This window comes from Kitasatospora sp. NPDC038210 (assembly GCF_055600605.1).
Genome location: NZ_JBVJYK010000025.1, coordinates 55,331 through 110,679, shown reverse-complemented (window position 1 = coordinate 110,679; position 55,349 = coordinate 55,331). Strand labels below are relative to the sequence as shown.

General features: G+C 74.4%; 49 protein-coding genes and 1 pseudogene (1 of these 50 cut by a window edge). 26 read left to right on the top strand and 24 right to left on the bottom strand.

Going from position 1 to position 55,349, the window contains the following annotated elements; all coding sequences use genetic code 11:
* Positions 1 to 256 precede the first annotated feature (256 nt).
* From ACZ7KX_RS34740 to ACZ7KX_RS34730, 3 genes are all read left to right on the top strand, one after another.
* Positions 257 to 2,110, top strand: coding sequence for a hypothetical protein (locus tag ACZ7KX_RS34740; protein WP_470329976.1), 1,854 nt, complete (start codon positions 257 to 259; stop codon positions 2,108 to 2,110).
* Between the two features lie 151 nt (positions 2,111 to 2,261).
* On the top strand, positions 2,262 to 2,681 hold the full coding sequence (locus ACZ7KX_RS34735; protein ID WP_396550004.1) for a YciI family protein: 420 nt from the start codon (positions 2,262 to 2,264) through the stop codon (positions 2,679 to 2,681).
* Entirely contained in the window at positions 2,654 to 3,985 is a 1,332-nt protein-coding gene (locus tag ACZ7KX_RS34730; protein WP_470329975.1) for an RNA polymerase sigma factor, read from the top strand. The genes ACZ7KX_RS34735 and ACZ7KX_RS34730 overlap by 28 nt, the downstream gene beginning before the upstream one ends.
* A 60-nt stretch (positions 3,986 to 4,045) precedes the next feature.
* Here the strand turns inward: ACZ7KX_RS34730 and ACZ7KX_RS34725 are convergent, their stop codons facing one another.
* Entirely contained in the window at positions 4,046 to 4,294 is a 249-nt protein-coding gene (locus ACZ7KX_RS34725; RefSeq protein WP_470329974.1) for an amphi-Trp domain-containing protein, read from the bottom strand.
* Positions 4,295 to 4,389: 95 nt separating this feature from the next.
* Between ACZ7KX_RS34725 and ACZ7KX_RS34720 the strand changes: the two are divergent.
* Together ACZ7KX_RS34720 and ACZ7KX_RS34715 are read left to right on the top strand one after the other, a co-directional pair.
* Positions 4,390 to 4,610, top strand: a pseudogene (locus ACZ7KX_RS34720) (TetR family transcriptional regulator); the annotation flags it as partial.
* A gap of 509 nt (positions 4,611 to 5,119) precedes the next feature.
* Positions 5,120 to 6,208, top strand: a complete 1,089-nt coding sequence (locus ACZ7KX_RS34715) for a chymotrypsin family serine protease (protein ID WP_470329973.1) — start codon at positions 5,120 to 5,122, stop codon at positions 6,206 to 6,208.
* 107 nt (positions 6,209 to 6,315) lie between these two features.
* On the opposite strand, the gene ACZ7KX_RS34710 is transcribed toward ACZ7KX_RS34715, so the two are convergent.
* The 3 genes from ACZ7KX_RS34710 to ACZ7KX_RS34700 form a co-directional block, all read right to left on the bottom strand.
* Positions 6,316 to 6,699: a VOC family protein gene (locus tag ACZ7KX_RS34710; RefSeq protein ID WP_470329972.1), complete on the bottom strand. Its 384-nt coding sequence runs from the start codon at positions 6,697 to 6,699 to the stop codon at positions 6,316 to 6,318.
* Positions 6,700 to 6,822: 123 nt separating this feature from the next.
* Entirely contained in the window at positions 6,823 to 7,809 is a 987-nt protein-coding gene (locus tag ACZ7KX_RS34705) for an alpha/beta hydrolase (protein ID WP_470329971.1), read from the bottom strand.
* Between the two features lie 216 nt (positions 7,810 to 8,025).
* The gene (locus ACZ7KX_RS34700) at positions 8,026 to 9,171 is read right to left on the bottom strand and encodes a hypothetical protein (RefSeq protein ID WP_470329970.1); all 1,146 of its coding nucleotides are present in this window, start codon (positions 9,169 to 9,171) and stop codon (positions 8,026 to 8,028) included.
* 491 nt (positions 9,172 to 9,662) lie between these two features.
* Between ACZ7KX_RS34700 and ACZ7KX_RS34695 the strand changes: the two genes are divergently transcribed.
* The gene (locus ACZ7KX_RS34695) at positions 9,663 to 10,085 is read left to right on the top strand and encodes a BlaI/MecI/CopY family transcriptional regulator (protein ID WP_470329969.1); all 423 of its coding nucleotides are present in this window, start codon (positions 9,663 to 9,665) and stop codon (positions 10,083 to 10,085) included.
* Positions 10,082 to 11,059, top strand: a complete 978-nt coding sequence (locus ACZ7KX_RS34690) for a M56 family metallopeptidase (protein WP_470329968.1) — start codon at positions 10,082 to 10,084, stop codon at positions 11,057 to 11,059. Before ACZ7KX_RS34695 ends, ACZ7KX_RS34690 begins: the two co-directional genes overlap by 4 nt.
* A 90-nt stretch (positions 11,060 to 11,149) precedes the next feature.
* Here the strand turns inward: ACZ7KX_RS34690 and ACZ7KX_RS34685 are convergent, their stop codons facing one another.
* Together ACZ7KX_RS34685 and ACZ7KX_RS34680 are read right to left on the bottom strand one after the other, a co-directional pair.
* The gene (locus tag ACZ7KX_RS34685) at positions 11,150 to 12,970 is read right to left on the bottom strand and encodes an outer membrane protein assembly factor BamB family protein (RefSeq protein ID WP_470329967.1); all 1,821 of its coding nucleotides are present in this window, start codon (positions 12,968 to 12,970) and stop codon (positions 11,150 to 11,152) included.
* 229 nt (positions 12,971 to 13,199) lie between these two features.
* Positions 13,200 to 13,910, bottom strand: coding sequence for an alpha/beta fold hydrolase (locus tag ACZ7KX_RS34680; protein ID WP_470329966.1), 711 nt, complete (start codon positions 13,908 to 13,910; stop codon positions 13,200 to 13,202).
* Between the two features lie 197 nt (positions 13,911 to 14,107).
* Between ACZ7KX_RS34680 and ACZ7KX_RS34675 the strand changes: the two genes are divergently transcribed.
* The 5 genes from ACZ7KX_RS34675 (at position 14,108) to ACZ7KX_RS34655 (ending at position 21,719) form a co-directional block, all read left to right on the top strand.
* Positions 14,108 to 14,983 (top strand): helix-turn-helix domain-containing protein, encoded by an 876-nt coding sequence (locus ACZ7KX_RS34675; protein ID WP_470329965.1) that lies wholly within the window; start codon positions 14,108 to 14,110, stop codon positions 14,981 to 14,983.
* A gap of 66 nt (positions 14,984 to 15,049) precedes the next feature.
* Complete coding sequence (locus tag ACZ7KX_RS34670; RefSeq protein WP_470329964.1) at positions 15,050 to 15,526, top strand: hypothetical protein; 477 nt, start codon at positions 15,050 to 15,052, stop codon at positions 15,524 to 15,526.
* A 227-nt stretch (positions 15,527 to 15,753) separates the two neighbouring features.
* Positions 15,754 to 19,188: a tetratricopeptide repeat protein gene (locus ACZ7KX_RS34665; protein WP_470329963.1), complete on the top strand. Its 3,435-nt coding sequence runs from the start codon at positions 15,754 to 15,756 to the stop codon at positions 19,186 to 19,188.
* 275 nt (positions 19,189 to 19,463) lie between these two features.
* Positions 19,464 to 20,756 (top strand): NAD(P)/FAD-dependent oxidoreductase, encoded by a 1,293-nt coding sequence (locus tag ACZ7KX_RS34660; RefSeq protein WP_470329962.1) that lies wholly within the window; start codon positions 19,464 to 19,466, stop codon positions 20,754 to 20,756.
* Between the two features lie 18 nt (positions 20,757 to 20,774).
* The gene (locus tag ACZ7KX_RS34655) at positions 20,775 to 21,719 is read left to right on the top strand and encodes a sigma-70 family RNA polymerase sigma factor (RefSeq protein WP_470329961.1); all 945 of its coding nucleotides are present in this window, start codon (positions 20,775 to 20,777) and stop codon (positions 21,717 to 21,719) included.
* A gap of 197 nt (positions 21,720 to 21,916) precedes the next feature.
* Here ACZ7KX_RS34655 and ACZ7KX_RS34650 read toward each other — a convergent pair whose 3' ends face one another.
* Positions 21,917 to 22,711, bottom strand: a complete 795-nt coding sequence (locus ACZ7KX_RS34650; protein ID WP_470329977.1) for an NAD-dependent epimerase/dehydratase family protein — start codon at positions 22,709 to 22,711, stop codon at positions 21,917 to 21,919.
* Positions 22,712 to 22,929: 218 nt separating this feature from the next.
* Positions 22,930 to 25,791 (bottom strand): helix-turn-helix transcriptional regulator, encoded by a 2,862-nt coding sequence (locus ACZ7KX_RS34645; RefSeq protein WP_470329960.1) that lies wholly within the window; start codon positions 25,789 to 25,791, stop codon positions 22,930 to 22,932.
* A gap of 172 nt (positions 25,792 to 25,963) precedes the next feature.
* Between ACZ7KX_RS34645 and ACZ7KX_RS34640 the strand changes: the two genes are divergently transcribed.
* Positions 25,964 to 26,521: a TetR/AcrR family transcriptional regulator gene (locus ACZ7KX_RS34640; RefSeq protein ID WP_470329959.1), complete on the top strand. Its 558-nt coding sequence runs from the start codon at positions 25,964 to 25,966 to the stop codon at positions 26,519 to 26,521.
* Positions 26,522 to 26,643: 122 nt separating this feature from the next.
* Complete coding sequence (locus ACZ7KX_RS34635; protein ID WP_470329958.1) at positions 26,644 to 27,381, top strand: hypothetical protein; 738 nt, start codon at positions 26,644 to 26,646, stop codon at positions 27,379 to 27,381.
* Here the strand turns inward: ACZ7KX_RS34635 and ACZ7KX_RS34630 are convergent.
* The gene (locus tag ACZ7KX_RS34630) at positions 27,329 to 28,438 is read right to left on the bottom strand and encodes a DUF5937 family protein (RefSeq protein ID WP_470329957.1); all 1,110 of its coding nucleotides are present in this window, start codon (positions 28,436 to 28,438) and stop codon (positions 27,329 to 27,331) included. The two genes, ACZ7KX_RS34635 and ACZ7KX_RS34630, sit on opposite strands and share 53 nt — an antisense overlap.
* 250 nt (positions 28,439 to 28,688) lie before the next feature.
* On the opposite strand from ACZ7KX_RS34630, the gene ACZ7KX_RS34625 reads away from it, so the two are divergent.
* Genes ACZ7KX_RS34625 through ACZ7KX_RS34615 form a run of 3 tightly spaced genes read left to right on the top strand, consistent with a single transcriptional unit; the run spans position 28,689 to position 31,517 of the window.
* The gene (locus ACZ7KX_RS34625; RefSeq protein WP_470329956.1) at positions 28,689 to 30,398 is read left to right on the top strand and encodes a DUF885 domain-containing protein; all 1,710 of its coding nucleotides are present in this window, start codon (positions 28,689 to 28,691) and stop codon (positions 30,396 to 30,398) included.
* A gap of 59 nt (positions 30,399 to 30,457) precedes the next feature.
* Positions 30,458 to 30,934 (top strand): HIT family protein, encoded by a 477-nt coding sequence (locus ACZ7KX_RS34620; RefSeq protein WP_470329955.1) that lies wholly within the window; start codon positions 30,458 to 30,460, stop codon positions 30,932 to 30,934.
* Positions 30,935 to 30,977: 43 nt separating this feature from the next.
* On the top strand, positions 30,978 to 31,517 hold the full coding sequence (locus tag ACZ7KX_RS34615) for an SMI1/KNR4 family protein (protein ID WP_470329954.1): 540 nt from the start codon (positions 30,978 to 30,980) through the stop codon (positions 31,515 to 31,517).
* Here the strand turns inward: ACZ7KX_RS34615 and ACZ7KX_RS34610 are convergent.
* From ACZ7KX_RS34610 to ACZ7KX_RS34600, 3 genes are all read right to left on the bottom strand, one after another.
* Positions 31,495 to 34,119 (bottom strand): alpha-amylase family glycosyl hydrolase, encoded by a 2,625-nt coding sequence (locus ACZ7KX_RS34610; RefSeq protein WP_470329953.1) that lies wholly within the window; start codon positions 34,117 to 34,119, stop codon positions 31,495 to 31,497. The genes ACZ7KX_RS34615 and ACZ7KX_RS34610 overlap by 23 nt on opposite strands.
* A gap of 195 nt (positions 34,120 to 34,314) precedes the next feature.
* Positions 34,315 to 34,683, bottom strand: coding sequence for a hypothetical protein (locus tag ACZ7KX_RS34605; RefSeq protein ID WP_470329952.1), 369 nt, complete (start codon positions 34,681 to 34,683; stop codon positions 34,315 to 34,317).
* A gap of 30 nt (positions 34,684 to 34,713) precedes the next feature.
* On the bottom strand, positions 34,714 to 34,899 hold the full coding sequence (locus ACZ7KX_RS34600; RefSeq protein WP_470329951.1) for a hypothetical protein: 186 nt from the start codon (positions 34,897 to 34,899) through the stop codon (positions 34,714 to 34,716).
* Between ACZ7KX_RS34600 and ACZ7KX_RS34595 the strand changes: the two genes are divergently transcribed.
* Complete coding sequence (locus ACZ7KX_RS34595) at positions 34,886 to 35,191, top strand: hypothetical protein (RefSeq protein ID WP_470329950.1); 306 nt, start codon at positions 34,886 to 34,888, stop codon at positions 35,189 to 35,191. The two genes, ACZ7KX_RS34600 and ACZ7KX_RS34595, sit on opposite strands and share 14 nt — an antisense overlap.
* A 25-nt stretch (positions 35,192 to 35,216) precedes the next feature.
* On the opposite strand, the gene ACZ7KX_RS34590 is transcribed toward ACZ7KX_RS34595, so the two are convergent.
* A complete protein-coding gene (locus ACZ7KX_RS34590) occupies positions 35,217 to 36,161 on the bottom strand; it encodes a helix-turn-helix transcriptional regulator (protein WP_470329949.1) in 945 nt (314 codons plus the stop codon).
* Between the two features lie 49 nt (positions 36,162 to 36,210).
* On the opposite strand from ACZ7KX_RS34590, the gene ACZ7KX_RS34585 reads away from it, so the two are divergent.
* Both ACZ7KX_RS34585 and ACZ7KX_RS34580 read left to right on the top strand, forming a co-directional pair.
* On the top strand, positions 36,211 to 37,002 hold the full coding sequence (locus ACZ7KX_RS34585; protein ID WP_470329948.1) for an SDR family NAD(P)-dependent oxidoreductase: 792 nt from the start codon (positions 36,211 to 36,213) through the stop codon (positions 37,000 to 37,002).
* A 147-nt stretch (positions 37,003 to 37,149) separates the two neighbouring features.
* Entirely contained in the window at positions 37,150 to 37,722 is a 573-nt protein-coding gene (locus ACZ7KX_RS34580) for a hypothetical protein (RefSeq protein WP_470329947.1), read from the top strand.
* 54 nt (positions 37,723 to 37,776) lie between these two features.
* Here the strand turns inward: ACZ7KX_RS34580 and ACZ7KX_RS34575 are convergent, their stop codons facing one another.
* Positions 37,777 to 38,130 carry a hypothetical protein gene (locus ACZ7KX_RS34575; RefSeq protein ID WP_350520636.1) on the bottom strand — a complete coding sequence of 118 codons (354 nt, stop codon included), beginning with the start codon at positions 38,128 to 38,130 and terminating at the stop codon, positions 37,777 to 37,779.
* Between the two features lie 144 nt (positions 38,131 to 38,274).
* Between ACZ7KX_RS34575 and ACZ7KX_RS34570 the strand changes: the two genes are divergently transcribed.
* Both ACZ7KX_RS34570 and ACZ7KX_RS34565 read left to right on the top strand, forming a co-directional pair.
* A complete protein-coding gene (locus ACZ7KX_RS34570) occupies positions 38,275 to 39,036 on the top strand; it encodes a hypothetical protein (RefSeq protein ID WP_470329946.1) in 762 nt (253 codons plus the stop codon).
* A gap of 411 nt (positions 39,037 to 39,447) precedes the next feature.
* The gene (locus tag ACZ7KX_RS34565) at positions 39,448 to 39,954 is read left to right on the top strand and encodes a hypothetical protein (protein WP_470329945.1); all 507 of its coding nucleotides are present in this window, start codon (positions 39,448 to 39,450) and stop codon (positions 39,952 to 39,954) included.
* Between the two features lie 131 nt (positions 39,955 to 40,085).
* Here ACZ7KX_RS34565 and ACZ7KX_RS34560 read toward each other — a convergent pair whose 3' ends face one another.
* Together ACZ7KX_RS34560 and ACZ7KX_RS34555 are read right to left on the bottom strand one after the other, a co-directional pair.
* A complete protein-coding gene (locus tag ACZ7KX_RS34560) occupies positions 40,086 to 40,388 on the bottom strand; it encodes a hypothetical protein (RefSeq protein ID WP_470329944.1) in 303 nt (100 codons plus the stop codon).
* A 111-nt stretch (positions 40,389 to 40,499) separates the two neighbouring features.
* The gene (locus ACZ7KX_RS34555; RefSeq protein ID WP_470329943.1) at positions 40,500 to 41,873 is read right to left on the bottom strand and encodes a helix-turn-helix domain-containing protein; all 1,374 of its coding nucleotides are present in this window, start codon (positions 41,871 to 41,873) and stop codon (positions 40,500 to 40,502) included.
* A 224-nt stretch (positions 41,874 to 42,097) separates the two neighbouring features.
* On the opposite strand from ACZ7KX_RS34555, the gene ACZ7KX_RS34550 reads away from it, so the two are divergent.
* The gene (locus ACZ7KX_RS34550) at positions 42,098 to 43,270 is read left to right on the top strand and encodes a glycosyltransferase (protein WP_470329942.1); all 1,173 of its coding nucleotides are present in this window, start codon (positions 42,098 to 42,100) and stop codon (positions 43,268 to 43,270) included.
* A gap of 54 nt (positions 43,271 to 43,324) precedes the next feature.
* Here the strand turns inward: ACZ7KX_RS34550 and ACZ7KX_RS34545 are convergent, their stop codons facing one another.
* From ACZ7KX_RS34545 to ACZ7KX_RS34535, 3 genes are all read right to left on the bottom strand, one after another.
* Positions 43,325 to 44,254 carry a hypothetical protein gene (locus tag ACZ7KX_RS34545; RefSeq protein WP_470329941.1) on the bottom strand — a complete coding sequence of 310 codons (930 nt, stop codon included), beginning with the start codon at positions 44,252 to 44,254 and terminating at the stop codon, positions 43,325 to 43,327.
* A 97-nt stretch (positions 44,255 to 44,351) separates the two neighbouring features.
* Positions 44,352 to 46,379, bottom strand: a complete 2,028-nt coding sequence (locus ACZ7KX_RS34540) for a protein kinase domain-containing protein (protein WP_470329940.1) — start codon at positions 46,377 to 46,379, stop codon at positions 44,352 to 44,354.
* A gap of 235 nt (positions 46,380 to 46,614) precedes the next feature.
* Complete coding sequence (locus ACZ7KX_RS34535) at positions 46,615 to 47,313, bottom strand: hypothetical protein (RefSeq protein WP_470329939.1); 699 nt, start codon at positions 47,311 to 47,313, stop codon at positions 46,615 to 46,617.
* Positions 47,314 to 47,562: 249 nt separating this feature from the next.
* Between ACZ7KX_RS34535 and ACZ7KX_RS34530 the strand changes: the two genes are divergently transcribed.
* On the top strand, positions 47,563 to 49,146 hold the full coding sequence (locus ACZ7KX_RS34530; RefSeq protein ID WP_470329938.1) for a sodium:solute symporter: 1,584 nt from the start codon (positions 47,563 to 47,565) through the stop codon (positions 49,144 to 49,146).
* A gap of 244 nt (positions 49,147 to 49,390) precedes the next feature.
* Positions 49,391 to 50,350, top strand: a complete 960-nt coding sequence (locus ACZ7KX_RS34525; RefSeq protein ID WP_470329937.1) for a DUF1906 domain-containing protein — start codon at positions 49,391 to 49,393, stop codon at positions 50,348 to 50,350.
* 30 nt (positions 50,351 to 50,380) lie between these two features.
* Here the strand turns inward: ACZ7KX_RS34525 and ACZ7KX_RS34520 are convergent, their stop codons facing one another.
* Positions 50,381 to 51,001, bottom strand: a complete 621-nt coding sequence (locus ACZ7KX_RS34520) for a TetR/AcrR family transcriptional regulator (protein WP_470329936.1) — start codon at positions 50,999 to 51,001, stop codon at positions 50,381 to 50,383.
* Between the two features lie 196 nt (positions 51,002 to 51,197).
* On the opposite strand from ACZ7KX_RS34520, the gene ACZ7KX_RS34515 reads away from it, so the two are divergent.
* Positions 51,198 to 52,649: an amidase gene (locus tag ACZ7KX_RS34515; protein WP_470329935.1), complete on the top strand. Its 1,452-nt coding sequence runs from the start codon at positions 51,198 to 51,200 to the stop codon at positions 52,647 to 52,649.
* 65 nt (positions 52,650 to 52,714) lie between these two features.
* Here ACZ7KX_RS34515 and ACZ7KX_RS34510 read toward each other — a convergent pair whose 3' ends face one another.
* The 4 genes from ACZ7KX_RS34510 to ACZ7KX_RS34495 all read right to left on the bottom strand — a co-directional run.
* Positions 52,715 to 53,605: an NAD(+)/NADH kinase gene (locus ACZ7KX_RS34510; protein WP_470329934.1), complete on the bottom strand. Its 891-nt coding sequence runs from the start codon at positions 53,603 to 53,605 to the stop codon at positions 52,715 to 52,717.
* The gene (locus tag ACZ7KX_RS34505) at positions 53,602 to 54,609 is read right to left on the bottom strand and encodes an SPFH domain-containing protein (RefSeq protein WP_470329933.1); all 1,008 of its coding nucleotides are present in this window, start codon (positions 54,607 to 54,609) and stop codon (positions 53,602 to 53,604) included. The genes ACZ7KX_RS34510 and ACZ7KX_RS34505 overlap by 4 nt, the downstream gene beginning before the upstream one ends.
* A 244-nt stretch (positions 54,610 to 54,853) precedes the next feature.
* Complete coding sequence (locus ACZ7KX_RS34500) at positions 54,854 to 55,240, bottom strand: hypothetical protein (protein WP_470329932.1); 387 nt, start codon at positions 55,238 to 55,240, stop codon at positions 54,854 to 54,856.
* Positions 55,237 to 55,349, bottom strand: partial view of a hypothetical protein gene (locus ACZ7KX_RS34495; protein ID WP_470329931.1) — the 3' portion only. It continues 97 nt past the right edge of the window; 113 of the gene's 210 nt are visible here — the last part of the coding sequence; its start codon lies off the right edge, out of view; it ends in the stop codon at positions 55,237 to 55,239. Before ACZ7KX_RS34495 ends, ACZ7KX_RS34500 begins: the two co-directional genes overlap by 4 nt.

The window sequence follows — 55,349 nt, the reverse complement described above, 5'->3', positions numbered from 1 at the left end:
GCAGTACCGCTCCGACATCCTCGACGGCTTCCTCACCGGGACCGGACTCTCCCTCGACCTCCCACCGCCATCACCTTGAAACGCCGAGGTCAGTAGGCAGCAGGCGCCTTGGCCGCCCGGCGGACACCGGGCACGTTTGCGCCGGTGCCCTTGTTCCCCGGCGGCGCAGGCGGCCCGGCGCGTAGCATCGGAGGATCGTCGGGTCGGAGGACCGTCGGGCCGGGGAGCGGCAGCGGGGCGCGGACAGGGGGAGCGTGTGACGGGGCGTGACGTCCGCCGGGGGGCGCTGCGGCGCGGGCTGTGGGCGCTGGCCGCCTGGTGGCTGTGGATGCCGCTGGTCGCGGTGCTGGTGTGGCTGGTCAAGCACGTCGCGTTCGGCGGGTTCGGGCAGCAGGACCAGAGCTATGTGCTGCTGCTCCGGCAGGAGTTCTTCCCGCACGGCGGCGTACTGGACGCGACGCCGCTGTTCTGGGTGTGGGTCGCGGTGGGGCTGTGCGGCACGGTCGGCGTGGTCGGGTACGTCGCGGAGCAGTCCGGGGCCGGCTTCCGCGGGTGGCGGGTGCGCCTGGCCGTGGCCGCGGTGCTGCTGGCGGTGGTCGGCTCGCTGGTACGGGCGGGCACCGGGCTGTGGGACGACGACAAGGACGCGGGCCGCTTCTACGCGACGGCGACCGTGCTCGACGTCCCGGCCGGCGGCGCGGGCACACCGCGCTCGGTGCTGCCGGTCACCGAGCACACCCGCGCCGGCGACGGCGGCCGCTGCGACCTGGTGGGCACCGCGGACGTGCCGGCCTGCGTGAAGACCGCGCCGATGCCGGACTTCGACTTCGAGGCGCGCACCGCCTCCTACGCCGCGGCGACAAAGGCGCTCACCGACAGCGCCGGCCTGACCTCCGGGGTCCACCTGATGGGGCACAGCCTGCACTACCTGCCCGACGCCCCGCAGGGCGGCGGCGTGTGGACGGCCGTCCTGGACGGCTCCGGCGAGCAGCCGATGGAGGGCGTCGCGGTCTGGGACGGCCGCTCGAACTCCGTCGCCACCTGCGCGTTCCGCGGCGACCACGCCTTCGGCCGGGCCTTCGCCGGCACGGGGGCCGTCAGCCTGCGCAACCTGCTCGCCGAGCGGTTCCCGGACCTGGTCTACAGCGACCAGGACATCTGGGGCTACTGCGACGGCGCCGACCCCCGAACGGCCGAGCCGGTGGTGGTCATCTCGGTGGCGCGGCAGATCGGCTGGCGGCAGCGGACGGTCCTGGAGCCCGCCGGGGTGCTGGTCCTGCGCGGCTCGCCGGACGGCCGCCCGAGCACGACGTACCGGGCCGAGGTGGCGCCGGGCGGGCTGCCCGGGGCGGTGTACCCGGCCTCGGTGGTCCGGGACCAGATCCACGAGGTGCAGTGGCTCGGCGGACGCGGTGCCAAGGACGACCGCGGCTTCGGCTACGACCACACCTCGGCGGCGACCAACGCCGTCAACCCGGGCGAGTTCCTGCTGCGCTCCAAGGCGGACGGCCACCTGTACTACGTGACGCCGCTGGTGCCCCGGGAGAGCTCCTCGCAGCTGGTGGTGGCGTTCGCGGTCGTGCAGGCCGACCGGGCCGGCGGCGGCCTCAACGAGCTGCACGTGTACGTGCGCGGCGACGACGCGCCGTCGGTGAACCTGGACGTGCTGGCGAGCCGGATGGTGTCGTACATGGCGCAGCAGACCTCGATCACCATCAGCGCCGGGCAGGGCGGCGCGCTGCAGGAGATCGTCCCGTTCGGCCGGGACATGTGGCGCGGCTTCGTGGACTTCAACGGGCAGACCCAGGACTACATCGACCTGTCGGGGGACGCCACGGTGACGCCCAACCTGGTGTCGCTGAACGGCAGCATCTCCCCGCCGGGCGGCGGCGTGCCGGCCCCGGCGCCCGGCACGCCGGAGCCGTCCGGACAGCCGACCGCCCCGCAGCCGACCGCGCCGCAGCCGTCCGGGCAGCCGTCGGCCGTACCGGCGGGCGGCTGCGGCGGCGACCCGGCGCAGTTGACGACCGGGCAGCTCGCGGGCTGCGTCGCGGAGCTGTCCAAGCAGCTGCAGGGGCGCATCCAGGAGACGGCACCCGCCCGGCCCTGACCGGGTCCGGGCCTGACCGGCCCCACCCTCCTGGAGGGGGTCGGAAAAAAATATTCGGCCCGAATCCGTCCGCCGTGTCGATTTCGCTGTCGCGCCGTTCGACCTGGGACTGAGAGGGTCGAGAGACGACCCCCGAACGAGGAGACCGACCATGGCGAAGTACATGCTGATCATGCGCGGCACGGACGAGTCCGTCGCGAAGATGATGGACACACCCTTCGAGCAGATGCTCGAAACGGTGGGCCGCTTCAACGACGAGCTGATCCGGGCCGGGGTGCTCGTCGCCGCCGAGGGCCTGGACGACCCCTCCCAGGGCGTGGTGGTCGACTACGACGGGGAGACCCCGGTCGTCACCGACGGGCCGTACGGTGAGACGAAGGAGCTGTTCGGCGGCTTCTACCTGCTCGACGTCGCCTCCAAGGAGGAGGCGGTGGAGTGGGCCAAGCGGATGCCGGCGATCCCCGGGTCCAAGTGCGAGATCCGCCGGGTGCCGGGCATCGACGAGTTCCCGCAGGACAACGAGTGGATCATCAAGGAGCGGGCGTGGCGCGAGCGGACCGGCCAGCTGTGACGCCCGCGGCCGCCGACGGCCCGCCCGTCGCCGACGCGGCGCGGCGGGCCGTCGAGGCGGTCTGGCGGATCGAGTCCGCCCGGATCATCGGCGCGCTGGCCCGCTACACCGGGGACTTCGCGCTCGCCGAGGACGTCGCACAGGAGGCCCTGGCGGAGGCGCTCGTCGCCTGGTCGCGCGACGGGGAGCCGAGCAGCCCGGTGGGCTGGCTGCTCGCGACCGCCCGGCGGCGGGCCATCGACGCCTTCCGCCGCAAGTCGGCGCTCGACGAACGGTACGCCGCGCTCGCCGGCGCGCTCTCCGACGGCGAGCTCAGCTCGGGCGCGGCCGCCGCGCCCGAGCGGGCGGACGACCTGCCGTGGGACCCGGACCGGGTCGACGACGACGTCCTCGCGCTCGTGTTCACCGCCTGCCACCCCGTGCTCTCCCCCGAGGCCCGGGTGGCACTCACCCTGCGCGTGGTGGGCGGCCTGTCCAGTGAGGAGATCGCCCGCGCCTTCCTGGTGCCCACGGCGACCGTCCAGGCCCGGATCACCCGGGCCAAGAAGACGATCGCCGCCGCCCACGTGCCGTTCGAGCTGCCGCCGCCCGGGGACCGGCGCGAGCGGCTCGGCGCCGTCCTGAGCGTGCTGTACGTGATCTTCACGGAGGGCTCGACGGCGACCAGCGGCGACGACCTGCTGCGCCCCGACCTCGCCTACGAGGCCGTACGGCTCTCCCGGACGCTGACCGCCCTGCTGCCCGCCGAACCGGAGGTGCACGGCCAGCTCGCCCTGTTCGAGCTCACCGCCGCGCGCTTCCCGGCCCGCACCGGGCCCGACGGCGAGCCGGTGCTCCTGGAGGACCAGGACCGCCGCCGGTGGGACCGCTCCGCGATCCGCCGCGGCCTCGCCGCGCTCGGCCGGGCCGCGGCCCTCGGGCGGGGCCTCGGCCCGTACGGGCTGCAGGCCGCGATCGCCGCCTGCCACGCGACCGCGCCCTCGGTGGCGGAGACCGACTGGGAACGCATCGTGCTCCTGTACGAGGCGCTCGGCCGGGTCGCCCCGTCGCCCGTCGTCGAGCTCAACCGGGCCGTGGCGGTCGCGATGGCGGGCGGGCCGCTGGAGGCGCTGTCCACGGTCGACGAGCTGGCCGCCTCCGGCCGCCTGTCCGGGTCGCACCTGCTGCCGACCGTCCGCGGCGAACTGCTCACCCGCCTCGGCCGCACCGTCGAGGCCCGGGCCGAGCTGGAACTCGCCGCCCGGCTGTGCCGCAACGCGAGCGAGCGGTCGGTGCTGCTGCGCAAGGCGGCGGCCCTGGGGTGACGCCCGGCTGCCTGCGGGCCTGTCTGCCCGCCTGCCGACATCGGCAGGCGGGCGCGGTCGTCAGTCGCCGGCGCTGTCCGGCCGGCCCGCCCGCCAGGTCAGCTCGATCTCCAGCTCGATCTCGCCGTCCTCCAGCTCGACCTCGATCTCGGTGTGCAGCTCGTCCGGGATCCGCAGGGACAGCTTCCCGGGCCCGAGGTCCAGCTCGGCCTGGCCGCCGCGCCTGAGCGCCGCCGCCAGCGCGTCGAGCTGATCGGCGGCCTCGGCGCGGGTCAAGGTGCGCTTCTGCTTGAACTCCAGGTCCTTCATGGACGCCTCCCGAGCTGGTCGGACACGGCAGCTACGGCCCATTCTCACGCCGCTGCCCCGCATCGGCCCGGCGGCAGCGGTGCGGGGGTGCCCACGCGGGCTACTACCAGGCGACCGGCACCAGCCCCGGCGACCTCTTCACCGCAGCCCGCGAGAAAACCGCCGACGTCCTCTTCGACCGCGACACCTCACCAAACGCATCAAGGCCCTCCCCTTCGACCTGCTGCGCCACGAGATCCTCACGACCTTCGCCCCCGCGCCCGACCACGTCCTCGAAGAGATCGTCGACACGGTCTTCCTGCCCCTCGTGCGCTGACCGCCGCACCCCCGGCGGCGTCCGCTGCAGAACCCGGCGGTCCGCGCGGGCGACGCCCTGACGGTCCGTGACCCGAGCCGCCGCTCCCGGCCGGCCGGGGCCGGCGTCGGACCGCCGGGCTGCCGGGGTTTCAGGTCACCCACGGGGAGGCGGGCGACTTGCCGGGGTGGGAGCATGAAGGTAGCGCCACGAGCGGCACCGGTCCGCGCCGAGGACGCCTGTCGTCCCACGGGACGGACCCGACCCGGTCCCGCCGGACGGACCCGAACAGGCGGCGCGGGCCCGGTGGAACCCCCGGCCGTTCCCCCGATGGCGGCGCTCCCGACACTCCTTCCGCTCCCGACCCGCCTTCCGCCGGCGGGAGTCCGACCGGTTCGTGCGAGTCGCCGTCGCCCCGTCCCGGCACGGGGACCGCTCGCCACCGGCGCGCACCCCCGAGGAGCTTTGCCATGCCAGGGCCCAGCCAGCCGCCGCCGGAAGACTTCGCACGGTCCGGCGAGGACGTCCAGATGAGTGCCCCGGGGAACCTGCCCGAGAACATCGGCTTCGACCCCGCCGAACTCCCGCCCGAGCTACTGGAGGCGCGAGCCGCGATCGAGGAGGCCCTGAGGACCCAGGGTGACGAACGCAGCGGCGTCCGGTCGGCCGAGGCCTTCACCGAGCTGACCAACATCCAGGGCGTCGGCATCGGCCGGGCCACACCGTCGGAGCTCGGCCCGCGCGACGGCACGGTGGAGCCCGGGCAGCCGACGCTGACCGTCTACCTGGCCCAGCCGAGGACCGCCGCCGACGTCACGGCGGTGCTCGTCGAACGCATGGGCGTCCAGGCCGCGGCCTCACCCAGGGTGGTCGTCGTCCCCGTCGTCACCGGGCCGATCGAGGCACAGTCGTTCACCTTCCAGGCCCGGCCGGCACCCGGCGGGATATCGGTGATCAGCGATCCCAACGCCCTCGGCACCGGCACGCTGGGCTGCCTGACCACCGGTCGGTCCGCCCCGCGGGACCAGCGAACGCTCCTCATCAGCTGCAACCACATCCTCGCCAACAGCAACCAGGGCCGGCTCGGGGACTGCGTCGTCCAGCCCGCCACCGGCGACGGAGGGGTCTGCCCGCAGGACCTCGTGGCCGTCCTGGAGCGCTTCGTTCCCGTGACGTTCGGCGGGGCCGTCAACAGCGTCGACTGCGCGACGGCCTGGGCGGACCCCGCCAACGTCAGCCCGAACGTCCTGGCCCCCGGGCCGAGCGGCCCGTTCGAGATCGCGATCAGCTCCACGACCACGGCGGCGACGGTCGGCATGCTCGTCGGCAAGAGCGGGCGGACGACGGAACTCACCTCGGGCTTCGTGCAGGAGGTCGGAGCTTCGCACTGGGTCGGCTACCCGGGAGGGAACTCCGCCTTCTTCTCCGGCTCCATCGCGATCAGCGGGAACGGCGGCGTCTTCACCCAGCCCGGGGACTCCGGCTCCGTCGTCTGGACCTTCGACGAGGCCCGGAACCCGGTCGGCATGCACTTCGCGGGCACCAGCAACTTCAGCAGGTCGTTCTCGAACCCGATCGACATCGTGACCCAGGCCCTCGACGTCTTCATCACCACCTGAACGCCGCCCTGCCACCGTTCCGGCCGCTGCCGCCCCGGACGCCGCTGCCGCCCCGGACGCGCCGAGCCCGTGCCCCAGCCGTGCGGGCTCGGTGTGCTCTTCCCGCGTCAGGAACCCGCGGCGGCCCGCTCGGACGCACTGCGCAGCACGCAGAACTCGTTGCCCTCGGGATCGGCCAGGACCGCCCAGCCCGAGCCGTCGGGATTGCGGTGATCGCCGACCAGGGTGGCACCGAGGCCCAGCAGCCGGTCCACCTCCAGGTCGCGCGAGGTCTCGGCGCGCAGACACAGGTGGATCCGGTTCTTGACCGTCTTGCCCTCGGGCACCTGGTTGAAGTACAGCACCGGGCCCTCGGCCAGCATCACCTGGGTCTCCCGGGCACCCGGCCGGTCCTCCGGGTCCAGCGGGCGACCCGTCACCCTGCTCCAGAAACGGGCCAGTTCATAGGCGTCCGCACAGTCGATCGCCACGTTCTGCAGTACCGAAACCATGCGGGCGAGTCTTCCCGATCTCCACCCCGATCTCCACCCCGGCGGCCGGACGAACCGGGGAGTCCCGGGACGGCCACGGCCACGGCCGAAGGGGGCCGGGGCTGGGGTCGGGGCCGGGCTTCCTCACCGTCGGAGGACGCGCCGCAGCCAGCGGGTACGGGCGTCGTGGGCGTCCTGGGTGACGTCGGCGTCCGGGGCGAGGGTGTCGAAGCCGTGGCAGGCGCCGGGCCACACGTGCAGTTCGGCCTCGCCGCCCGCCCGCCAGATCGCGTCGGCGTAGGCGACGGCCTCGTCCCGGAAGGTCTCGGCCGAGCCCACGTCGAGGTAGGCCGGGGGCAGTCCGGACAGGTCGGTGGCCCGGGCCGGCGCGGCGTACGGCGGGAGGTCGGCGGCGCCGTACCGGTCGCCGAGCACGGCCTGCCAGGCGGTCGCGTTGGAGGTGCGGTCCCAGGTGTCGTGGCCGGCCATCTGGTGGCTGGAGAAGGTGTCGCCGCGGTCGTCGAGCATCGGGCTCAGCAGCAGCTGGCCGACCGGCGCCGGGCCGCCGCGGTCGCGGGCCAGCAGAGCCAGGGCCGCGGCGAGCCCGCCGCCGGCGCTCTTGCCGCCGATGACGACGCGCCGCGCGTCCACGCCCAGCCGGTCCGCGAGTCCGACCGCCCGGAGGAGCCCGGCGTAGCAGTCCTCGACGGCCCCGGGGAACCGGGCGCGCGGCGCCAGCCGGTACTCGACGGACACGACCGCCAACCCCAGCGGCAGCGCCCACCCGCGCAGCAGCCGGGGCAGGACGGACCACGCGTTGCCCGTCACCATCCCGCCGCCGTGCAGGTAGTACAGCAACGGCAGCGGCTCGCGGACCCCGGTGGGCCGCGCGCTGACGAGCGTGAGGTCGCTGCCGTCGGCCCGTGGCACGCGCACCTCCTCCACCTCGAACCGGCCGCCGTCGCGCAGCCGGTCGAGCGTCGGGCGGGGCCGGGCGGCGGCGTCCCGCTCCTGCCACGCCGCCAGGCCCTCCGGCGTGAGCACCTCCCGCGCCCGCGCACCGGCGGCGTCCACCGCGGCCCGCACCTGCGGATCCAGAGGGGGCACCCGTCGAGCCGCCGATCCACCCATCACCAGGACTCCCTCCCCGCGGGCGCCCGGTGACGCCCCGACCCCGCCCAGCCTGCCAGCCCCGTCCGTGCCGTCGCGCGGCGCCCCCGGGACCGCCTCGGCGTGGGCGCGTTGTGGGGCTGGGGAAGGGGCCGTGTCGTCGTCGGTCGCGTCAGGCCCAGGGGTTGGTTCTCGGTCGAACGACGTACCCGCGTGGGCTGCTGACGGCCACGGCCTTCAGAGCAGTCGACTGCGGTGCCGGGCGGCGGTCGCGCGGACGCGTCGGGCGAAGTGTTCGCCGCTCCGGTCCTGATCGGCCCGGTCGTCGCCCGGTGCCGCCGGGTCGCGGTCGAGGCCGGTGAACTCGGCGTGCAGGAGCCGGCAGGCCCGGATGCCGTCGACGAGGACTTCGAGGAGGCTTCGGGCAGGCCGCCGGGGGTCCAGCGGGGTGAGGCGCAGGGCGAGGTCGGTGAGGCCCGGGTCGTCCTCGACGGTGTAGTCGGCGGCGGTCTCCTCCTCCTCGTCCTCGTCCTCCGGGGCGTCGACCTGGTCGCGCAGGGCGACCGGGATGGGCAGGAGGCCCTCGGTGATCTGCATGGCGTGCCGGACCAGGCCGGTGACGGCGTCGTACGGGGAGACACCGGTCTCGATCAGGCCGAGGATGACCGCACGGGTCTCGTGGGGAAGGGGCCCGATGGCGTCGGCCTCCTGCATCACCCGGACGGGGTCGAACCCGGTGGCCTCGGCGGTGACCTCGACCGCGGCGGCGAGCCAGTGGGCCGCGGCGACGGCGGCCGCGGTCGGCTCCACGGCGCAGAACAGCGCGGCCGGACCGAACGGGTCCTGCGTCAGGAGGTGGTCGGCGGCGGCGACTTGGGCGGGGGAGGCGTCCTCGCGGCTGAGCAGGACGGCCTGCTGGGCGCGGCCGGTCAGGTCGCCCAGTTCGGCGCTCTCGACGGCGGCCAGCTCGGTGGCGGTCTCGGCGAGCACCGCCTCGGTGAGGCGGGGATCGGCCAGGTCGTGGAGGGCCCGGCCGACCAGACGGGCCGATTCGAGCAGGTGGCCGGACGACGCGAGGACGGCGCTGCGGCCGGCCGGGTCCGGTGCGGCGATCGCACGGGCGACCTCCCGGACGGGGTCGGGTTCCCGGTCGCGGAATCGGCCGCCGGTGTCGGGAACCCGGGAAGCGACGGCGTCGGCGGGGTGGGTGTACGCACGCCAGGCCGCGTCGGACAGTTGGGTCAGGGCGCTGGAGAGTCCGAGGAACGCGGACACGGCCACGTCGGCGGGGAGGGCGGCGATGCGGGTGGCGAGGTTGCCCTCACCGGTTCCCCAGGCGGCGATCAGCTCACGCCGGTCGGGGTCGACGCTGTAACGGGTCACGAATCGCTACCTCCGGGTGAGTCGCGGTGCCGCACGGCACCGCGGGTGTTCGTCGGGCCGGTCGGCAGGGTGCGGATGCGGGGGAGAGGGTCTCCCGGACGACTCCCGTCAGCACCTGCGGCGCGCCGCGCCGCGAACGGCCGCCCCGAGGCCGGGGTGAACACGGCCTCCGATCACCGGCGGGCGGCTGCGGCGCGGTCCGCACGGGCAAGCCCGATCTTCACGATACCCGGGCCCGGACAGTTGGTCTACATTGTTGTCGTCGTATCGAATCATGCTGTTTGCCCGCGGACTTGACGGTGCGTCCGAGCGGTGGTTCGCCCGAGCCCGGGGTACCCCTGCCCCGCCACCGCCGGAGGGCCGCGCCCTAGAGTTGAGCGAGGCACGCCCGGGCTCCGCACGCCCGACCCCGTCTCCGCACCGCACCGGGTCCGGGCGGGCCGGCCGGCGCCCGGGGCGTGCCGGTCGACCGCATCGGAGCAGGGGGAGAGATGGCGAGGGACGGCCGGGAGGCCAGGCGCCCGCACGGGGAACTCGTCGCGGACGTGATGGCGGTGCTGTGGGCGGCCGGTGAGCCGCTGACCGCCCAGCAGGTCAAGGGCGCCCTGCCCCAGGGCCTCGCCCGGACGACGGTGACGACGATCCTGGCCCGCCTGCACGAGAAGGGGACCCTTGAGCGCACCAGGCCCGGACGCTCCTTCGCGTATGCCCCCGTGGCGGACGCGGCCGGGCTGGCAGCCGGCCGGATGCGCCGGGAACTGGAGAAGGAGCCGCACCGGGACCTCGTGCTGAAGCGTTTCGTCTCCTCGCTCTCCGCCGACGACGGGGACGCCCTGCGGCGCCTCATCCTCGAAGCGGAGTCCGAACCGTCGCCCGCCGTGGAGGGTGGGGTGGAACCGGAGGGCAGGCCGTGACGCTGTTCCTGGCGATCGTCGCCCTCACCGCCGCCCTCCCGTGGGCGGCGGCGCCCGCGGCACGCCGACTGGCCGGACTGCTCCCACCCCGCGAGGCCTCCCTCGTCCTCGCCGGGGCTGCCGTGCAGCTCGCGGGCGGGACGACGGCGGTACTGATCGCGCTCTTCCACGTGCCGGTCCTCGCCGGGCTCGAACACATGGACCTCGGCCGGGTGGCCGCCGACTGGCCGGCGGTCGTGCCGGTGTCCTGCGTCGCCGGGGTGCTGCTCGCCGTCCAGGCGGTCCGGCTCGCGCTGGCCGTGCGCCGGCACCGCGTGCTGCTGTCGCGCGCGTGGACGCTGACCGGTGGGGGGACCGCGGACGGTGACCTCGTCGTCCTGCCGGGCGAGGAGGCGGAGGCCTTCGCCCTGCCCCGCCACCGCGGGCGCGCCGGCCGAGTCGTGGTGACCGAGGGCATGATCGGAGCTCTCGGACCGGCGGAGCGCGCCGTGCTGCTCGCGCACGAGCGGGCCCATCTCCGCGGGCGGCACCACCTGCTGTCGGGCGTCGCCGACCTCGCCGCCACCGTCCATCCGGCGCTGGGGCGGCTGCGTGAGGCCCTGGAGTTCCACCTGGAGCGGTGGGCGGACGAGGCCGCGGCCCGGGCGGTGAACAGCCGGCGGACGGCCGCGACGGCCATCGCCCGCGCGGCCCTGGCCGGCTCCGCTACGTCCACCGCCGTTCCCTCCGCCGCGTCCTCCGGCGCGTTCGCGCGCGGGGGCGACCGGTTGCTGTCCGTCCGTACGGGCCCGGTGCCCCGGCGGGTCGAGGCCCTGCTGGGGCCGGAGCCCGTGGGACCCAGGGGGCGCGGAGCGCGCACCGTCGCCCTCGGGCTGATCGCCGCGGTGGTGATCTCGGCGGTGCTGGCGCTGGGCCTCGCCTACGGCCTGCACGAGTACGTGGAGTACGCGGCGCCCAGGGCTGCGGGGCGATGACCGCCGGTTCAAGGGAGGGGAGCAGTGGTGGTCGCAGCCGCGCTGCTCCCCGCCGGCCGGACCCGCGCCCCGCGCGACGGCGTCGGGCCGTCAGGCGATCCGGCGCTTGCGGTCCCGCAGGGCCGGGCGGCGGCCGGTCAGGGCGTCGAGCGCCAGGATCGTGCCCTTGGCGGTGGTCACGTACACCACGCCCTCCGCGTAGACCGGGCTACTGCCCGGGCCGTCCAGGCCCCGTCGCCAGCGCACCGCGCCGGTGGCGGGGTCGATCCGCAGCAGCGAGCGGTTGCCGGCCGCGCTGACCACCCAGGCGTCGGCGCCGCTGACCGTGACGGAGGAGGCCCCGTTCGGGCCGGCGAGGTACCAGCGCCGCATGCCGTCGGTGATGTCCAGGGCGTGGACGCCGGTGAGGAAGTCGCCGATGAGGAGCAGGTCGCCCGCGACTGCCGGGCTGTGGTCGATCGCGCTGCCGCCCACCTCGGCGCCCCAGCGCTGCTTGCCCGTCACCGCGTCGAAGGCGTGCACGAGGCCCGCGCCGGTGCCGATGTAGACGACGCCGTCGGCGACGCTCGGGGTGCAGGTGGCCAGGAAGCGCTCGGTGTTGTCGTCGTACCAGACCCGCTCGCCGTCCTCCGCCCGGTAGGCGCCCAACTGCCCCTTGAGGCCCGTCACGTAGACCGTGCCGCCGGCCACCGTGGCCTCGGAGCAGGAGCCGTCCGGCAGGTACTGCTCCCAGCGCTTCCGGCCGGTGCGCGCGTCCGTCGCGACCAGCCTGCTGCTGTCCCTCTGGCGCAGCGAGAACACCGCCGTGGTCACGGTGTAGACCACGCCGTCGGCGACGGTGGGCGAGGACGAGGTGCCGACGCGGGTGCTCCAGCGCTCGGTGCCGTCGGCGGTGTCGAGCGCGCGGAGCACGCCGTCCCGGCCGATCACGTGGGCGGAGCCGCCCGCGACGGCGGGGGTGCCGGTCAGTCGGTCCGGCGCCTCGTGGCGCCAGCGCAGGTCGCCGGTGAGCGCGTCCAGGGCGTAGCAGCAGTGGTCGGCGGTCTGGTAGAGGGTCCCGGCGCAGACGGCGGGGGCCGCGCGGGGGAGGTCGGGCAGGCGGACGCTCCAGGGCCGGAAGCCGGCCGGGGCCGGGGCCTGCGGGTAGACGCCGGTGTGGGCGGGCCCGCCGAGGTGCATGGTGGTCGGGCCGGCGTCGTCGCGGACGTCGCTGCGTACGTCGTCGTGGCCGTCGGTGGGGGTGGTGGGGGTGGCGAGGGCCGGCGCGGGGCGGTGCTCCCCCCACAGGTCCGGGTCGGCCAGTTCGACGAGCTGGATCAGGGAGCGCAGGACCGGCAGTGGTTCCTCGTTCCCCGCCGCCGGACCCCCGTGGTCGACGAGGCAGAGCCAGCGGTCGTCCACGCGCCACTCCAGCCAGCGGCGGTCGTCGGCGTACTCCCGGACGGCGGGGGTGAGCAGGCGCCCGGCGACGCCCGGGTCGGTGGTCTCGACCAGGTGGACGGCGTCGTACTCGGCCTCGCCGCTCTCGTACAGGTGGCGCCCGGGCGTCTCGCGGACGCGTCGGCGCAGCAGCGGCAGCAGGGTCTCGACGGCCAGCAGGTGGCGGGAGACCGCCACCAGGGGCAGCGGACCGGGGAGCTCGACCAGGTGGACGGTGCGTAAGCCGTCCTCGGGTCGGCCGGTGACCCAGTCGAACACGGTGACCCGGTGGCCGTCGAGCACGCCGGTGGCCACCGACCGGGCGCGCGGCGCGGCGTCGCCGCCGACCACCGCCGCGTCGCGCCAGCGCTCGACCAGCTCCGGGGCCTCCTCACGGAACTCCCAGCCCTGCTCCGCCGCCAGCCGCCGCCGCTCCTCCCGGCGCCGCCGCAGTCCGGTCCGCCCCGTCGCCCCGATGCCCCAACGACCCATGCCCCACCTCCGGTTGCGAGAGGACGAACGTATCGCCCGGGCGGACACGAAGCACGGGATTGTCCTGGCTACACTCGCGGCACTGCCCTCTACACCGCGGACGGCGGGCTGCGGGCCGAGCGGCGTCGCGGTGCGTCGACCTGTGTCCGGAGGCGGGTCGCTTCAGTCGCTCCGGTCGCTCCGACTCGGCGGCTCGGCGGCTCGGCACTGTGGGCGCGGCACGATCCGCTCAGCGGCGAGCCGGCTGTCCGGGCGTCTCCACGCCCGCCGTGGGTTCGCCGAGCAGGATGGCGGCCACGGCTTCCGGGGCCTCGTGCATGGCGTTGTGGCCGGTAGGGATGTCGTGGACCTGCCAGTCGGGATCGGTCTGGAGGCGGGTGCGGAGTTCGGCGAACGGTGTCCGGTCCTCCCAGCCCGAGCAGTAGACGAACTCCCGACGGGGGACCCGCGCGACCGCGCCGGTGAGCCGGATCGTCTGCAGGAACGAGGCGAGGGGGTGGGGGCGGCGGCGGGGATCGCCGCCCCCCGGCGGTCGGACGGCGTAGCCGGTGGCCGCGGCACCGGCGACGAAGACTTCCCGGAAGTGGTCGTTCGTCGAGGACCAGCACGAGTCGCCGTCGCGCGGCACGTAGGCGTCGAGGTGCACCAGTCGCGAGACCCGGCCGTCGGCGCGATCAGCGGCGGCGGCGATCACCATCCCGGCGTAACTGTGGCCGACCAGCGTCGCGTCGGTGATGCCGTGGCGATCGAAGTGCCGCAGTACGTCGTCGGCGTGCGTGTCGAGGTTGGCACCCGCGACCGTCGCGTTGTCGTCGTCCGGCCGCAGGCCGGTCAGGGTCAGGGCGTGAACGGTGTGACCGGCTCGCTCCAGCAGCGGGATCACCGCCTCGAACGCCCAAAAGCCCTTCCAAGCGCCGGGAACGAGGACGAATGACGTCATGGTTCTTCTCTCCATCTCTCAAGCCGGGGCATCGAGGCACACCGCCTCGACGGCCTGACGTGTGGTTCGGTCCGGCGCCTCACGCGGGACGGAAGGCCACTCGGCATGCAGGTAGTGTCACCGGACCGACGTGTGGCTCGTCACCGATAGGACGCCAACTGATGCCCGTTCACCGCCAAGCCCGCGGGACCGCCGGTGTGACGTCACAGGTGTGGCCCTCCGGCGGGCGCCACCTCTGGCCGTCCGGCGGTACGAGCGCGGCGCAGTCCCACGCGCGGGGACACCTGGTGTACGCGGCCGACGGCGTCCTGACGGTCCGCACCGAACGCGGCACGTCGATCGTCCCGGCCAACCGGGTCGCCTGGACCCCCGCCGGGTTCACGCACCAGCACCGCGCCCACGGCGACACCGACATGCGGATCGCCTTCCTTCCGCCGTCCCTCGCCCTGCTCCTGCCGGATCACCCCGTGGTGTTCCTGGCCTCCGGCCTCGCCCGCGAGGTCCTGCTCGCCCTGACCGCCCCCCGCAACGAGGACGCTGCCGGGCCCCGCAACGAGGACGCCGCCGGGCCCCGCTACAGCCGCTCCGCGCGCCTCCGCCTCCTGCGCGTCCTCGTCGACGAACTCGACGAAGCACGCGAACAGCCGCTGCACCTGCCGGAGCCGCGGGACGACCGACTGCAGGCCCTGGCCCGGATGCTGTACGAGACCCCGGCGGACAACGCCACACTGGCCGAACTCGGGAAGCGGGTCGGAGCCGGCACCCGCACCCTCAGCCGGCTCCTCCGCAGCGAACTCGGCATGACCTTCTACGAGTGGCGCACGCAACTGCGCATCCACCACGCGCTGGTGCTGCTCGCCGACGGCCACGACACCGGCCGGACCGCCTACGCCTGCGGATGGTCCAACCCCAGCAGCTTCATCACGGCGTTCACCGACATCATCGGCACGACCCCGGGCCGCTACCGCGCCGACCTCCGGACCACCGCTCGGGCCTCCCGGCTCCCGGCCGTGGTCGGGCCCTGTCGGCCGCCGCGGCCGGAACCCTGTGCACGTGCCACGCGTCTCTCATAATGTCCTTGACTCGCAGTAGAGTTGACAGGATCCGGCGGCCCGGACGAGGCTGCGGAAGGGGCGGTCATGACGGATGTGTTCGAGGCGCTCGCGATCGAGGGCGGCCAGCAGCTGGTCAGGGCGCTGGCGACCGGGGTGGTCGACCTGGTGCGCAGGGCACCCGCGCTCTGGCGTCGCTCCGGCCGGGAGGCCGAACAGCGGATCGGAGCCGAGTTGGAGCGCTCGTCCGCCGAGATCGCCGCCGAGTTCGCCGCCGAGGGGGAGGACGGCCCCGGGCGCGTCCGGGCCCGTGCCGAGGTCGTCTGGGAGACCCGGCTGCGCGACCTGCTCGCCGCCCACCCCGAGGCGCTTCAGGACGTGGAGCAGTTCCTCGCCGAGCTGAGGTCGCAGGAGCAGTTCCGGCCGCAGTCGCAGACCATCCAGAACATCACGGCCAGCGGGCAGAACGCCCAGGCCCAGGGCGTCATCGGCGGCAACATCGTCAACCTCGGGGTGGTCCGGGACGGTGGCGCCCGGGGCGACGGCTCGCCGAACCGGCCGTGAGCCCACGACGGCGCGGAGGCCGGAGCGGGCCGGGCGTCGTCCAGCCCGTCACGGCCCTCGCGGGGAATGCCTACGGAGTGGTCGGCGGGGACCTGTACCAGGTTCCGGGACGGGGGCCGGTCTACCTCCTGAGGGGGTACGCCCCCGCGGAGCCGGATCCCGGACCGGTCCCGCACGGGGGCGAACCGCCGGTCCATCCCAGCCATCTGCTCAACGCGCGCACCGCCGTGGTGGAGTTCGTCGGCCGCGAAGCCGAGCTGCGCGACCTCACCGCATGGCGCGACAGCGGAGCCCGACGGGCGGCGCTCTGGCTGCACGCCGCGGGCGGCCAGGGCAAGACGCGCCTGGCCGACGAGATCGCCGCCCGCACCCGGCGGCTGGGCTGGAAGGTGCTCAGTGCCGAGCAGACGATCGGCCGGATCGACGACACGGCACCCGCCAGCCAGGACCTGCGGATCGGCGGAGCACGCGGGCTGCTCGTCCTGGTCGACTACGCGGACCGCTGGCCCCTGACCCACCTGACCTGGCTGTTCAGCAACAAGGTGCTCCGCCAGGACGTCCCCGTCCGGGTGCTCCTGCTGGCCCGCACCGCGCAGGCCTCGCTGCCGTTCCTGCACGCGCTCGACCAGGCGGGCTGGGCTCCGGACACGTTCACCGACCACCGCCTGGACCCGCTGCCCGACTCCGGGGAGGCGCGCGGCCGCATGTTCGCCGTGGCCCGGGACTGCTTCGCGCGCCACTACGGGCTGGACGCTCCCGAGGCCATCGCGGTACCGACCTGGCTGGAACAGCCCGAGTTCGGGCTCACCCTCGCCGTGCACATGGCGGCGCTGGTCGCCGTGGACCGGTGGGCGCGGGACGCCTCCGCACCGCCGCCGGGGGACGCCTCCGCACCGCCGCCGCCCGCCGACCTCATCGGCCTGACGAGCTATCTGCTGGCCCGGGAACGGCACCACTGGCAGGCGCTGTACGACGGCGGGACGGTCTCCGTCGGGCACGACCCCGCCGGAGGGCGGACGGGCCTGGACAGCACGCCCCTGGAGCTGTCCAGGGCCGTCTTCGTCGCGGCGCTCACCGGCGCGCTCCCGTACCGGGACGCGAGGCACGCCCTCGCGCGCGCCGGCCTCGCCGACGCCGACCGGGTCCTGGACGACCACGGCTACTGCTATCCGCCGACCGCCCCGGACAGCGCCCTCGAACCGCTCTACCCGGACCGCCTCGCCGAGGACTTCCTGGCCCTCACCCTGCCCGGACACCGGATCTCCGGCCACGTCCCCGACCCCTGGGCGAGCGACGTTCCCGAGCTCCTGCTCGGCCGGGCCGAGTCGCCCGACGACGCCGGGCACGAACTCCCGCCCTTCGCACCCCGGACGATCACCTTCCTGGTCGCCGCCGCCACCCGCTGGCCCCACCTCAGAGGCGTGCTGGAGGCCGTCGATGCCCGCATCCCGGACGGGACGGACGGGGCGCTCAGCGTCGCCGCGGCGGCGCTGGCCGAGCACCTGGCCGAGGGCCGGCTGGCCGGCGCGGCCGACGCCGAACGGGCTCGGATCCTGCAGGCGCTGGCCGCGCGTCTTTCCGCCGCCGACCGCTACGACGCGGCCGTGGCCGCGCTCCGGGACGCCGTCCCGGTCATCCGACGACTGGCTTCCGACCATCCGCAGTCCCACGACAAGGAGTTGGCCGAAGCACTGGTGTGCCTGGGCGCCTGTCTGCTGCTGCCGACCCTGGGCGGGGACGCCATGACGGCCGCCCTGAACCGGAGCGTCCGCGGCTTCCGGTGGGCACAGGCGGACGACCTGCCGGAAGCGGAGGCCGTGATCGACGAAGGGCTCGGCATCTTCCGCCGACTCGCCGCGGAGGACCCGGCCGAGCACGAGAGCGACTACGTCCACGTCCTGGGCGGAGCGGCCGGCGTGCAGATGCGGTTGGAACGGTTCGACCGGGCCCTGCCGATGATCTCCGAAGTGGTCACGCTGTGGCGCGGGTTGGAACGCCGCAGCCCGGGGGATCACGAGGACGACCTCCTCGCCTGGCTCGTCATGCTCGCGATCGTGCAACTGGAAGTGGGCCGGCCGAAACAGGCCCTGGTGTCGACCGGAGAAGTCATCGGACTGTCCCGCCGATCGGTGCACGAGGATCCCGCGCGGTACGGCCGGCTCCTCGCCAGCGGGCTCGACAGACGGGCGTCGGCCCTGGACATGCTGCACCGCTCCGCGGAGTCGGCGGACGCGCAGTCCGAGGCCGTCCGGACCCTCCGGAGCCTGCACGGGGACACCCGGACCGAGAGCTGGGAGGAGCTCCAGTTCGCCCTGCAGAAACTGGCGCAACTCCTCGCGGCTGCCGGACGCGAGCAGGAGGCGGTGGCCGCTGCCGAAGAGGCGATCGCGATCTCGCGCGATCTGCTCCGGAAGGATCCGGCCGAGCACGAAGGGCGACTCACCACCGCTCTGACCACCTTCGCCAGGGTTTTCGAATCATTCCAGCGATGGGAGGAGTCGCTGGCACCCCAGATCGAGGGCATCGGGCTCCGCCGCCGGATGGCCGGGCGCAACCCCGCGGAGTACCAGCGCCTGCTCTCCGTCGAACTCACCCTCCTGGCGAAGGTCTACGGCCACCTGGGGCGTTGGGAGGACATGCTGGCCACGGGCGCCGAGAGCATGGCGATCACCTTCCACATGGAGGGCTCGGCCAGGTACGGTCCGGAGTGCGCGCTGACCCCGGCGATCGCCCTCCTGACGAACCCGGTGGGGTCGCGGCCGTGGACGAGACGACTGCGGAAGAGCGGCTCGGCGGGCTTCACGAGCTCCGCGGGCTTCACGGGCGAACTCGCCGAAGTGGTCGACAACTTCGTGTCCACCAACGCCGGTCCGGCGCGCGAGGACCCGGCCTTCCCCGGGCTGTGCGACACCGTCGAGCTGCTCCGCCGGCGGATAGCCGAGGACAACCCGGCCTCCCTGCTGTACCTCCGCCTGACCGGCAGCGACCCCCTGGGCACGGATTCGTCGCTGCCCGAGTCGCCCGCGGAATCCGCGGCGGCACTGGAACGCGCCGGCGGACTGCGCCGCGGGCGGAGGTGGCCCGCGCCCCGACGGGCCATCCCCGCCGAAGCCGAGCGCGCCGCCGCCCTGGGAAGGGCGGCAACGATCCTGCGCAGGCTCGGACGACACGAAGAAGCGCTCGCACCCGCGTACGCGGCCGTCAACGTCCTCCTCAGAGTGGGGCCGTACGACACCGAGCGCTACGAGTCCCGGCTCGCCGACGCCTGGATGCGAGCGGGCATCGTCTCCGCGGAGCTGGGCATGCCGATCACCGGCGCCGCAGCGATGCGCCGCGCGGTCGCCTGCCGACGCAGGTCGGCCCGCGACCCCGTGGGCACGGGCCACCTGGCGGTCGACCTGGCCGTCCTGGGGAGAACCCTGGCCAGGTCGGGCGAACTGGACGACGCACTGGCCTGCGTGAGGGAGTCCATGGCGATCCGCCGACGCCTGGGCGGACTCGGCGAACGCGGGCGCGGTCCGCAGGGCGCCCGGGAACTCATCGCCACCGCGAGAACGCTCCTCTATGCCGTGGCCACGAGCCCGAACTGGCGCGGACCGGACGCGGACCACGCACTCGGGCTCATCGACCGGGCCCTCCTCCGGCCGGACGGTTCCTGGTAGTGCTTTGGACCAGGGGCGAGGCCTGCAGTCACCCCTGGAGGATCTGTGCCGCCGTGTCGCGGACGGCGCGGGCGAGGGCGTCGGGAGCGGTGAGGTGGGCGACGTGCCCCTGGCCGGTGAGCGTGACGACCCGCGCGTTCGGCAGGGCCGCCGCCAGGTCGGCCGGCCGGCGACCCGCGCCCGGATGTGACCCACGTCACATGGCGCTCCTGTCAGGAATCGGCGCGCTGTCCCGCTCAATCCACCGGAGCAAGCGAACCGAGAGGAGCCACCCCATGAAGCACCGCATCGTCGTCCTCGGCGCCGGCTACGCCGGGTGCCACGTGGCCGGAAGCCTGGCCCGGAGGCTGTCCCCGGAGGACATCGAGATCACCGTGGTCAACGCCGAGCCGGACTTCGTCCAGCGGCTGCGGCTGCACCAGCTCGCGTCGGGCCAGGAGATCGCGGCTCCACGACTCGCCGACGTCTTCGGCGGAACCGGGATTCTGCTGCGCCATGCCCGTGTCACCGCCGTCGACCCCGGGCGGCAGGTCGTCGCCCTGACCCACGTGGACGCCGACGACGCCGCCTTCGAGGACGGCGAGTTCGGCTACGACACGCTGGTCTACGCGCTCGGCAGCCACGGCGACGACCGCGGCGTCCCCGGCGTGGCCGAGCACGCCTTCGACGTCGCCGCCCGGCCGTCGGCGATGCGCCTGCGCGAGCGCCTGGACGACTTGGCCGGGCGGGGCGACGGGGGGAGGGTGCTGGTCGTCGGCGACGGCTTGACCGGGATCGAGACCGCCACCGAGATCGCCGAGTCCCGGCCCGGCCTGTCGGTGACGCTCGTCGCCCGCGGTGAACTGGGCGCCCGGCTCTCCGCCGGAGCCCGCGGCCACCTGCGCCGGGCCTGCGACCGGCTGGGCATCACCGTCGTGGAGCACACCGAGGTCCGAGCCGTCGAAGCGGCGCGGGTCTCGTGCGCGGACGGCACCGTCCTGGCGTCCGACGCGACCGTGTGGACGGCCGGGTTCGCGGTCGGCCCGGTGGCCGCCGACGGCGGACTGGAGGTCACCGCGGACGGCCGGATCGTCGTCGACCGCACCATGCGGTCGGTCTCGCACCCCGATGTCTACGGTGTCGGCGACAGCGCCCTCGCCATCGGAGACAACGGCCTGCCGCTGCCGATGTCCTGCGCCTCGGCCGGGTACACCGCGATGCGGGCCACGGCGGTGATCGTGGGGAGTCTGACGGGCCGCAGGACCACGAGGACCAGGATGGGCTACCCGGGCAACCACATCAGCCTCGGGCGGCGGGACGGGATGCTGCAGCCGGTCGACGACGAGGGGCGGGCGAAGCCGACGTACGTGGGCGGTCGGAAGGCCGCGCGGATCAAGACGGGCATCCTCAGGATGTCGCTGTGGGCCAACGCGCACCCGACCTTCGGCGTGCCCAGGCGCAGGCGTCGCACGGCTGCCGCGGCCCTCGGGCCCCGTGTCAGCCGCCTGCCCGGCGCGCCTGCCGGTCCCGCCGCGACTGCCGGTCCCGCAGCACCGGATGCGTCCGCCGGCCCCGCTGCGGTCGCGTAGCCGTCTAGGGTGATCCACGTGGACAGCGCCGCCACCGACCGCTTCGAGGCCGGCCGCAACCGGCTGGCCTCCCTGGCGTACCGGTTGTTGGGCTCCGCCACCGATGCCGAGGACGCCGTGCAGGACGCCTTCCTGCACTGGCAGGCCGCCGACCGGCAGCGGATCAAGGTGCCCGAAGCGTGGCTCACCAAGGTCGTCACCAACCTGTGCCTCGACCGGCTCCGCTCGGCGCAGGCCCGCCGCGAACGCGCCGCCGGAGCCTGGCTGCCGGAACCGCTGCTCGACGGCGACCCGATGCTCGGTCCGGCCGATACCTTCGAGCAGCGCGAATCGGTCTCGCTGGCCGTGCTGACACTCATGGAGCGCCTCTCACCGGTCGAACGGGCCGTCTACGTCCTGCGCGAGGCGTTCTCCTACAGCCACGCCGAGATCGCCGAGATCCTCGACATCACCGAGTCCGCCGGCCAGCAGCACCTGCACCGGGCCCGACGTCGCATCACCGACGCGCGCCGGCGCGGCGCGGAAGTCGATCGGGCGGCCGCCCGAAGGATCGTCGAGGAGTTCCTCGCCGCCGCCTCCTCCGGCCGCACCGAACGACTGGTGGCGCTGCTCACCGACGACGCGACCGCGATCGCGGACGCCAACGCCGCCGGCCCGGCCGCGACGCTGGTGCGGTACGACACTCCGGAGCGCATCGCCGCCATCGCGCGGGCCGGCTTCAGGCCCACCGATGCCAAGCGGCGACGGGCCGGCGGCGCGCCCGCCGTCCACTACGCGGTCGTCAACGGCGCGCCCGCGCTGCTCTTCGTGATCGGAGACCGGGTCATCGGCACCGTGACGTTCGACATCGTCGGCGGCAGGATCGCCACCGTGCGCGGCATCGCCGTCGCGGCCCGCCTCGTGCGCCTCACCGAAGCCTGGCGCCACCACGAACCCGACGCACCACCCGTCACCCGGTGGTGACCGGACGCCGCCCCTGTCCCTGTCCCTGTCCCTGTCCCTGCGTTGCCCTTGGCCGTGTCCCTGCGCTGCCGCGGGCCCGGCCCCGGCCGACCGTCGGGCAGGGTCCGTTGTCGGACCCGGGTGACGGCGCACAGTTCGTCCCCCGACACGCGCGAACGAGGTCGTCCCGGCGGTTCTGCCGCGAAGACGGGTGGCGGTCAGGGGCGGGCCTGGGTGAAGCGGCCGCCGAGGAAGCGGAACTCCGGGTCCTCTGCAGGGAGTTCGCCGAGTTCGGCGATCAGGTCGGCGGCGAAGGGCTCGGCGTCGTCCAGGGGTCGGTAGCCGAGTGCCCGGGCGGAGGTGAGGTCCCACCAGGCGCGGGTGTTGGCGGATATGCCGTAGGCAACGGTGTGGCCGGCCACCGGGCCGGTGAGGGCGGCGTGCACCAGGCGGGTGCAGTCGGCGGGGCTGAGCCAGGTGCCGAGCATCCGGACGCTGCGGGGCCGGGGGGCGAAGGAGCCGATGCGCAGGGAGACCGTCTCGATGCCGTGCCGGTCGGCGTACAGCGAGGCGAGGTTCTCGCCGAAGCACTTGGAGAGCCCGTAGTAGGTGTCGGGCCGTTGCGGGGTGTCCACCCGGACGGTGCTGCCGTCGGCGGGGCGCTCGGTGAAGCCCACGGCGTGGTTGCTGCTGGCGTGGACGATCCGGGGCACGCCCGCCTCGCGAGCGGCGTCGTAGAGCCGGTAGGTGCCTTCGATGTTGGCGGCGAGGATGTCGCCGAACGGTGCCTCGCCCGGGATCCCGGCCAGGTGGACGACGGCGTCGACGCCGGCCATCGCCGCCGCCAGTGCCCCGGCGTCCTGGAGGTCGGCGATGACGGCGTCGGGTTCGCCGGGCACCGGGAGGCGGTCGAAGCAGCGCAGCCGGTAGCCGTAGGCGGGCAGGGACTCGCGCAGGCAGGTGCCGATGCGGCCGGCGGCACCGGTGAGCAGGACCTCGCGGGGCTGGTTCACCGTCGGTTGCGTCTCCATGATTCCTCGCAGGCTCGTCGGAACGGACGGGTCGATTCGGCGACGTGGGACGGTACCTGATGGTGCGTCGGAGTTCGACGGGATTTTTGACGGCACGGTTCGTGAAGGCCAAGGTTCTTGAAAGCCAAGGTTCGTGAAGGCCATGGTTCGTGAAGGCACTCGACGGGCCTCCGCGGCCGTATGCCCGGCCGGGGCGGGGGTCAGGGTGCGGCGGAGGGGTGGTCGATCCTGGTCAGGGCGTCGCGGAGGGCGGCGCGCGTGGTGACGCCCAGTTTGGGGAAGACGCGGTAGAGGTGGGCGCTGACCGTGCGGGGGGAGAGTCGGATCCGCTCGCCGATCTCCTTGTTCGTCAGGCCGGCGGCGGCGAGTTCGGCGACCCGGCGCTCCTGCCAGGTCATCGGCACCGCGGTGGGTGCCGGGGGGTGGGGCGTGACGCCGCTCGCCCGCAGTTCGGCGTGGGCCCGCGCGGCCCAGGCGGTGGCGCCGAGCCGGTCGAGGGCCTCGGCGGCCGGGGCGAGGAAGGCGCGGGCCGCCGCACCGCCCTGGGCGCGGCGCACGCGGATCCCGTGGGCGAGCCGGATCCGGGCCAGCTCGAACGGGAACCGCTCGGCCGCCGGGTGGGACTGCGCGCGGGTGTACATCTCCGCCGCCTCCCCGTCGTCGTCGGCCGTCATCGCGAGGGCCCCGTGGGTGATCAGGGCCAGGCGCGGGGAGAGGTCGGGCAGGCCGGCGTCCCGCGCGGCCAGCGCGTGGGCCCGGGCCTGTTCGGCACGCCCGGTGTGCAGGGCGGCTTCGACGAGGTCGAGGAGGGTTCGCGACGCCTGGTACGCGTAGGGCCGGAACGCCCCCGGCGCGGTGATGCCGATGGCGTAGAGGAACGCGGTCTCGTAGTCGCCGGCGCTCAGCGCGGTGGTCGCGCCGATGCCGTCCGCGAGCTGGGTGAGGAATCCGACGCCGCGCGGGCGGGCCCAGGCGTCGACCTCGGCCTGCAGGTCGCGGGCCTCCTGCGCCCGGCCGCGTACGGCCGCGAGCTGGGCCAGGTAGGCGCGGGTCTGGTGCGCGAACAGCTGGTTGCCGGTCTCGGTCGCCAGGGCCAGGGCGTGCTGTCCGGTGCGTTCGGCGGCGTCCCACTGGCCGAGCGCGGTCTGGTCGAGCATGACCAGGTGCAGCATGACGATGCCGCTGGACGTGGCGCCGGTGTCCAGTTCGCGGTCCACGACGCGCTCCAGGTACGGGCGCAGCGGGCTCAGGACGTCGAGGTGGTAGGCCGACACGGCCAGGCGCGTGACGTCCCACGGGTCCTGGTGCTGCAGGTCCGCCGCGGCCCGTTCCACCGCCTCGGCGAGGCCGGCGCCGTGCCGGACGACGTCGCTCCAGGTGCCGGCGTACAGCCACGCCCGTTCGGTGGCGAGGTCGCCGAGGGAGGTGAGGACCTCGTGCGTGCGGTGCCACGCGGTACGGCTGCCGGCGAACTGGCTGACGGCGAGCAGGAGGCTGACCAGGCGGTCGAGCACCTCGCCGTTGGGGTCGGCGTCGGGCCGGGGCGGGGAGGGCCGGGCCGGGAACGGCCGGGTCGGGGAGGGATGGGCCTGGAACGGCTGCGCCCGGAACGGCCGGCCCGCGTCGCCGTCGCGCAGTCGCCCGATCGCCTCCGTGACCTGGCGGTGCGTGGCCCGCACGTCGCCGTTCTGGTACAGCGCCAGGTAGGCGTCGGCGAGGACCGCGGCGGGGTTGTCGTCCGAGCCGGGCGTGGAGGCGGCCAGTGCGAGGCTGCGGGCCTGGCCGAGCCGGTCCGCCTGCCCGGCGACGTACGCCGCGTCGCCGAGCCGCCGGGAGCGGTCGGCCCGGTTCTCGCTGAGCTCGGCGGCACGGGTGAGCCAGGACACGGCCATGCGCGCGCCCCCGCGCCGGGTCGCCGACCGGGCGGCGGTTTCGAGGGCGGCGGCCACCTCCTCGTCGGGGTCGACGGTGGCGGCCGCGAGGTGGGTGGCGCGCCGTTCCGGGTTCTCCCGGTGGAGGTGCGCCAACACCCGGTGGGCGGCCCGGCGTTCGTCCGTGGTGGCGAGCTGGACGACGGCCGACCGGACGAGCGGGTGCCGGAAGACGAGGCTGCCGGTGGCCGGCTCGACGACCAGCAGGCCGCACCCGACCGCCTCGTCGACGCCGCGCATGCGGTACCCCGCGGTCGGGGCGGGGCCGTCGCCGGGCCTGGCCGCCGTGCCGTCGAGGGCGCCGGTCAGCAGTTGCGCCCGGACGGTGTCGCCGAGGCGGGCCAGGCGGGTGGCGTAGATCTCCTGGATCCGCCGGGGCAGCGGCACGCCGTGCGGGCCGAGCAGGTCCTCCGGCGCCCGGTCGCCCGGCTGGGAGGCGGTGTGGGCGGGCAGCTCCAGCAGTGCCAGCGGGTTGCCGCGGGCCGTCTCCAGCACGAGGCCGCGCAGGTGCCTGCCGAGCTGCGGGTGGTGCCGGTCCAGCAGGCAGGTGGCGTCCGCGTCGGCGAGCGCGTGGACAGGTGCCTCCGGCAGGGCCGCGGTGTCGAACCGTGAGGCGATGTCGCTGCGGACGGCCACCAGGAGCTTGACCCCGGGGCTGCCGGCCAGTCGGCGGCCGACGAACCCGCAGACGTCGGCGCTGGCCTCGTCCAGCCACTGGCCGTCGTCGAGGACGAGCAGCAGGGGCCGGGTCGCGGCGGTCGACGAGAGCAGGTTGAGGACGGCGATGCCGAGGGCCATGGCGGACGGCGGCGAGTCGTCCGTCCGGTCGAACACGGCGTCGAGCGCGGTGCGGGCGGCGGCGTTCAGCGGTGGCCGGCCGGGGTGTCCGCCGTCCGGGAGCAGCGGGTAGAGGAGCTGGTGCAGCCCGGCGTAGGGCAGTTCGGTCTCCGCCTCGACCCCGGTGGCCCGGATCACCAGGTGGCCGTCCCCGGCCGCGATCCGCGCCGCCAGGTCGAGCAGGGTGCTCTTGCCGACGCCGGCCTCGCCCCTGAGCAGCAGGGCCTGTCCGTCGGGGGCCTGCACGAACGCGGACAGCCTCGCCCGCTCGCCGTCCCGACCGACCATCACCATGCCCGGTTCCACGCCCGGTCCCCTCCCCTGCCCCCGAGGTGCGCGACCCCGCCCCGAGATGCGTGACCCCACCCCGAGGTGCACGCCCGTCCATATTCAACTAGACGGTTAGTTGATTAGACTGTGTCGTGGTGACCCTGTCAAGTAAACGGTTAGTTAGGAGCTGGGGTAGATGGAGCGCGACGCCGAAGCCACCAAGCGGAGACTCATCGCGGCCGGCCGGGCCGAGTTCGCCGCGCACGGGCTGAACGGTGCCCGCGTCGACCGCATCGCCGCCTCCGCACGGAGCAACAAGGCGCAGATCTACCACTACTTCGGGAACAAGGCCGGGCTGTTCGACGCCGTCTGGAACGAACTGGTCGAGCAGATCGTCGTGAACGTGCCGCTCGACGTGAACGACCTGCCCGGGTTCACGGCAAGCCTGAGCGACCTCTACGCGGAGTACCCCGACATCCCCCGGATCATCACCTGGCAGCGGCTGGAGCACGGCGACGCGCTCAACGAACTCGGCATCGCCGAGGTGCGCAGCAGGAGTGCCGCCATCGCCGAGCTGCAGGCCGAGGGCCGGGTCTCGACCCGGTTCGACCCCCGGGTCCTGTTCGCCCTGCTCGCCCACGTCGCGATGCTGTGGGCGGCGTCCAACCCCGAGGTGCTGGCGGTCCTGGACCCCGTCGACCGGGCGCAGCGCCGCGAGACGATCCGCCGCATCGCCGCGGCCCTGGTCGAGTGAGCGACAGGGGTGCTGCCGCGCCCCCGACTTCCTGAGCGGGTAAGGTTGTTCCTCCCCCTCGCGGGGCGGGAGTTTCGGGTGAACGCCCTTCACGTCCGGTCCGCGGCTGCGAGCATGGGGTCATGCCGAAGGATCACCCGGAACCGCCCCCGACCTCCTCGGTGGAGTGCCTCGTCACCGGTGGGTCGACCGTCAACGGCCCGGTGCTGCAGACCGGAAGCGTGCACGGGGACGTGCACCTCCACCCGGCGGCGCGGCCGGCGCGGCCGACGGGCCCCGAAACGGTGGATGTCCTCGTCGAGTACTTCGAGCCCGGCCAGTGGCTGGTGATCCCCTCGCGAGCGGCGCTCGACGAACCCCCGGTGCTGTTGCCGGGGCAGCGCCCGGGCCAGGAGGACGTGGCCGAGTGGGCCCGCGGGCACGGCGGCGTGGACTTCGCGACCACGGAACTGTCCGTGACCGTGACCAACCGCTCGGACGCCCACCTCACCCTGCGCGGCATGCGGGCCGAGGTCGTCGAGCGTGCCGAACCGCTCACCGGAGCGCTGGTCTCCCGGCTCCCGCAGGGTGTCAGCGGCGTACCGGAGCTGGAACTCGACCTCGACCAGGAACGCCCGGAGCTCTGGGAGGTGGACGAGTTCACCCGTGGACGGGTCGGTGCCCGTCCGTTCCTCGACCGTACCCACGTGCGGCTGGCCCCGGACGAGTCCCAACGGTTCATCATCACCGCGCGGATCCGCAGCTCCTGCTGCGCCTGGAACGGCGCCGGGCCCGTGGGTGGGGCTGGCCCGTGGGTGGGCGGGTCGGTCAGCGGAGGACGCCCTCCAGGAAGTCGCCGCCCAGCCGGGCGACGACGGTGACGTCCAGCTGGTGCAGTGCGTAGCGTCCGCGGCGCTGTGTGGTGACCAGGCCCGCCTTCTTCAGGACGCCCAGGTGCCGGGAGACCTCCGGGGCGGTCAGGCCGTGGATCTGGGCGAGTTCGCTGGTGGTGTAGGCGCCGCGGGCCAGGTGGCGGCACAGGCGGATGCGGGCGGGGTGGGAGAGGGCGGCCAGGCGCAGGGTGAGCTGCTCGACGGAGGGGGGCGGTGTCGCGAGCTCCGGGGAGGCGATCGGGTAGTGCACCACCGGCTGCCAGCCGTCGCGGTGCAGCACCATCAGGTGCGGCCAGCCCATGCTGGTGGGTACGAGGAGCAGGCCGCGGTCCGCCGTGGCGGTCCGGCCGGCGCCGACCTTGTCGACCGTGACCCTCGCCTCCGCCTCGTCCAGGGTGACGGCCGCCGACAGGGAGGTGAGCGCCTCGGCCACGCCCTTGCGGCGCAGCAGTTCGGTCCGGTGGCGGGTGTCGGCCGCGAGCCGGGGGCGCAACCGGGACCAGGTGTCCGCGAAGAACGCCTCGTCGCAGTCCTCCAGGAGCCGGCGCAGCCACTGCCGGATCCGGGGCGGATCGGTCAGCAGCCGGTCGCTGAAGCGCATCTGGCGGGGCCCGCGCATCGCGGCCAGCTCCAGGGCGCGGCGGTGCTGCCCGGGGCCGTCGAGCGGACCGGGGCTCGGCTCGCCGTAGGGCATCGGGTAGTTGAACTCCAGCGCGGCGTCGACGAACTGCTCGTCGGTCAGTTCGTCCAGGAGGTCGAGTTCCTCGCCGAGCGTGGCCCCGGGGCGGGCCGCTCCGCCGGGGATGCCCGCGTAGGGGAGGAAGAGATCGGAGAAGGTCGTCCGCCAGAGGAAGTCGACCTCGTACAGCCGGTCGGCCAGGTGCGGGTCGAGGCGGGCGGTCACGCCGGCCGCCCAGCCCTGGAGCCCCGGGTGGTGCCCCGGCTCGGCCAGCGCGTGCAGCGCCATGCCGAGTTCGGCGAGCGGGGAGGGTACGGCGGCGACGTGCTCCGGTCGCAGCCCCGCGATGTCGATGCACACGCTCATGCACCCATGCTGCACCCGTCCCACCGGCAACACGGTGGTCGTTTGACGGATGTGGTCAAACGACGGGACATTTCGCGGCGCACCTGCGCAGGATGGGAAGCCGCCGCATCCGCAGCGACCAGCCGTACGATCCCGATCCCGATCCCGACCTCCACTCCGGTTCCGAGAGCCGCGGCACCAGCCTCCGCACCAGCCTCCGCCGAAGGGACGTCCCACCGGCGGCAGGGACCGGGCGAACGAGAAGGACGACATGCCCGACCACGTGATGACTCCCCGACAGGTCGCCGACGACTACGTGGCCCTGGTCGCCGCACACGATCCCGTCACCTCCACGGCCCTGGGCCTGGCCCCGGGCGACGACTCGATGCCCGACCTGTCGCCCGACGGGTTCGAGGAGCAGGCCCGGTTCGCGCGGCAGACCCTGGCCCGGCTCGACGCCCTGCCCGAAGCCGGGCCCGACGCGGACCCGGTGGAGCACGCGTGCGCGAGGCTGCTGCGCGAGCGGCTGGAGGCCGAGGTGCGGGCGCACGACGCCGGCGAGCACCTGCGGACCGTCGCGAACCTGCACACGCCGGTGCACCAGCTCCGGAACGTCTTCACGATGATGCCCACCGCCGCCGACGAGGACTGGGCCCCGGTGCTGGGCCGGCTGCGGAACCTGCCCGCCGCGCTGGACGGCTACCGGGCCACCCTGGCGGAGGGCGTCGCGCGCGGACTGCTCGCCGCGCCCCGGCAGGCCGACGTCCTCGGCGCGCAACTCACCGCGTGGACCGGGGAGACGGCCGACGGCCGGACGGTCGGCGGCCGCGGCTGGTTCGCCGAGTTCGTCGCCCCCGCGCCGCAGCGGCTGCGCCCCGAGCTGGACACGGCCGCGAAGGACGCGACCGCCGCCGTGGCCGCGTTCCGGGACTGGCTCCGCGACACCTACCGGCCCGCCGCGCAGGGCACGCCGGACGCCGTCGGCCGCGAGCGCTACCTGCTCGGGGCCCGCCGCTACACCGGCGCCGACCTCGACCTGGACGAGGCCTACGGCTGGGCGTGGGAGGAGTTCCACCGGGTCTGGGCCGAACTGCGCACCGAGGCCGGGCGGGTGCTTCCGGGCGCCACCGTCCGGCAGGCCCGCGCCCACCTGGACGAGCACGGGCACACCGTGCAGGGCGCCGAGCGGATGCGCGCCTGGCTGCAGCAGATCACCGACGAGGCGATCGAGGCGCTCGACGGGCGCCACTTCGACATCACCGGCCCGCTGCGCCGCGTCGAGACCCGGATCGCCCCGGCCGGCGGCGCGGCCGCGCCGCACTACAGCGGCCCGAGCCTGGACTTCGCCCGCCCGGGCCGGACCTTCCTCCCGCTGGCCAACGGCGACGCCGAGGAACGGTTCCGCACCTGGCGCCTGGTCAGCACCTGGTACCACGAGGGCGTCCCCGGCCACCACCTGCAGCTCGCCTCCTGGACGGCGGCCGCCGACCGGCTGTCCCGCTACCAGGTCACCCTCGGCAAGATCAGCGCCAACGTGGAGGGCTGGGCCCTGTACGCGGAGCGCCTGATGGACGAGCTCGGCTTCCTCGCCGACCCGGCCCGCCGCCTCGGCTACCTCGGCAAGCAGATGATGCGGATCGTCCGCGTCGTCATCGACATCGGCATGCACCTGGAGAGCGTCATCCCGGCCCACTCCCCGTTCCACCCGGGCGAGCGCTGGACCCCGGAGCTGGGCGGCGCCTTCATGGCGGAGTACGCCGGGATGACGCCGGCCGTCCTGGAGAGCGAGATCGTCCGCTACCTCGGCCGCCCGGGCCAGGCCATCGGCTACAAGCTCGGCGAGCGCGCCTGGCTGGCCGGCCGCGAGGCGGCCCGCCGTCGGCTCGGCGCCGACTTCGACCTCAAGCGCTGGCACATGACGGCCCTGCGCCAGGGCTCCCTGGGCCTGGACGACCTGGAGGCGGCGCTGGCCGTGCTGTGACCGTGCGCCGCGACCACCCTCCGAGGGGTGGGGTGGTCGCGGCCGGGTAGATTCCGGCCATGGCTGACGACTGGCGGACGGACCGGATCGGGAGCGCGCTGCGGGGCGAGAACCCCACGGTGCTGCGGCGATTGACCGCGGGGTTCGCCGTGATCGGCGATACGCAGTTCCTGCCGGGCTACTCGGTGCTCCTGGCGGACGACCCCCGGGTGGAACGGCTCTCGGACCTGCCCAGAGCCGGACGGCTGGCCTTCCTCTCCGACATGGACCGGCTCGGCGAGGCGGTCGAGCGGGCCTCCCGGCGCCTGGATCCGGCCTTCCGGCGGGTCAACCTGGAGATCCTCGGCAACACGGACGGCTTCCTGCACGCGCACGTCTGGCCGCGCTTCGAGTGGGAGCCCGCCGACCTGGTGGGCAGGCCGGTGTGGCTCTACCCCCGGGACCGGTGGTCCGACCGGCGGTTCGCCCTCGGCCCGCGGCACGACCCCCTGCGTGCGGCGATCGGGGAGGAGCTGGACCTCCTGCGCCCGGCGTGACCCGGCGGCCGGGCGCGTGCGGCCGAGCCGTAGGCTGCCCGTCATGACGCGATTCGACGAGGTCACGGCGACGTTCTGGGGTGCCGGTGAGCACGGCGTCCACGAGCCCCTGACGGCCGAGGCGGTGCGGGAAGCGGAGCGTCTGCTCGGTGTGACCCTGCCCCCGGCCCTGCTCGACCTCCTGCGGATCCGCAACGGCGGCATCGTGGCCGACGAGCACGACGCGTTCCCCACCGGCCGGCCGACCTCGTGGAGCGAGGACCACGTCCCCTTCGACGCCCTGCTGGGCATCGGCCGAAGCGGGCGGATGATGTCGCTGCTGGACACCCCCTACCTGGTCGAGGAATGGGCGCTGCCGTCGCCGCTCGTCCTCCTCTCGGGTGACGGTCACTACTGGATCGGTCTCGACTACCGGGCCTGCGGCCCGGACGGCGATCCGTCGGTCACCTGGTTCGACACCGAGCTCGGCACCGAACTCGAACTGGCTGCGGACTTCAGGACGTTCGTCGAGCAGCTCACCGCAGCCGACTCCTTCGACCTCGACCTCGACCCGTCGCCCGTCACGCGTCCTGGGACAGGATGACCGCGCTGTACTTTCCCACCCCGACCGTGCCCGTGCACGGCTGCCCGTCCCTGGGCCCGGGGCGGGTGCGGACGTCGTGGCTGGGCGCGTTCTCGAACGTCGAGTCGTAGGCCTGCGCGTCGCTGTTGAACCGCACGTGCCAGGTCCCTTCGCGAGGGAACCCGAGGTCGTACGCGGGGTACGCGTGGTTGCCGAAGTTGAGGACGACCACGGTGCTGTCCTCGGGGTGCTCCGTCGGGTAGCGGCGGAAGGCGATCACCTTGTCGGTGTCGTTGCGGTGATAGGTCTCCACACCCGTGCCCCGCAGGCCGGCGGTGGTGTTCCCGCGGTTGCGTCGCAGCTCGATGAGGTCCCGGTAGAGCTGCGTGATCCCCGTGTGGCGCTCCCGCTTGGCGGCCCAGTCGAGTCGGGCGCGGTCGTCGAAAGCGGTGTCCTCCAGGTACTCCTGCCCCTGGAAGATCATGGGGATGCCCGGTGCGGTCATCACCGCCGCGGCGCCGAGGGTCGAGCGTTTCTTGGCGTACCAACTCCTGGGGCTCTCAGGGCAGATCGCCTCGGGCAGGCGGCGGCGTTGGTGCGCGCGGGCGACGTCGTCGTGCGACTCGGTGTAGATCACCCGGGCGAACGTGCGGCCGCCGATCCGGTGCCCGACCGCCTCGCAGACCCGACGCATGTCGCGGTCCTCGTCCCGGGCGGGGGTGAGCGCGTCCCGCAGGGCGTTGACGAAGCCGGCGTCCCACTGGGAGTCGAACCCCGCCCCTACGGGTGCGGCGGTGGTGAGCGCGGGTTCGTCCTGCAGGTCCTCCGCGATGCGGATCCTCCCCGGCAGGGCGGTCCCGATCGCGAAGTTGACCTCGCGCATGAGACGCCAGCCCTCGGGGATCCCGTGGCCCAGCCCGCCGCCGGCCTCGTTGCCGACGCCGACGCTGCGGATGAACGCGGTGCCGTCCCACCGCAGGCCGTCCATGCGGTACTCCCGCAGCCAGTGCAGCGTGCTGGCCTTCAGGTACCGGCAGACCTCGGGCCTGCCGTAGTCCGGGCGCGGACCCCACCCGGTATCGCGGCGTTCGTCGTTGTAGAAGTAGATCCCGTCGCCGTCGTTCTCGTACCAGCCGTCGAAGCGGCGCAGTCCGGCATCGAGGTCGTTCGGCCCGAAGTGGTTGTAGACGACGTCGCACAGCACCGCCAGGCCGAGCCCGTGGGCCTCCCGGACCAGGGTCCTCAGGTCGTCCGGGGTGCCGTAGTCGCCGGCCACCGCGAAGGCCGAAACCGGGTTGTAGCCCCAGGACCTCTCCCCGGCGTACTCGGTGACCGGCATCAGCTCGATGGCCGTCACCCCGAGCTCGGCCAGCACGTCGAGCCGCTCGGTCAGCCCGGACAGCCGACCGGGCGGGCCGTCGGCGCCGCTGAAGGTGCCGACGTGCAGCTCGTAGATGACGAGGTCGTCCAGTGCCGGGGTCTGCCACTTCTGCTCGCCCCAGTCGAAGGCGGCGGCCTCGATCACCGCGTTGCCGACCGAACCGGTCAGCCGGCGCGCGTAGGGGTCGATCTTCCACAGCTCGCGGTTCTTCCGCAGCTCGGCGTCGCTGGCGGTGACCAGGTACTTGTACTCGTCCCCCGGGGCGGCCTCGTCCAGCCGGACCGCCCAGTTGCCGTGACCCTCGATGGCCATCGGGTGCGGCGTGGCCCAGCCGTCGAACGACCCTAGGACGCTCACCGCAGCGGCGTTCGGAGCCCAGACCCGGAATTCCGTGCCGTCGGGCCCGGGGACCGCCCCCATGGGAGGGACCTCTTCCTCTTCCTTCTTCCGGCCCTCCGCCCCTTCCGGCGTGCCGTCCGGTGTGCGCGAAGCCTCCGGCGTACGCAAGGCCACCGGCGTACGCAGAGCCTCCGGTGTGTTCCGGGCAAAGTCCACGTCCTCGTGGTCCGGTTCGTCGTACCAGCCCGACCTCATGGCGTAATCCACGATGTCTTCCCAGTCCTCCGCCCGGCCGAAGTCCTTGCCGCCGATCGTCACGTCCCCTTGCCGGCTCACGTCGATCCTGGGCGTCCAGTTCCGGTACAGCTCAAGGTACTTGCTTCCCATGGCGGTGAGGACCACGTACTTCGACAGCGGGAACTGCGTGACCGGGTCCGATTCGAATCTCTCCTTCATCCCCACCAGGCCGGGGGACTCGGGCTTCGGCTTCACGTATCCCAGATGATGCAGCCGCTCCAACTCCTGGTACATCGACGGCCGGTACTGGACCTTTCCGTCCTGGTTCCCGGCCACCAGCTTCCGTAGGTGGCTGCGCTCGTACCGGGTGACCAGACTGAGCATTGCCAACTGGAGCGACTGGACCTCGTCTTCGAGCTTCTTGATGTGCTGCCACTTGGCCTTGAAGGGTCCGAACGAGAGTTCCTCCAGTGTTCCCGGACTCGCCAGGGCCAGCAGGGCGAGGACCAGCGCCCCGAACACCGCGATGATCGCGGCGGTCACGTTCTGCGTGTGGCTCACCGCGCTGTCGACGAAGACGTCGACGAGCATCGCGAAGATCGCCACCGCGAAGACGACCGTCAACGTCCGGAGCCAGAAGACGGGTGATTTCCAACGGGAGGACATCGCAGGCACCACCTCTCCCGGTCGTTTCCGACAGCGAAGAGCCTGCTCGGCCGGGCAGCACCTCCAAGATCCAGTATCCCCCCGCCCGCCACCCGATTCCAACCCCCCCCGAGGTCGAACACGCAGCGTGACGCGGTGCCGGTCACGTCGGGTCACGCATCCCGTGGAGCGCCGGGCGCCGGGAGGGTGGTCGGTTCAGGAGGAGGTGGTGGCGGTCGTGGTGGGGGTGCAGAACTCCGCCTCCGGTTCGGCGGTGAAGACGCCGATCGGCCAGGCCCGGGTGCCGTTGGCCCAGTCGCCGTTGACCTCCGTGGAGAGGACGTGGTGGCCGTCGCGGGTGCCGAAGATGTAGGACCAGGATCCGTCGATCGCGCCGCCCACGCCCCACCCCGTGCCGCAGGAGAGGTCGAGCGGAGCGACGCCCAGGCCGTAGCAGGTGTTCTGGATCCACCCGCCGCGCGGGTCGAGACTGGTGAGCATCTCCTGCTGCTGGGCGGGCGGCAGCAGCCGGCCCTGCAGCAGGGCGCGGAAGAAGGTGGCGAGGTCGCCGTTGGTGGAGATCATGTCGCCGGAGCCGAAGCCCAGCGAGGGGTTCTACTCGGTCACGTCGTAGAAGGGGGTGGTGTCGCCGGGCACCATCAGCTTGGAGTAGGCGCGGCCGTGCGGGCCGTGGATGCGCGGGTCGTCACCGGTCGGTTCGTAGGTGCTCTTCAGGTGCAGCGGCGTGGTGATCCGCTGGGCGATCTGCTGCGCCGTGCTGCTGCCGGTGACCCGCTCCACGATCATTCCGGCGAGCACGCAGTTGGCCCGGGAGATCGCCCGCAACGGCGGACCCTCCGGCTACCGCTACCGGGCGCTGCTGGCGAGCGCTCAACGCAGCGCGATGATCGCCGAGTTCACCCGCGGCGGGGCCGAGCTGCTCGGCGCGGCCACGCCGGCCGGGGCCAGACTGGGCACGGCCGCCGCCTTCCTGGAGGACACCGGGGCGGAGATCGTCCGCGCCGTGCAGCGGCGTTGGCGGAACGAGGACGCTGCGCGGTCCGCGGCAGCGCACCGGAGCACGCCGGGGTGACCGGCCGCCGCCCGGTGCCGGTGGCTCAGTGCGCGCCCCCGGCGGAGCGCTGGCGGAACCGGCTTGGGGTGCAGCCGTGGTGGGCGCGGAAGCGGCGGGTGAGGTGGGGGTGGTCGGTGAAGCCGGCCGCGGCGGCGATGTCGGCTATCGGCAGGTCGGTGCGGCGCAGCAGGTGGCCGGCGGTGTCGAGGCGGACGGCGGTGAGTTCGGCCTGGAAGGTGGTTCCGGCGGTGTGCAGGGCGCGTTGGAGGGTACGCGCGGACAGGCCGAGGCCGGCGGCGGTGTCGCCGAGGCGCCAGGGGGCGGTGGGGTCGAGGGCGATCCGGCGGCGGAGCTCGCCGAGCAGCCGCCGCTCGGCCTGGTGGGGTGCCGTCGGGGCCGGTGCGGTGTCCGTCCAGCGCAGCCGCCAGGCGGCGATCGGGGTGGGCGCGTCCGTCGGGTGGAGGGCGGACGGCGGGAGGGCGCGGCCGTCGCCGGTGAGCAGGACGGCGTCCACGTCCTGGGCGGTGACGGCGGCGACGGCGGTCAGGTGGAGGGCGCAGACGAAGAGTGTCTCGGCGGGCAGCGGCCGGTGGCCGAGGTGGCCGAGGTGGCGCACCGTCAGCTCGCCCGGGCGCAGTTCGGCCCGGGTGGTGTGGCCGATGTACAGCCAGGGCTCGGCGAGCCGGGACCGGGAGAGCAGGTCGGGCACGTCCTCGGCGGCGGCGAGGGAGCGCAGCAGCGGGTCCTGCGGGAGGGCGAACAGCCGGCGGGCGGCGGCCAGGACGGTCGGCCAGCCGAGGCGGTGGAGGTGGGCGAGCAGTTCGCGGTGCAGGTGTTCGGGCACGGAGGTGCCGTCGGCGAGGTGGCGCTCGGCTAGCCGGGCGGCGGGCGCGGGGGGCGTGGCGCCCGCGGTGACGGCCCACAGCACGGCGGCAGTGAGTTCGGGGTGCACGGTCCGGCCGGAGGGCCGGGACGGGGGAGGCGCCATGGCGCGATCGTACAAGTGCGGGGTGCGGCGCCGGGCCATCGTGGCGGGCATGAACGTGAGTGGAAAGCGCATCCTGATCACCGGCGGCACCAGCGGCGTCGGGGACGCCCTGGCCCGCGCCCTGGTCGACGCCGGCGCGCGGGTGGTCACCTGCGGCCGGCGCAGCGACCCCGGCGTGCCCGAGGTCCCGGACACCGCGGGCGGTTTCGCCGTCACCCCGGCGCCCGCGCAGCCCGCGCGGCACGCGGTGGTCGCCGACCTGGCGGTGCCCGGGGAGGCCGCCCGGGTGGTCCGGCTCGCCGCCGGGCAGCTCGGCGGGCTGGACGTGGTGGTCGCCAACGCCGGTGTCCAGCACCTGGATTCGCTCACCGGCGGGCCGAGCCCCGAACTGCTGGACCGGGTCGGGCAGGAGATCGCCGTCAACTTCCGCTCGGTGGTCGAGCTGGCGGCCGCGAGCTGGCCGCACCTCGCGGCGGCGGGCGGCCCGGCGTCCTTCGTCGCCGTGACCTCGGGCCTGGCGTACGCGCCCAAGCGCTCCGCACCCGTCTACTGCGCGACCAAGGCCGCCGTGCACACCCTGGTGCAGTCGCTGCGCTACCAGGCGCAGGCCGACACGCCGTCCGTCCGGGTGCAGGAGGTGGTGCTGCCGCTGGTCGACACGGCGATGACGGCGGACCGGGAGGGTGCGGTCCGCAAGCTGTCGGCCGCCGAGGCCGCCGCCGCGATCGCCCGGGGCATCGAACGCGGCCGCCCCCTCGTCCCGATCGGCGCCTCCCGGGCCCTGCTGGCCCTGCTGCGCGTGCACCCGCCGACCGCTCACCGCATCCTCCGCGACGGCTGACGGCTGACGGCGGACGGCTGACGGCGGACGGCGGACGGCGGACGGGGACCGGGCGCGGCGGGCCTCGGATCGAGTGCGGATCGTCCCCGGTGGTGCCGTAGCATCCGGACTGCAGATCGCACGCCTGTTCACGGGGGAGTAGCGCAGTTGTCCAAGAGTTCGACGGCCGTTCCGTCCGGTGCGGCCGTACGGGGGGCCGGTGCGGCCGTGCTGATGGTGGCGGGCGCACTGGTGCTCGGGTCGTGCTCGCTCGTCGGCGGGTCGGACGCGTCGAGCAAGCCGGTCCGCGTGGAGTCCCGGGAGGAGGCGCGGACCCGGGCGGAGCGCATCGAGGACCACGTGCGGACGCTGACGGGCCTTGAGCGGAATCCGTGGGGCGGCATGTCCGGCTTCTTCAAGTGCCCGGGCCGGGGGATCAGCGTCGCCGACGAGGGCGAGCCGTACCAGCTCGGCTCGGCGATCCAGTTGGAGGCCGCGGACGAGCAGCGTCCCGAGGTGGTCCGGGCACTGCGGGAGAAGCTCGCGGGCGAAGGCTTCAAGATCGCCTCCCAGGGGTCCGACGCGGACACTTGGGACTTCAAGGCCTCCCAGGAGTCCGAGCATTACACCATCACCGTGGGCGCGGTGAAGCCCGGCCAGGGCGTGAGCGTCATGGTCACGCTGCCCTGCCAGGCCCCGCCCACCGGTGCGGCGTCGCCCGCGCCGACGCCCACCGCCTGACGGCGGCGCCCACCGTCCGATGGCGGTGGGCGCCGCTCGTGGCGTCGGCCCGCGTCAGTCGCGCAGGACGCTCACGCCGCCGAGCAGGCCCCAGGCGGCGACGTGGACGGTCGGGCCGCCGGGGCGGCTCGGGCCGTCGTCGCTGACCCCGCCGAGGCGGATGCCGCCGACCACCACCCGCACCTCCGGGCGGACCCGCAGCTTCACCCCGCCGATCAGGCTGAGTTTGGTGATCCGCACCTCGGCGCCGTCGGGGATGTCCACGTCGGTCAGGTCGATGTCGGCGCCGCCGATGAGCGAGGCGGTCACGGTGCGGCTGTGGATCTCGTGCCCTGCAAGGCGGTTGCCGCCGAAGATGCTGATCCGGACGTCGGTCTTGTCGCTGTCCGGGGTCCCCGAGTTCGTCATGCCGACCACCGTAGGGCCAGGCCGTGACCATCCGTCAACCGCCCCCGGACTGGCGGCGGCCGGGCCGGGTGAGCCGCTCCGGGCCGGGTGGGCCGGGCCGCCCGGCGTCCGGTGCCCGGACCTGCCCCCGTAAGCTTTCCGATCATGCTCTCCAGACGACTCGCCGGGGTGCTCGTCGGCGCCCTGGCCCTCACCGCGGCCTGCACCGGCTCGCCGGCCCCCGACCGGGCCGCCGGTTCGGCCGCCCCGGGCCCCGCCGCCCCGGGGTCCGCCACCCCGGTCCCCACCGCCGCCGGCTCCGCCGCCGCGACCCCCTCGCCGACCGTCCCGGCGACGCAGGAACCCCCGCCCGACGCGAACCCCGCCTACACGGCCAGGGTGCAGGCCATCCGGCCGTACGACGTCCAGGCGAGCTGGTGGAGCTGGGCCGCCTCGATCGAGCAGGCCCGCAATCCGGTCCTCGACCGCGACGGCCACCTCTGCGGCCAGGGGCAGAAGGCCGACCTCTGGTTCCTCGCCGGCACCACGGGCGGAGCCGTCACGCGCTCCTGCACCGTCCCCGCCGACATGCCGGTCATCTTCCCCGTGGTGAACCTGAGCGGCGGCCGCACCGACTGCCTGGACTTCATGACGGCCGCCCAGGGCAGCGCCACCCTGGACGGGCGCGCCCTCCCCGTCGAGACGATCGAGCCGACCCTGATCGGGTTCGACACGGTCAAGGGCAACCCGTTCACCGCCGGCTCCGGAAAGGTCTACCGGTACGCCTGCGGCCTGTGGGTACGGCTGGAGCCGCTCGCCCCCGGCCGCCACGAACTCAGCGTGCGGGGCGCGGCGGGCGGTTTCGCCACCGCCGCCGACTACCACCTCCAGGTCGGCCGGTCCGCGCCGCCCACCGGCGCCTCCTGAGCCCAGCGGGTTGTCGAGGAACTGCAGTCGTCCACGGCTGGAGCGTGGTTCGCCGCCCGGTCGCGTCGTGCCCCGACCGGCGCTGCCCGCGCCGCGCGACGCCAACCCTCCTGTTGTGCAACCGAGTTACGAGATCGGCGCGGCGTCCGCTCCCCCGCCGTCACTCCGTTCACCCGCGTCGCCTCACGTGCCGACCGCGGGGAACGGGGCACAGTCGGAGAAACCGTTCCGGAGCGGCGAGAAGACCCGTCTCGGCACCTTGGGTCACTCGCCCGACAAAACACGTCGGCGGCAATCGGCGGCGCCATACGAAAGCTTTACGGGAATCCGGTGTGTCGATGGCTGGACCGGGGTCCGGATCCCGTGGCACCGTTCGAGCGAGGAAGTTCAGCTCACAAAGGGGGACGTGAAATGAAACTCCGCACCCGGATCCGGGCCGGCATCACCGCGCTCGCCGTCGCAGCCGGCGGCCTGACGGTGGCCGTCGCCGGCCCGGCCGCCACCGCGCACGCCTGTGGACTGTCCCAGCTCGGCCCGACCCGCTACATCTGGAGCGGCGGCCACACCATGGGCACGTTCTACCTCGCGTGGGACTCCTGCACCTCGGGCGCGTACACCGAAGCCCACATCACCAACACCAACTGGACCAGGGCCAACGGCTTCATCGAGGTCCGGAACTCCTCCGGCGGCGGCTACGAGTACGGCCCGGCGTCCCCGACGGTCGTGTGGGACGGGACGGCCTGGTGGGACTCGTTCCTCCCCGGCCACAGCAAGCTGTCGATCTACTCCAACCCCTCCAGCGACCGCCTCTACTACGGCATCGCCGAGTTCAGCGGCTGCTCCCGCGAGGGGCACACGCCGGAGTGGAACTTCTCGAACGGCTCCGTCGTCAACAGCGGCCAAGACATGTTGTGCTGACCGAGCCGCCGGACACCTCAGGGCCCGTCGTCGAACCCCCGCCCGCGGGGGCCATGACGGCGGGCCCTGACGCTGTCCGGTCGGTCGGGTGACTGTCGCCCGGCCCGGCACCCGACGCCGTGTCACGGCCCTCAGCTCACCGAGGCACCCGGCGCCGGCACCAGACCCGCTGCCGCGAGGAAGTCCCCGAGGCTGATCGCACCGCCGTCGGTGCCGTCGTCCCACTCGACCAGGAGCCCCGAGAGGCCCGCGTTCCAAGACTCCGGCGTGTCGGCCTCGTCGTCGGGCCCGGGATGCCACTCGACGCTGCCCGCACCGTGCCGGTACCGGAGGTACAGGTACTGGCCGTCCGCCGTCCAGGCGTCCCACTGCGACGGGCAGGCAGAACACGTCTGCACGACCCGAACCAGCTTCCGGCCCTCTTCCGTCTCCATCCGACGATGGTCGCGTGGTGGCCGAGCTCCGGCAATCGACTTTCGGGTCGCCGTCACCGGCGCCTGAAGCAGAGGCCGGAACACCCCGTCGACGACCGGACCGGGCAGTTCCTAACCGTCCGTCCGCTTGATCCACTCGTTGGGGCCCAGCGGGTAGTCGTAGCCCGGGCGGTTGACGTCGGCGCTGGTGCGGAAGGCGGTGCCGGCGTTGTCGATGCGGATGGTGCCGCGGCGGCTGCCGCTGGACCAGTCCAGGGTGAGGTCCCAGCGGACGTCGTGCGCCTTGGTGTGGGCGACGACGTAGAAGACCTCCGGGTCGGACTCGCTGACCTTGTAGGGGAAGTTCCGCTGGCCGCCCTTGACGGTGACGGTGGGGCTGCCCCGGTCGAGGTCGATGTCGAAGGACTTGATGTCGACCTCGCCGCCGCAGCCGACGCCCATCGAGTAGTCGTTCCAGGCGAGCGGCGCACCCTTGGACGCGATCCGCACGTGCAGCGCCTCCAGGACGACCGTGTCCGCTCCGGTGCCCTGGACGGTGAAGGCGATCTCCTGCTCGCCGGAGGACACCGCGCCGTAGGCGGCGGCCCAGCGCGGGGCGTCGCGCTCGGGGGCGGGCGGCCCGACCTGGGCGGGCGCGCTGTTGACGAGGAAGTGCTGGCTGCACGGGTTGTCGTAGACGTACGGCCGGGTGCCGACGGTGAGCGGCGGAGGTGCGTCGGCCGGCGGGGTTGCACCGGCAGTGGTCGGCCCCGGAGCTGCGGTCCCGGGCGGGGTGGCGGCTGCCGTGGCGGTGTCCGACGGGCTAGCCGTCCCGGCGGTGGAGGCAGCGGAGACGGCGGAGGGCGGCGGCCCCGGCAGCGCCGTCGTGCCCGTGGCCGTCGCGCCCGACGCGGTGGCGCCGGCCGCCTGCCGGTCGGCCGAGCCGTTGCCGCCGCCCCAGCCGCCGGGACGCACGAGGACCACCACGGCGGCCAGCAGCGCGACGGCCGCGGCGGAGGCGATCAGCACGTTGCGGCGGCGCCGCGGCGATCCGGGCGACGTCACCACCTCGACGACCGGTTCGGCGCCCGCCTCCCCGGCCGCCGGGGCGGCGGACGGCGCCGGAGCCGGCGCCGGAGTCCGAGCCGGAGTCCGAGCCGGATCGGGCTTGGGTTCCGGCGCCGGCGCCGAAGGCTGCGCCGGCACCTGGGCCGGCGCCGGCTCCGCGGCCCGGTCCGTCCGCCGCCCCCGTGCCGCGTCCGCCAGGATCCAGCTCCGGTGCAGTTCCACCAGCTCTTCCGGCGTCGCCCGGCACAGCCGTGCGAAGCGCTCCGCCGCCATGTACTCGTTGGGCAACGCCGTGCCGCTGCAGTAGCGGTGCAGCGTCGACGTGCTCATGTGCAGGCGCTTGGCCAGCGTCCCGTAGCTCAGGCCCGAGCGGTCCTTGAGTTCCCGCAGCAGCCGCGCGAACTCCTCCGCCTCCGCGGCCCCCGTGTCCTGTGACACCTGTCCCCTCCGATCCCCCGGCGTCCCGTTCCGGCGTTCCAGGCTCGTTCCGCCCCCGCTGGTCAGAGCCCCATCAGCCGTTCCACCCTACCCATCGTGCCGTCAGCTCTGGTCGCCGGGACGGACCGCCACGCACGCTTCGGTCGTCGAGCCCGGTCATCCGGTCGACGCACCGCCCGCGAAGCCCGCAACGCGGGCCCGCACCAGACCACTTGGAGTCCCGCATGACCTTACGGATCGCCATCACCGCCGAGCCGGTCCCCTCGCACGTGTCCGCGCTCGACTACGTCATCGGCCCGGCCCTTGAGCAGGGCCACAGGGTCGCGCTCCACGCGCCCCCCATGTTCCGCCCCGAAGCCCGGCGACGAGGAGTGGAGTTCCACCGGGCAGGGCCGGACTGGACCTGCGATCCCGCCGTGCAGCAGGAGGCGAGCGAGATCTGGAAGGCGTACGGAAACGCGTCCTTCAACCGCCACGTCTTCGGTCGGCTCTGGCCGGACCAGGCCGAACGGAAGGCCCGCGACCTGATCACCGCGTGGACGCGGACACGGCCCGATCTGGTGATCGCCGAGTGCAGCGACCTCGGCGCGCACCTCGCGGCGAGGGTCCTGCACCTGCCGCTGCTGGCAGCGGACAACGGGCTCGGCCCGCTGCTCCTGGAGCTCTGGGACACCGACGTCGTACCCGCCCTGGCGCCCCTCCACGACCGGTACGGGCAGGACGTCCCCGTACTGCCCCCGATGCTCACCCCCGCGCCGCTCCCGTGGTTCCACGCGGCGCCCCCGCCCTCGGCGCACGCCGTCCGACGCACCGTCGCGAGCTTCCGGACCGCCGACCACGACCGGCCGGAGCGCGCCTCCTCCTCGTCCCGGCCGCTCGTCTACGTGAGCCTCGGCACCCTCACCACCGCGATGGCGGGCCTGCGCAGCGTCGTCGGGGGTGCGTACCGGGAGATCACGGCCGCACTCTCCGACATCGGCTGCGAGGCGATCGTGTCTGCAGGACGCCTCGCCGAGGACCTGCACAGCGCGGACCCCCGCATCACGGTAGTCGAGCACGCCCCGCAGCCGGCGCTCCTGCACCGCGCCGACCTCTTCGTGACGCACGGCGGCCGGGCCTCCCTGCTCGACGCCGTCCAGGGCGCAACGCCCGTCCTGGGCATGGGCGTTCTCGCCGACCAGCCCGGCAACACCGCCGCGTTCGCCCGGCGCGGCCTCGGCCGTGCGCTCGAACCGACCGCGACCCGCGACGAGATCGCCGAAGCCATGACGGCCGTCCTCGGCGACCCCCGTCACGCCGCCGCGATGGACACCGCCCGCACCACGCTGTCACGGCTCCCGGTGCTCGACATCGCGCACCTGTACGACCACGCGCAGGCCCCCGTCCGCGTCCGGTGAGTCATACCCGGCCGTCCACCTCCTGACAGGCCCGCGCGGGGCAGCCGGCCGTGCTCAGGCGCAGTGGTAGGCGAACGAGGTGGTGGCGGTGCGGGGGGCCGGGGCGAGGAGTTGCAGGGTCGCGGTGGCCTGGAGCGCGCCCTGGCCCTCGAAGCTCCAGCGCAGCACCAGGTCGGTGTGGTGCACGCCTGAGCGGACGTCCTGGACGATCTCGTCCGAGGTGGTGCCGTCGCTGCGCACCCAGCGGTAGCGCAGCGTGCCGGCACCGCCGTTGGTCTCCACGGCGGCGGTGACCACCGCGGTGGCCGCGCAGCCGGGGTTCGCCTGGTCGGTCGTCACGGTGACACCGGTGACGGCCAGGGCCGGGGTGCGCAGGTGGCGCCAGAACAGGAAGGCCGCGAGGGCCAGGAGGACGACGAGCAACGGGGTCAGCCACCGCCACACCCTGCGCGGAGGCCGCGGCTGTCCGGCCTCCGGCACCGACTGGCCGTGCCAGGCGGCGGCCGCCCGCGGCGGGACGCCGGGGCCGAAGTGGCGGAACTCCCCTGAGGCGAGCGGGCGTTCCGTCGGGGTGGCGGACCCGGAGGAGGACGATGCGGCGGCGGCCGCACTGTCGCTGGGGCCTGTGGGGACGGCGGGTTCCGCTTCGGCGTCCTGGGCTGCGGCCGGCGCGGTGGACGCCCCGGTCCGCGTGGAGTCGGTGAGGGTGAGGGTCTGTCCGCTCCGCGGTGCGCTGCCCCAGACCCGGGGGTCGAGGAAGGTCGCGCTCTCCGGCTCCGACGCTGCCTCCTCGGCGCCCGCTCCCGGTCCGTCGGCGGGGCCGGTGAGGCGGACCGTGGCCTCCGTCTCGCGGGGCAGCCGGACGGTCGCCTCGCCCACGGCGGCTCCGCCGCCCGTACCGCCGTCGGCGGCCGGGTGCTTGCCGAGAACGACGGTCCTGTCCGCGCCCGGGTCGGGCGCGGAGTCGGGGCGGGAGGTGGACATGGCTTCTCCAGGACGGGAACGGGGACGGGAAGGGGGAGCGGACGGGAACGGCAAGGGGAACGGGAGGATCAGGTGCCGGGGGGCCGGAGCCGGGGCGTCAGCGGGGCGGGTTGCAGAGGAAGGCGGCCGTCTCGTAGGACGTCGTGCCCGGCTTGGCCGCCGCCGGGTTGGTGGTGACGCGTACGCCCCAGGTGGGGAAGGTGTCGGAGCCGAAGTCGTGCGCGCGGGTGATGGTGGCGGTGCCGTTCTGCACCGGCACGGTGTCGGTTGCGACGGTGACCGCGCGGCCGCCCGAGCTGTGGTACCAGCTGAACGTCAGCGTCCCGCTGCCGGCGCCCTGGGCGGTCACCGTGACCGTCGCGGTCAGGCTCGAAGGCCCGCTGCACCAACCGCGGCTCAGGGAGACCGAGCTGACCGTCAGGGTGGCGGGGGCGACCGTCGGGCTCGGGCTGGGGCTCGGCGGGGCGGTGACCGGGGGCGAGGCCGGCGCGGCCGTGGTGGGGGCGGGCGCGACGGGGGTGCCCGGGGCCGGCGGCCCGCCGGGGGCGGGCCGGCCGGGCGTGGCGGGTGCCGTGGGCGCCTTGGCGGTCGGGGTGGCGGTGGGGGTGCTGCCGGGCGTGCTCGGGGTGGCCGTGGGCGAAGCCGTCGGGGCGGAGGTGGAAGCCGTCGGGCTCGGGATGGAGCCGTCGCCGCTCGGGGTGGGGGAGGCGCCGCCGTCCGTCGGAGTCTGCGGGTCGATGCTGGTGGTCGCCTCCGGGGAGGCTGCGCCGACGACGGTGCGGGCACCGCCGTCGGTCGCCCCCGCGGCCGCCAGGCCGGCCAGCGTGGCGAGGGTGAGGGCGCCGGCCGCGACGCCGGTGAGGGCCTTGCCGCGGTTGCGCCGGAGCACGCCGCGGGCGGGCGGGACCGGGTGCGGGATCTGCTGGGCCGCGGGAGCCGCGCCCTGGGTGCCGAGGGCGCTCATGGCACCCTGGGAGCCCGGCGACTCCAGGAGGCCCAGGGAGCTCTGGGAACCCACGGACGTGTGGGCCAGCGAGGTGGCACCGGCCGCGCCGGCGCCGGGCAGCAGCGGCGCGAGCAGCGCGAGCAGGGCCAGCAGGTCGAGGCGGCCCCGTTCCTCCCAGCCCGGCCCGTAGCCGGTCGTCGCGACGGCCTCCAGCTCGCGGACGAACGCGGCCGCACTGTCGGGACGGGCCTCCGGGTCCTTGGCCAGACCGGCCAGGATCAGCGGCCGGACGAGGTCGGGCGCGAGTTCGGCGGGGATCGGCGCCTCGGCGTGCTGGACGGCGAGTTCGGCGATCGTGGCGCCCTCGAAGGGACGGGCGCCGGTGAGGCACTCGAAGAACGTGACGGTGGCGGCGTAGACGTCCCCGGCCGGGGAGGCCGGGCGGCCCGCCCACTGCTCGGGCGGCATGTAGGCGGGGGTGCCGGAGACGTCGCGGTCGTCGCCGCTGGGCACCGCGATGCCGAAGTCGACGAGCTTCGATGTGCCGGCCGTGTCGACGAGCACGTTGGCGGGCTTGTAGTCGCGGTGCACCACCCCGGCCTCGTGGGCGGCGGCCAGGCCCAGCAGGGAGCCCTTGAGCACCACCAGGGCGGCCTGCGCGCTGGTGGCGCCCTCCGCGCGCAGCAGGTCGCGCAGGGCGATGCCGTCCACCAGCTCCATCACGATGGCGGAGCCCCGCGCCCCCTCCACGTACTCGTAGAGCCGGGTGATGTGCGGGGAGTCGATCCGGGCGAGGACCTCGGCCTCGGCGCGCAGCGCCGGCGTGCCGACGCGGTCGTGCAGGTACTTGATCGCGACCGGCGTGCCGGTCTCCAGGTGGTGGGCGAGCACGACGCGGCCGCTGGCTCCGGCGCCGAGTTCGCGGTCGTGGAGGTAGCCCGGGAGTTCCCAGGCCCCGCGCGCGTCCTCGGGCCGGGCGTCCTCGACCTGCGGCTCCTCGACCTGCGGCTCCTCGGGCCGGGCCTCCGCGGTCTGCTCGGTCTGCGAGTCCTCGGCCCGGGTCTCGTCGACCCCGGCCTCGTCAACCCGGGCGTCCTCGGCCCGAGGGGCCTCGCCGGGGGCGGTGGAGGGCGTGCCGCCCCCGCCGGGTCTGTCGCCCTGCTGCGTCCGGTCGTCCATCGTCTGCTGCTCCCCGCTCCGTGTCGTGCTGGCCGTGTGCCACCGCCGACTGTGCCTGCCGGCGCGGCACCCTACGGCACGCCGACCGACGACGAGGACGCACCCTGTGGACACCGGGTTCCCGGCCCCCGGGGGCGGGTGACGGCGGGGTGAGTGCTTCGCACACCGTGCCAATCGGTCGGCGGACGGCCGGCAGCCCCCGGCGGGCGAGCCGGGATCCCGATCCGGACGGGCCTCACGCGGCCGGGAGGCCGTTCGCCATCTCCCGGAAGCGGGCGGACGGCCGCATCATCCCGTTGTCGCCGACGTTCAGGTTCTCCAGCCAGCCGTCCCGGTACCAGAAGATCGAGGAGGTCAGCGGGGCCGGGTCGTTCGCCTGGAGCTGCTTCGACAGGTCGATCATGAAGCGGATCGCGTTCAGCGACGAGCCGGTGCGGATCGGTGCCGCGCAGAAGGCGTTGCTCGTCGGCAGGGTGACCAGCGCGCCGTACGGCAGCTCGGCCCCGCCCAGGGCGTTCTCCAGCCGCAGGGCCTGGGCGGCGCCGGGCCACACGCCCATCCCGTTGACGGCGTACAGGACGTCGCCGTTCGTCGCGTTGAAGGACTGCCGGTTGAGCTTCTCGGTGGCGAGGTTGGCGAAGGCCCGCTCCCAGAGCTCGGCCCGGCTGACGCTCCACTGGTCGGCGGCGTGCTCGGCTATCGACAGGGCCTCGGTCGCCCCGCCGCGCTTGCCGCCGTTCACGCACAGGACGACCGACAGCTCGTCGTCGATCGGCCGGGCCATGGGGTCGGGGCCCAGGGACCGGGTCGGGGCGACCAGCAGCCGCAGCCGGTCCCGGACCTCGAAGACCGAGATCGTGGCCAGTGCCTTGCACGGGCCGTGCTCGTCGCACAGCGGCTTCGGAAGGTTCTTGCGGTTGCCGAACAGTGGCATGGGTGGCTCCCCCGGGTCGGTGCGGTGGTCGGACCAAGGGCACAGCATCCCACCGGAGGTCACCGCCGTCTCACGGATTCTCCGATTCTCAGATTGTGATCGGACGGCACGTCAGCAGGCATCCGGCCTTCCGGTCCTGAGACAGGCTCCGGTGCGTGATGATGAGGAGACGTCAGGAGCGGTCCCGGAGCCGGGAGAGCGCAGGGGGCGGGAGGGAACGGCAGCCGGGAGAGAGACAGGAGAGAGAGCGTGCGCCAACTCGACCTTCTCGTGGTCGTCGTCTACCTGGTCGCCATCGCGGTGACCGGTCTGCGGCTGGCCGGCCGTCAGCGGACCTCGAAGGACTACTTCGTCGGCGAGGGCCACATGCCCTGGTGGACCGTGTCGTTCTCCGTCGTGGCCACCGAGACCAGCGTGCTGACCGTCATCAGCCTGCCCGGCGGCGCCTACGGCGGGCAGGGCTTCGGCAACGTCGAACTGGCCCTGGGCTACGTCATCGGCCGCGTCGTCGTGGCCACCGCGCTCATCCCGCTGTACAAGCGCGGCGGCTTCGTCAGCGCCTACCAGTACCTGGGCAGCAGGTTCGGCCCCGGGCTCCAGGGGCTCGCCTCGGTGACCTTCGTCGTCACCCGGCTCCTCGCCGAGGGCGTGCGCCTGTTCGCCTCGGCGATCCCGATCAAGCTGCTGCTCGGCGAGTTCGGCGTGCACACCGGCTACCGCACCATCATCATCGTGCTCACGCTGATCACGGTCGTCTACACCTACCTCGGCGGCATCAGGGCCGTCATCTGGACCGACGCCATCCAGATGGGCCTCTACCTCGGCGGCGCCCTCCTCACCGTCGCGGTGCTGTCCGGCCACGTCGGCACCGACGGCTACGCGCGCGCCCTGGACGCCGGCCGGTTCCGGCTCTTCGACACCGACTTCGACCCCGCCCACGTCCTCACCAGCCCGTTCGCGCTACCGACCGCGATCGTCGGCGGCGCGATCTTCGCCATGGCCAGCCACGGCTCCGACCAGCTCATCGTGCAGCGCATCCTCGCCACCAGGACCCTGCGCGACGGACAGAAGGCGATGATCGCCTCCGGCGTGTTCGTCACCCTCCAGTTCGCCGCCTTCTCCCTCGTCGGCGCCCTGCTGTGGTCCTACAACCAGGGCAAGAGCTTCAAGGCGCTCGGACTCGGCAGCTCCGACAACCTCTACCCCGACTTCATCCTGCACGGACTGCCCGTGGTGGTCTCCGGCCTGCTCGTCGCCGGCATCCTCGGCGCCGCCATGGGCTCGCTGTCCTCGGCGCTGAACTCCATGTCGAACTCGACGGTCGCCGACATCATCCACAGCTTCTTCCGCAGCACGCCCTCCGAGGAGTTCCTCCTCAGGCTCGCCCGCGTGATGACCCTGGTGTGGGCCGCGCTGATGGCCGTCTTCGCCTGTGCCTTCAGCACCAGCACCGGCAACGTCTACCTCACCGGCCTGACCATCGCCGGCTACACCTACGGCGCGCTGCTCGGCGCCTTCCTGCTCGGCCGCCTCGTGCGGCGCGCCAACGGGACCGACTCCGTGCTCGCCTTCGTGGTCACCGTCGCCATGATGACCTACCTCGTGCGCGAGGTGAAGATCGACGTCACCACGGCCGCCGGGACGGTGCCCACGGCCATCGCCGCCCAGTGGCTGGTCCCCATCGGCGTGGTGGTCACCCTGGCCGTCGGCGGCGGGCTCAGCCTGCTCCACCGCGCACCCGAAACCCCGCGCGTCCCCGCACGCGCCGCACAGCCGGGCCCCGACCCCGTTGCCGGCCCCAGCCGCCCCGAGGCGGCCCCCGCCCCGGACTGATGCCGGGCCGACGCGGCACACGTCGCCCGCCACGCGGCCGCCTTCGCGGTCGCGCTGCGCCGGACCGCCCGACCGCAGTGAAGGCCCGGTCGGCCGGGCGGGAACGGTGTGGTGAGGCTCCGTCCGCCCCGGCCGGCCCGCGTCCGGTGCGTTCGGCGCGGCGGTGTCGCGCTTGCGGGTGAACGGGTGCGGCACGGCCGCAGTGTGACGCGGGCGCGTCCCCGGCGGCGGTTAGAACGGGGGGATGCGCCTTTCGTCCCTCGCCGCGCTCCCCGCCGCGGCCGTGCTCGCCATGCTGCCCGGCGCCGCCCACGGGCTCGCCCACGACGCGCGGGAGCCGGCCGTCCGGCCCGTGCCCGTTCCCGCGCCCGCTTCCGGTCCCCTCGCCGGACTGCTGCCGTCCGTACCGCTGCCGCCCGTGCCACGACCGCCCGTGCCACGACCGCCCGTACCGCTGCCGGGCGGACCACGACCGGACGAACCGCTGCCCGAGTACCGCTACGCCGGGCCCGGGTTCGACGCCTGCTCGGCGCCGTCGCTGGACGCCATGTCCGTCTGGTGGACCGCCTCGCCGTACGGCGCCGTGAACATCTACAGCAGCGGTGGCCAGCGCGCCTGCACGCAGAGCCGGCTGACACCGCAGTGGGTGGCCCAGGTCCGCGCCATGGGCTGGCAGCTGGTGCCCACGCACGTCGGGCTCCAGGCGCCCTGCGCCGCGCGCCCGGACAAGCCGCTGCGGATCGACCCGGAGCGGGCCGAGGAGCAGGGCGGCGAGGAGGCGGCGGAGGCGGCGCAGGCGCTGCAGACGCTCGGGCTGGGGCCGGGCAGCCCGGTGTACCTCGACATGGAGGCGTACCCGTCGGGCGACGCGGTGTGCAGCCGGGCGGTGGTCGACTTCACCGCCGGCTGGACCAGGGCCCTGCAGGAGGCCGGGTACCGCTCGGGCTTCTACTCCAGCATGGACTCCGGCATCGCGGACATCGTCGCCGCCGCCCGGGCCGGACGGTCCCCGCTGCCGGACGCGATCTGGTACGCCCGCTGGGACGGAAAGGCCACGACCACCGGCCAGGCCGGGCTGCCCGACGAGCTGTGGACCGGCCACCGCATCCACCAGTACCGGGGCGGCGTCAACGAGACGTACGGCGGGATGACGCTCAGCATCGACCGCGACCAGGTGGACGGCCTGGTGGCGGGCGGCTCCTGACCCGCTGCCGAGCCGGCCGCCGGCCGTTCCTCAGCCGTTCCCCGGCGGTCGGCCGGCCCGGTGCCGTGTCGGGCCGTCGGGGGCAGGGGCCGGTTGCCGTTCCAGGACGGCCCCGACGATCCTCATGAGCCGCTCGCCCGCGTGCTCGACGCTTCCGTTCTGGGTGCTCACCTGGGCTCCTTCCAGGACGAAGGTGAGCTCCGCAGCCGTCTCGTCCGGGTCGGGCAGCCCGGCCCGGACGCACAGGTCGGTGAGCCGGCGCAGCTGGCCGGCCTTGTGGGCCTCGATCAGCCGCCGCGCCGGGTGCGCGCGGTCGGGCAGTTCCGCGATGGAGTTGATGAACGGACACCCGCGGTGGGAGATCCCGGGAAGTCCGGCGGCGATGAACCGGGCCATCCCCAGGATCTGGGCCCGGGGGTCGTCGGGGTGGGCCTCCGCCAACCGGTCGAACACCGCGGTGTAGTCGGCGGCGACGATGCGCAGCCATTCCTCCACCAGGGCGTCCTTGGTCGCGAAGTGACGGTACAGCGCCATCTTGGTGGTCGAGGCCCGGTCGGCGATCGCCTGGACGCCGACGGCCTTGATCCCCTCGCGGGCGAAGAGCTCCTCCGCCGCGTCGAGGATCCGCTCCCGGGGCGGCAACGTGGCCACCCTGCTCCGCCGGCCGGCCCTGTCGACTCCGCCGATCCCGTCCGTGCTCACCCTGCGGCCCCTCCTCGTTCCAGTGGGGCGTTGCGCCGCCTGCTTCCGATGCTACGGTACCGCTCAGTCCCGGACGATACCGATCGGTCTCATGCAAGACCGATCGGTATCGCCGACCGGTGTCGACCCTCCAGAACGGACGAAGATGAAGCTCTCCGAGTACGTGACCCACGACGGCGTCGGCCTGGCCGACCTGGTGGCTCGCGGCCAGGTGACCGCCGCGGAACTCGCCGCGACCGCCCGGCGCGCGTCCGAGGCGGTGAATCCGCGGATCAACGCCGTCGTCGAGACCTGGCCGGCCCAGGACGCCCCGGCCCCGGGCAGCACCCCGCTGGCGGGGGTGCCCTTCCTGATCAAGGACCTCGCCGTCACCATGGCCGGCCGGCGGGTCGAGCTGGGCAGCCGGCTCGCCGCGGGGAACGTCGCCGGAGCGGACTCGGCGCTCATGACGCGGCTGCGCCGCGCCGGACTGGTGACGCTCGGACGCACCACGACTCCCGAGTTCGCGTACAGCACCACCACGGAAGGCGCCCTGTACGGCCCCACCCGCAACCCCTGGGACCCGACCCGCAGCCCCGGCGGCTCCAGCGGCGGCTCGGGAGCCGCCGTCGCCGCCGGGATCGTCCCGATCGCGCACGCCACCGACGCGGCGGGCTCCATCCGCGTCCCCGCCGCCGCCAACGGCCTGTTCGGGCTGAAGCCGACCCGCGGCCGGATATCCATGGGCCCCGACACGGACGAGGTCTTCAACGGCCTCGCCGTCCACGGTGTCCTCAGCCGATCGGTGCGCGACAGCGCCGCGCTGCTGGACCTCGTCCACGGCCCCGAGGCCGGTGACCCGTACTCCGCCCAGCGGCCCGAGCGGCCCTATGCGCAGGAGGCCACCCGCTCCCCGGGCAGCCTGCGGATCGGCCTGCTCACCCGGCCCTGGGGCGGCCGGGCCGTCGAGGGCACCGTCGTCGACGCCACCCTCCGCTCCGCCCGGCTCGCCAAGTCGCTGGGGCACCGGGTGGAGGAGGTCGGGGTCGACCTCGGCGTCGACTGGGAGGAGTTCGTCCTCGCCAACGCCCGCCTCTGGACCACCAACCTGGCGGCCTGGATCGACGGCCTCGCCGCGGCCTCCGGGCGACCGGTCGACTCCACCACCCTCGAACCCGAGACGCTGACCAGCTACGCCTACGGGCGGACGGTCAGCGGGACGGAGTTCGTCCAGGCGCTCGCGATGCGCAACGGCGTCGCCCGCGCGATCGGCCGCTACTTCGCCGAGTACGACCTGCTGCTCACCCCGACCCTGCCCGAACTGCCCGTCCCCCTGGGCGGGTACGCCGAGGGCGCCGAGGGCGGCGACGCGGTCGGCTGGCTCCGGCAGGTCCTGCACCGCTCGCCCTTCACGGCCGCGTTCAACGTCGCCGGCACTCCCGCGATGTCCGTGCCGCTGGAGACGGACCCCGCCACCGGACTGCCCATCGGCATCCAGTTCGCGGCGGGACACGGCCGCGAGGACCTCCTCTTCCGGCTCGCCGGACAGCTGGAACAGGCCGCTCCCTGGTCGCAGCGGACCCCCGCCGTGTGGGCGGGCGGTGCTCACGGGGCCTGACCGCCCTCGCACCCCGCCTCGCCCGCCGCCCGGCGCGCTTGCCCGGCGGCGCGCGCGGGCCGGGCTCACGCCAGCAGGCGCAGGCACGTCGTGGAGACCCCGAGGCGGACGCTCTGGCCCCAGGCCAGTTCGAGGGCGTCCGCCTCGATGCCGTCCCCGAAGGCGACCAGGTGCTCGGACTCGACGGTCAGGACCAACTGCCGCCCGCCGTCCAGCAGTCCGTGCACCCGGGTGGTGCCCGTGGTGGGGGAGGGCCACGCCTCGCGGACGAACCAGGCCAGGGCCGGGGCGCCCGGGGCGGGGAGCGTGAGCGGGCCGCCGCGCTCCAGCCATGCCGAACGGCACCAGCCGGTGGCACCGGTTCCCGTGCCGACCAGTACCCCCGAGGAGGCCTGGGGTTCCGGGTCGCCCTCGACGGCCAGCCGGTAGCGCGCCGTCTGGTGGCCGGGCTGCCCGACGTACACCTCGTTCAGCGCGAGCAGCCGCTGGCCGTCGTCCGCGACGGCCTCGACCATCGTCCGCTCCTCCAGCGGCCCCTCGCCGCGCGCCGCCGCCCGCAGCAGCGCGGGCAGCGCCTCCACCCGGTGGCGCACCAGCACACCGGCGTTGCGACCGGGCTCGGCGTCCACGCCGACCACCGGCTGGCCGTCCAGGTACTTGGCGACATTGGCCACCAGGCCGTCCTGCCCGACCACGGCCACCACGTCCCCCGGCTCGAAGAGGAAACGCGGCAGGTCCGCCCGCTCGACCCGGCTGCGCCGCCAGTCCAGCGGCACGGCCGCCGCCGCCCGCGCGAGCGCCGCCGCCTGCCGGGCATGGCGCTGCTCGACCTCCTCCACCGAGCGGCCCCGCGAGGCGAGGAAGAACGCGGCCTGCCCGGGCGTGCCGTGACGGGCCACCAGCTCCTCGTACTCGGTGCGCCGGTGCACCAGCACCACCCGCGGGGCGAGGGTCACCGCTGCGTCCCGGGGGCGCCGAGGCGGGCCAGCAGACCGGTGAGCACGTCCGGGGTGAGCGTCACGCTGTCGATCCGCGGCAGGTGCTCCGCCAGCCGCATCAGCGCCAGCGCCCGCAGCACCGCCGGATCGGCCTGCTGGTGGGCGGCCAGCCAGGCGGCCTCGGTCGCCGCCCTGGCGTCGCCGAGCTCGCGGGCGGCCTGCGCCTCGGCGGCGGCCAGCCGGGTGCGGCGCTGCGCCTCGGCGTCGGTGCGGACCCGGTCGGCGACGGCCTCCTCCTCCGCTTCGAGCCGCCGGTTGGCGCCCTGCTGGGCGAGCAACTGCTCCTCGCGGCGGGCGAGTTCGATCCGGTTGGCGATCTCGTTCTCGGCGATGCCGCGCTCGTGCTCGACGGCCACCGCGCGGCGCTCGAAGGTCGCCCGGTCGGCCTCCTGCTGCACCAGCTCGCGGGCGGGGGTGCGCAGCGCCCGCTCGACCTCCGGCTCGGGCCGCAGTGCCACCACCCGGACGGCGATCACGGCGAGCCCGGTCTCGGTGATCCGCGGCTCGTCGGCCAGGCCCTCGGTCATCCGCTCGCGCACCGCGTTGACCCCGTCCACGAGGGCGGCGGCGAGCGGGGTGCGGGCGAGCAGGCCCAGCGCGTGCTGCTGGGCGGTCTCGGTGAGCAGGGTGGCGAGCTGGTCGAGCGGGGCCGCGCGCCAGGCGCCGGTGTCCGGGTCGATCCCGAAGTCGACGCGGGTGGCGGCGGTGGCCGGGTCGGTGATCCGGTAGGTGAGCGTCGCCTGGACGGTGACGTCCTGGAAGTCGGCGGTGCGGGCGTGGAAGACCATGGCGAGCTCCCGGTCGTCCACCGGGACCTCGGAGATCGCCGCGGTCAGCGGCCGGAACCAGAACGCCAGCCCGGCCCCCTCGTGGGCGACCCGCCCGCGCCGGAGGTGGCGGACGTGGGCGGTGGGAACGGCGCGCAGGTGGCGCAGCCCGAATCGTCGGGTGATGTCGGCCATCGGAGGACCCCCTTTTCGTCATGGCGACGATATGGCGCCGACCCCTTTTTCGTCAAGATGACGAAAAAGGGGCCGGGGGTCGGCCGAGGGCGGAACTCGCGGCCCGAGCCGAGCGCATCCCCGGCCGGGCGCGATCCGCCGCGTGGTTCAGCAGTGCTCCTCCACGTAGAGCATGCGGCGGTCGGTGCCCGCACGGAACTCGTGCGCGAGGTAGCGGGACGGGCCCCGTGGCGCCCGGCAGGGCCTACGGCCGGAGCTGGAACGCCAGTGCCGTCGTGTAGCCCACGAGCAGGCCGAAGAGGCAGACCGCCGTCACGTACCGGGGGGTGAAGGGCAGCCCGGCCAGGGCCGGGTAGAGCAGCACGGCTGTGCCCGCTGCGAGGTCGGCCGCGTAGAGGCCGCCGGGCGGGGTGATGCCGGTGCTCCGGGCGGCCCAGCCGGTGGCGATCAGGAAGCCGGTGAGCAGGGTGAAGCCGGAGAGCAGGCCGGAGCCGATGCTGGCCAGTGTGGCGTGCGGTTCGGGCGGGGCCTCGCCCTCGGGGGAGCGCGGGCGGAGCCGGTGGGCCACGGCGAGGGACGCGGTGGCGAGGGTGGCGGCGGTGACGGCGGCGATCAGCGGTCCGGGGTTCAACGGCGGCTCCTGACGGGGGCTCGATGGTGGCCGAACACCGCGGCGAGCGCGGCGGGCAGCAGAACGGTGAGGACGACGACGGTGGCCCACACGGAGGGCGCGAGAGCCG

Excerpts from the sequence above, each read along its gene's own strand:
- ACZ7KX_RS34735 (WP_396550004.1), top strand. The coding sequence starts at position 2,262 with ATGGCGAAGTACATGCTGATCATGCGCGGCACGGACGAGTCCGTCGCG.
- ACZ7KX_RS34725 (WP_470329974.1), bottom strand. The coding sequence starts at position 4,294 with ATGAAGGACCTGGAGTTCAAGCAGAAGCGCACCTTGACCCGCGCCGAG.
- ACZ7KX_RS34715 (WP_470329973.1), top strand. The coding sequence starts at position 5,120 with ATGAGTGCCCCGGGGAACCTGCCCGAGAACATCGGCTTCGACCCCGCC.
- ACZ7KX_RS34710 (WP_470329972.1), bottom strand. The coding sequence starts at position 6,699 with ATGGTTTCGGTACTGCAGAACGTGGCGATCGACTGTGCGGACGCCTAT.
- ACZ7KX_RS34705 (WP_470329971.1), bottom strand. The coding sequence starts at position 7,809 with ATGGGTGGATCGGCGGCTCGACGGGTGCCCCCTCTGGATCCGCAGGTG.
- ACZ7KX_RS34695 (WP_470329969.1), top strand. The coding sequence starts at position 9,663 with ATGGCGAGGGACGGCCGGGAGGCCAGGCGCCCGCACGGGGAACTCGTC.
- ACZ7KX_RS34685 (WP_470329967.1), bottom strand. The coding sequence starts at position 12,970 with ATGGGTCGTTGGGGCATCGGGGCGACGGGGCGGACCGGACTGCGGCGG.
- ACZ7KX_RS34680 (WP_470329966.1), bottom strand. The coding sequence starts at position 13,910 with ATGACGTCATTCGTCCTCGTTCCCGGCGCTTGGAAGGGCTTTTGGGCG.
- ACZ7KX_RS34670 (WP_470329964.1), top strand. The coding sequence starts at position 15,050 with ATGACGGATGTGTTCGAGGCGCTCGCGATCGAGGGCGGCCAGCAGCTG.
- ACZ7KX_RS34660 (WP_470329962.1), top strand. The coding sequence starts at position 19,464 with ATGAAGCACCGCATCGTCGTCCTCGGCGCCGGCTACGCCGGGTGCCAC.
- ACZ7KX_RS34645 (WP_470329960.1), bottom strand. The coding sequence starts at position 25,791 with ATGGTGATGGTCGGTCGGGACGGCGAGCGGGCGAGGCTGTCCGCGTTC.
- ACZ7KX_RS34640 (WP_470329959.1), top strand. The coding sequence starts at position 25,964 with ATGGAGCGCGACGCCGAAGCCACCAAGCGGAGACTCATCGCGGCCGGC.
- ACZ7KX_RS34635 (WP_470329958.1), top strand. The coding sequence starts at position 26,644 with ATGCCGAAGGATCACCCGGAACCGCCCCCGACCTCCTCGGTGGAGTGC.
- ACZ7KX_RS34630 (WP_470329957.1), bottom strand. The coding sequence starts at position 28,438 with ATGAGCGTGTGCATCGACATCGCGGGGCTGCGACCGGAGCACGTCGCC.
- ACZ7KX_RS34625 (WP_470329956.1), top strand. The coding sequence starts at position 28,689 with ATGCCCGACCACGTGATGACTCCCCGACAGGTCGCCGACGACTACGTG.
- ACZ7KX_RS34620 (WP_470329955.1), top strand. The coding sequence starts at position 30,458 with ATGGCTGACGACTGGCGGACGGACCGGATCGGGAGCGCGCTGCGGGGC.
- ACZ7KX_RS34615 (WP_470329954.1), top strand. The coding sequence starts at position 30,978 with ATGACGCGATTCGACGAGGTCACGGCGACGTTCTGGGGTGCCGGTGAG.
- ACZ7KX_RS34610 (WP_470329953.1), bottom strand. The coding sequence starts at position 34,119 with ATGTCCTCCCGTTGGAAATCACCCGTCTTCTGGCTCCGGACGTTGACG.
- ACZ7KX_RS34605 (WP_470329952.1), bottom strand. The coding sequence starts at position 34,683 with ATGATCTCCACCAACGGCGACCTCGCCACCTTCTTCCGCGCCCTGCTG.
- ACZ7KX_RS34590 (WP_470329949.1), bottom strand. The coding sequence starts at position 36,161 with ATGGCGCCTCCCCCGTCCCGGCCCTCCGGCCGGACCGTGCACCCCGAA.
- ACZ7KX_RS34585 (WP_470329948.1), top strand. The coding sequence starts at position 36,211 with ATGAACGTGAGTGGAAAGCGCATCCTGATCACCGGCGGCACCAGCGGC.
- ACZ7KX_RS34575 (WP_350520636.1), bottom strand. The coding sequence starts at position 38,130 with ATGACGAACTCGGGGACCCCGGACAGCGACAAGACCGACGTCCGGATC.
- ACZ7KX_RS34570 (WP_470329946.1), top strand. The coding sequence starts at position 38,275 with ATGCTCTCCAGACGACTCGCCGGGGTGCTCGTCGGCGCCCTGGCCCTC.
- ACZ7KX_RS34565 (WP_470329945.1), top strand. The coding sequence starts at position 39,448 with ATGAAACTCCGCACCCGGATCCGGGCCGGCATCACCGCGCTCGCCGTC.
- ACZ7KX_RS34560 (WP_470329944.1), bottom strand. The coding sequence starts at position 40,388 with ATGGAGACGGAAGAGGGCCGGAAGCTGGTTCGGGTCGTGCAGACGTGT.
- ACZ7KX_RS34550 (WP_470329942.1), top strand. The coding sequence starts at position 42,098 with ATGACCTTACGGATCGCCATCACCGCCGAGCCGGTCCCCTCGCACGTG.
- ACZ7KX_RS34545 (WP_470329941.1), bottom strand. The coding sequence starts at position 44,254 with ATGTCCACCTCCCGCCCCGACTCCGCGCCCGACCCGGGCGCGGACAGG.
- ACZ7KX_RS34540 (WP_470329940.1), bottom strand. The coding sequence starts at position 46,379 with ATGGACGACCGGACGCAGCAGGGCGACAGACCCGGCGGGGGCGGCACG.
- ACZ7KX_RS34535 (WP_470329939.1), bottom strand. The coding sequence starts at position 47,313 with ATGCCACTGTTCGGCAACCGCAAGAACCTTCCGAAGCCGCTGTGCGAC.
- ACZ7KX_RS34525 (WP_470329937.1), top strand. The coding sequence starts at position 49,391 with ATGCGCCTTTCGTCCCTCGCCGCGCTCCCCGCCGCGGCCGTGCTCGCC.
- ACZ7KX_RS34515 (WP_470329935.1), top strand. The coding sequence starts at position 51,198 with ATGAAGCTCTCCGAGTACGTGACCCACGACGGCGTCGGCCTGGCCGAC.
- ACZ7KX_RS34505 (WP_470329933.1), bottom strand. The coding sequence starts at position 54,609 with ATGGCCGACATCACCCGACGATTCGGGCTGCGCCACCTGCGCGCCGTT.